Source organism: Pseudomonas sp. NPDC008258 (assembly GCF_042956345.1).
Taxonomy (GTDB): Bacteria; Pseudomonadota; Gammaproteobacteria; order Pseudomonadales; family Pseudomonadaceae; genus Aquipseudomonas.
In genome coordinates this window covers 1-56490 of sequence record NZ_JBIBGE010000038.1, presented here as the reverse complement: position 1 = coordinate 56490, position 56490 = coordinate 1, and the positions used below count along the sequence as shown (strand labels likewise).

At 58.6% G+C, this 56490-nt stretch carries 51 protein-coding genes and 2 pseudogenes (1 of these 53 only partly in view); 33 read left to right on the top strand and 20 right to left on the bottom strand.

The annotated features are described in order from the left end of the window. Both ACFY9W_RS24835 and ACFY9W_RS24830 read left to right on the top strand, forming a co-directional pair. Positions 1–163: the 3' portion of a 2Fe-2S iron-sulfur cluster-binding protein gene (locus tag ACFY9W_RS24835; RefSeq protein WP_391136087.1), read on the top strand. It extends 797 nt beyond the left edge of the window; only the last 163 of its 960 coding nucleotides appear in the window; the start codon falls outside the window, past its left edge; the stop codon is at positions 161–163. An 11-nt stretch (positions 164–174) separates the two neighbouring features. Further along, a complete protein-coding gene (locus ACFY9W_RS24830; RefSeq protein WP_391136084.1) occupies positions 175–672 on the top strand; it encodes a flavin reductase in 498 nt (165 codons plus the stop codon). Positions 673–741: 69 nt separating this feature from the next. Here ACFY9W_RS24830 and ACFY9W_RS24825 read toward each other — a convergent pair whose 3' ends face one another. Further along, entirely contained in the window at positions 742–1221 is a 480-nt protein-coding gene (locus ACFY9W_RS24825; RefSeq protein ID WP_391136081.1) for a MarR family transcriptional regulator, read from the bottom strand. Between the two features lie 203 nt (positions 1222–1424). Here ACFY9W_RS24825 and ACFY9W_RS24820 point away from each other — a divergent pair, with 203 nt between their 5' ends. The 3 genes from ACFY9W_RS24820 to ACFY9W_RS24810 all read left to right on the top strand — a co-directional run bounded on the left by ACFY9W_RS24820 (position 1425) and on the right by ACFY9W_RS24810 (position 4754). Next, positions 1425–2549 carry an amidase family protein gene (locus tag ACFY9W_RS24820; RefSeq protein WP_391136078.1) on the top strand — a complete coding sequence of 375 codons (1125 nt, stop codon included), beginning with the start codon at positions 1425–1427 and terminating at the stop codon, positions 2547–2549. Positions 2550–2616: 67 nt separating this feature from the next. Continuing rightward, the gene (locus ACFY9W_RS24815; RefSeq protein WP_391136075.1) at positions 2617–3132 is read left to right on the top strand and encodes a nuclear transport factor 2 family protein; all 516 of its coding nucleotides are present in this window, start codon (positions 2617–2619) and stop codon (positions 3130–3132) included. A gap of 134 nt (positions 3133–3266) precedes the next feature. After that, on the top strand, positions 3267–4754 hold the full coding sequence (locus tag ACFY9W_RS24810) for an aldehyde dehydrogenase family protein (protein WP_391136072.1): 1488 nt from the start codon (positions 3267–3269) through the stop codon (positions 4752–4754). Between the two features lie 202 nt (positions 4755–4956). On the opposite strand, the gene ACFY9W_RS24805 is transcribed toward ACFY9W_RS24810, so the two are convergent. Further along, entirely contained in the window at positions 4957–5904 is a 948-nt protein-coding gene (locus ACFY9W_RS24805) for a helix-turn-helix domain-containing protein (protein ID WP_391136069.1), read from the bottom strand. A 149-nt stretch (positions 5905–6053) separates the two neighbouring features. Here ACFY9W_RS24805 and ACFY9W_RS24800 point away from each other — a divergent pair, with 149 nt between their 5' ends. Together ACFY9W_RS24800 and ACFY9W_RS24795 are read left to right on the top strand one after the other, a co-directional pair. Next, on the top strand, positions 6054–6419 hold the full coding sequence (locus ACFY9W_RS24800) for a nuclear transport factor 2 family protein (protein WP_391136066.1): 366 nt from the start codon (positions 6054–6056) through the stop codon (positions 6417–6419). A 153-nt stretch (positions 6420–6572) separates the two neighbouring features. Further along, positions 6573–7880, top strand: a complete 1308-nt coding sequence (locus ACFY9W_RS24795; protein ID WP_391136063.1) for an FAD-dependent oxidoreductase — start codon at positions 6573–6575, stop codon at positions 7878–7880. Positions 7881–8267: 387 nt separating this feature from the next. On the opposite strand, the gene ACFY9W_RS24790 is transcribed toward ACFY9W_RS24795, so the two are convergent. Then, entirely contained in the window at positions 8268–11300 is a 3033-nt protein-coding gene (locus ACFY9W_RS24790; RefSeq protein ID WP_391136061.1) for an FAD-linked oxidase C-terminal domain-containing protein, read from the bottom strand. 311 nt (positions 11301–11611) lie between these two features. Here ACFY9W_RS24790 and ACFY9W_RS24785 point away from each other — a divergent pair, with 311 nt between their 5' ends. The 5 genes from ACFY9W_RS24785 (at position 11612) to ACFY9W_RS24765 (ending at position 17003) form a co-directional block, all read left to right on the top strand. Continuing rightward, the gene (locus ACFY9W_RS24785; RefSeq protein WP_391136058.1) at positions 11612–11938 is read left to right on the top strand and encodes a FeoA domain-containing protein; all 327 of its coding nucleotides are present in this window, start codon (positions 11612–11614) and stop codon (positions 11936–11938) included. Continuing rightward, positions 11938–13773 carry a FeoB small GTPase domain-containing protein gene (locus ACFY9W_RS24780; protein ID WP_391136055.1) on the top strand — a complete coding sequence of 612 codons (1836 nt, stop codon included), beginning with the start codon at positions 11938–11940 and terminating at the stop codon, positions 13771–13773. The genes ACFY9W_RS24785 and ACFY9W_RS24780 overlap by 1 nt, the downstream gene beginning before the upstream one ends. Then, entirely contained in the window at positions 13770–14012 is a 243-nt protein-coding gene (locus ACFY9W_RS24775; RefSeq protein WP_391136052.1) for a FeoB-associated Cys-rich membrane protein, read from the top strand. The genes ACFY9W_RS24780 and ACFY9W_RS24775 overlap by 4 nt, the downstream gene beginning before the upstream one ends. A 399-nt stretch (positions 14013–14411) precedes the next feature. After that, positions 14412–15719 (top strand): FAD-dependent oxidoreductase, encoded by a 1308-nt coding sequence (locus ACFY9W_RS24770; protein WP_391136049.1) that lies wholly within the window; start codon positions 14412–14414, stop codon positions 15717–15719. 12 nt (positions 15720–15731) lie between these two features. Then, positions 15732–17003 (top strand): MFS transporter, encoded by a 1272-nt coding sequence (locus ACFY9W_RS24765; protein ID WP_391136046.1) that lies wholly within the window; start codon positions 15732–15734, stop codon positions 17001–17003. A gap of 52 nt (positions 17004–17055) precedes the next feature. Here the strand turns inward: ACFY9W_RS24765 and ACFY9W_RS24760 are convergent, their stop codons facing one another. Then, positions 17056–17607: a hypothetical protein gene (locus tag ACFY9W_RS24760; RefSeq protein WP_391136044.1), complete on the bottom strand. Its 552-nt coding sequence runs from the start codon at positions 17605–17607 to the stop codon at positions 17056–17058. 186 nt (positions 17608–17793) lie between these two features. Then, positions 17794–17967, bottom strand: coding sequence for a hypothetical protein (locus ACFY9W_RS24755; RefSeq protein WP_391136041.1), 174 nt, complete (start codon positions 17965–17967; stop codon positions 17794–17796). A gap of 71 nt (positions 17968–18038) precedes the next feature. On the opposite strand from ACFY9W_RS24755, the gene ACFY9W_RS24750 reads away from it, so the two are divergent. The 7 genes from ACFY9W_RS24750 to ACFY9W_RS24720 all read left to right on the top strand — a co-directional run bounded on the left by ACFY9W_RS24750 (position 18039) and on the right by ACFY9W_RS24720 (position 25259). After that, entirely contained in the window at positions 18039–18998 is a 960-nt protein-coding gene (locus ACFY9W_RS24750; RefSeq protein ID WP_391136038.1) for a helix-turn-helix domain-containing protein, read from the top strand. Positions 18999–19095: 97 nt separating this feature from the next. Next, positions 19096–20196, top strand: a complete 1101-nt coding sequence (locus ACFY9W_RS24745; protein ID WP_391136035.1) for an NAD/NADP octopine/nopaline dehydrogenase family protein — start codon at positions 19096–19098, stop codon at positions 20194–20196. Beyond that, entirely contained in the window at positions 20193–21233 is a 1041-nt protein-coding gene (locus tag ACFY9W_RS24740) for a 3-hydroxybutyryl-CoA dehydrogenase (RefSeq protein ID WP_391136032.1), read from the top strand. The genes ACFY9W_RS24745 and ACFY9W_RS24740 overlap by 4 nt, the downstream gene beginning before the upstream one ends. Positions 21234–21634: 401 nt before the next feature. After that, positions 21635–22534, top strand: coding sequence for a transcriptional regulator FeaR (gene feaR, locus ACFY9W_RS24735; protein WP_391136030.1), 900 nt, complete (start codon positions 21635–21637; stop codon positions 22532–22534). 182 nt (positions 22535–22716) lie between these two features. Next, a complete protein-coding gene (locus ACFY9W_RS24730; protein WP_391136027.1) occupies positions 22717–23172 on the top strand; it encodes a DUF4440 domain-containing protein in 456 nt (151 codons plus the stop codon). Between the two features lie 229 nt (positions 23173–23401). After that, a complete protein-coding gene (locus tag ACFY9W_RS24725; RefSeq protein WP_391136024.1) occupies positions 23402–23767 on the top strand; it encodes a nuclear transport factor 2 family protein in 366 nt (121 codons plus the stop codon). A gap of 4 nt (positions 23768–23771) precedes the next feature. Next, positions 23772–25259, top strand: coding sequence for an aldehyde dehydrogenase family protein (locus tag ACFY9W_RS24720; protein ID WP_391136021.1), 1488 nt, complete (start codon positions 23772–23774; stop codon positions 25257–25259). 105 nt (positions 25260–25364) lie between these two features. Here the strand turns inward: ACFY9W_RS24720 and ACFY9W_RS24715 are convergent, their stop codons facing one another. From ACFY9W_RS24715 to ACFY9W_RS24700, 4 genes are all read right to left on the bottom strand, one after another. Further along, entirely contained in the window at positions 25365–25922 is a 558-nt protein-coding gene (locus tag ACFY9W_RS24715) for a hypothetical protein (RefSeq protein ID WP_391136018.1), read from the bottom strand. Positions 25923–26031: 109 nt separating this feature from the next. Next, the gene (locus ACFY9W_RS24710) at positions 26032–27435 is read right to left on the bottom strand and encodes an efflux transporter outer membrane subunit (protein WP_391136016.1); all 1404 of its coding nucleotides are present in this window, start codon (positions 27433–27435) and stop codon (positions 26032–26034) included. A gap of 5 nt (positions 27436–27440) precedes the next feature. Next, positions 27441–30584 carry a multidrug efflux RND transporter permease subunit gene (locus tag ACFY9W_RS24705; protein ID WP_391136013.1) on the bottom strand — a complete coding sequence of 1048 codons (3144 nt, stop codon included), beginning with the start codon at positions 30582–30584 and terminating at the stop codon, positions 27441–27443. Between the two features lie 26 nt (positions 30585–30610). Beyond that, positions 30611–31768 (bottom strand): efflux RND transporter periplasmic adaptor subunit, encoded by a 1158-nt coding sequence (locus ACFY9W_RS24700; protein WP_391136011.1) that lies wholly within the window; start codon positions 31766–31768, stop codon positions 30611–30613. Positions 31769–31908: 140 nt separating this feature from the next. Here ACFY9W_RS24700 and ACFY9W_RS24695 point away from each other — a divergent pair. Next, positions 31909–32451, top strand: a pseudogene (locus ACFY9W_RS24695) (TetR/AcrR family transcriptional regulator); the annotation flags it as partial. 327 nt (positions 32452–32778) lie between these two features. After that, positions 32779–33180 (top strand): winged helix-turn-helix domain-containing protein, encoded by a 402-nt coding sequence (locus ACFY9W_RS24690; RefSeq protein ID WP_391136099.1) that lies wholly within the window; start codon positions 32779–32781, stop codon positions 33178–33180. Between the two features lie 192 nt (positions 33181–33372). Here ACFY9W_RS24690 and ACFY9W_RS24685 read toward each other — a convergent pair whose 3' ends face one another. From ACFY9W_RS24685 to ACFY9W_RS24655, 7 genes are all read right to left on the bottom strand, one after another. Then, a complete protein-coding gene (locus ACFY9W_RS24685) occupies positions 33373–34539 on the bottom strand; it encodes an ATP-binding protein (protein ID WP_391136009.1) in 1167 nt (388 codons plus the stop codon). A gap of 10 nt (positions 34540–34549) precedes the next feature. After that, a complete protein-coding gene (locus ACFY9W_RS24680; protein ID WP_391136096.1) occupies positions 34550–35239 on the bottom strand; it encodes a response regulator in 690 nt (229 codons plus the stop codon). Positions 35240–35420: 181 nt separating this feature from the next. Then, positions 35421–36242, bottom strand: a complete 822-nt coding sequence (locus ACFY9W_RS24675) for a MipA/OmpV family protein (protein ID WP_391136007.1) — start codon at positions 36240–36242, stop codon at positions 35421–35423. 17 nt (positions 36243–36259) lie between these two features. Next, a complete protein-coding gene (locus ACFY9W_RS24670; RefSeq protein ID WP_391136005.1) occupies positions 36260–37561 on the bottom strand; it encodes a TolC family protein in 1302 nt (433 codons plus the stop codon). 144 nt (positions 37562–37705) lie between these two features. Continuing rightward, positions 37706–38017, bottom strand: a complete 312-nt coding sequence (locus ACFY9W_RS24665; RefSeq protein ID WP_391136003.1) for a hypothetical protein — start codon at positions 38015–38017, stop codon at positions 37706–37708. A 65-nt stretch (positions 38018–38082) separates the two neighbouring features. Continuing rightward, entirely contained in the window at positions 38083–38607 is a 525-nt protein-coding gene (locus ACFY9W_RS24660; protein WP_391136001.1) for an acyloxyacyl hydrolase, read from the bottom strand. Between the two features lie 69 nt (positions 38608–38676). Further along, positions 38677–39078: a hypothetical protein gene (locus tag ACFY9W_RS24655; RefSeq protein ID WP_391135999.1), complete on the bottom strand. Its 402-nt coding sequence runs from the start codon at positions 39076–39078 to the stop codon at positions 38677–38679. A 267-nt stretch (positions 39079–39345) separates the two neighbouring features. Here ACFY9W_RS24655 and ACFY9W_RS24650 point away from each other — a divergent pair, with 267 nt between their 5' ends. The 5 genes from ACFY9W_RS24650 to ACFY9W_RS24630 all read left to right on the top strand — a co-directional run bounded on the left by ACFY9W_RS24650 (position 39346) and on the right by ACFY9W_RS24630 (position 44724). Further along, positions 39346–40065 carry a TSUP family transporter gene (locus ACFY9W_RS24650; RefSeq protein ID WP_391135997.1) on the top strand — a complete coding sequence of 240 codons (720 nt, stop codon included), beginning with the start codon at positions 39346–39348 and terminating at the stop codon, positions 40063–40065. A 576-nt stretch (positions 40066–40641) separates the two neighbouring features. Beyond that, positions 40642–41691, top strand: coding sequence for a glycine betaine ABC transporter substrate-binding protein (locus tag ACFY9W_RS24645; RefSeq protein ID WP_391135995.1), 1050 nt, complete (start codon positions 40642–40644; stop codon positions 41689–41691). A gap of 87 nt (positions 41692–41778) precedes the next feature. Beyond that, positions 41779–42666 (top strand): ABC transporter permease subunit, encoded by an 888-nt coding sequence (locus tag ACFY9W_RS24640; RefSeq protein ID WP_391135993.1) that lies wholly within the window; start codon positions 41779–41781, stop codon positions 42664–42666. Continuing rightward, positions 42659–43738 (top strand): betaine/proline/choline family ABC transporter ATP-binding protein, encoded by a 1080-nt coding sequence (locus tag ACFY9W_RS24635; RefSeq protein ID WP_391135991.1) that lies wholly within the window; start codon positions 42659–42661, stop codon positions 43736–43738. Before ACFY9W_RS24640 ends, ACFY9W_RS24635 begins: the two co-directional genes overlap by 8 nt. Before the next feature lie 197 nt (positions 43739–43935). After that, entirely contained in the window at positions 43936–44724 is a 789-nt protein-coding gene (locus ACFY9W_RS24630) for an NAD(P)-binding domain-containing protein (protein ID WP_391135989.1), read from the top strand. A 64-nt stretch (positions 44725–44788) separates the two neighbouring features. Here ACFY9W_RS24630 and ACFY9W_RS24625 read toward each other — a convergent pair whose 3' ends face one another. The 3 genes and pseudogenes from ACFY9W_RS24625 to ACFY9W_RS24615 form a co-directional block, all read right to left on the bottom strand. Further along, positions 44789–45556 (bottom strand): methyl-accepting chemotaxis protein, encoded by a 768-nt coding sequence (locus tag ACFY9W_RS24625; protein ID WP_391136093.1) that lies wholly within the window; start codon positions 45554–45556, stop codon positions 44789–44791. Between the two features lie 87 nt (positions 45557–45643). Continuing rightward, positions 45644–46594 (bottom strand): annotated as a pseudogene (locus ACFY9W_RS24620) (cache domain-containing protein); the annotation flags it as partial. Between the two features lie 237 nt (positions 46595–46831). Next, positions 46832–47884: a proline racemase family protein gene (locus ACFY9W_RS24615; protein ID WP_391135987.1), complete on the bottom strand. Its 1053-nt coding sequence runs from the start codon at positions 47882–47884 to the stop codon at positions 46832–46834. Positions 47885–48391: 507 nt separating this feature from the next. Between ACFY9W_RS24615 and ACFY9W_RS24610 the strand changes: the two genes are divergently transcribed. The 3 genes from ACFY9W_RS24610 to ACFY9W_RS24600 are packed head-to-tail and all read left to right on the top strand — an operon-like array spanning position 48392 to position 50473. After that, the gene (locus tag ACFY9W_RS24610; protein WP_391135985.1) at positions 48392–49738 is read left to right on the top strand and encodes an MFS transporter; all 1347 of its coding nucleotides are present in this window, start codon (positions 48392–48394) and stop codon (positions 49736–49738) included. Positions 49739–49770: 32 nt separating this feature from the next. After that, the gene (locus tag ACFY9W_RS24605; protein WP_391135982.1) at positions 49771–50121 is read left to right on the top strand and encodes a cupin domain-containing protein; all 351 of its coding nucleotides are present in this window, start codon (positions 49771–49773) and stop codon (positions 50119–50121) included. 10 nt (positions 50122–50131) lie between these two features. After that, complete coding sequence (locus tag ACFY9W_RS24600; RefSeq protein WP_391135979.1) at positions 50132–50473, top strand: Rid family hydrolase; 342 nt, start codon at positions 50132–50134, stop codon at positions 50471–50473. Positions 50474–50525: 52 nt separating this feature from the next. Here ACFY9W_RS24600 and ACFY9W_RS24595 read toward each other — a convergent pair whose 3' ends face one another. Beyond that, positions 50526–51587, bottom strand: a complete 1062-nt coding sequence (locus ACFY9W_RS24595; RefSeq protein WP_391135976.1) for a helix-turn-helix domain-containing protein — start codon at positions 51585–51587, stop codon at positions 50526–50528. 219 nt (positions 51588–51806) lie between these two features. On the opposite strand from ACFY9W_RS24595, the gene ACFY9W_RS24590 reads away from it, so the two are divergent. The 4 genes from ACFY9W_RS24590 to ACFY9W_RS24575 form a co-directional block, all read left to right on the top strand. Beyond that, entirely contained in the window at positions 51807–53198 is a 1392-nt protein-coding gene (locus ACFY9W_RS24590; RefSeq protein ID WP_391135973.1) for an FAD-dependent oxidoreductase, read from the top strand. Between the two features lie 11 nt (positions 53199–53209). Next, on the top strand, positions 53210–54178 hold the full coding sequence (locus ACFY9W_RS24585) for an NAD(P)-dependent oxidoreductase (RefSeq protein ID WP_391135970.1): 969 nt from the start codon (positions 53210–53212) through the stop codon (positions 54176–54178). Beyond that, positions 54175–55626: an aldehyde dehydrogenase family protein gene (locus tag ACFY9W_RS24580; protein WP_391135967.1), complete on the top strand. Its 1452-nt coding sequence runs from the start codon at positions 54175–54177 to the stop codon at positions 55624–55626. The genes ACFY9W_RS24585 and ACFY9W_RS24580 overlap by 4 nt, the downstream gene beginning before the upstream one ends. A gap of 94 nt (positions 55627–55720) precedes the next feature. Beyond that, positions 55721–56490, top strand: a 770-nt coding sequence (locus ACFY9W_RS24575; RefSeq protein WP_391135964.1) for a thiamine pyrophosphate-binding protein, incomplete at its 3' end; no start/stop codon positions are given.

Here is a 56490-nt window from a genome sequence, read left to right as displayed (position 1 = left end):
TTCCTGCGAGCAAGGCGTGTGCGGCACCTGCATGTGCGAAGTGCTCGAGGGTGAGCCCGATCACCGTGATGTGTACCTGACAGACGAAGAAAAGGCCGCCAACGACCAGATTCTGGTGTGTTGCTCGCGCGCCAGGTCCAACAAGCTCGTGCTGGATATTTGAGGAGAACGACCATGGTAGACGTAACCCAATTTCGCAATGCAATGGCGATGCTCGGTGGCGCCGTGTCGGTCATCACCACCGATGGTCCTGCCGGGCGTTTCGGATTCACCGCTTCTGCGGTGTGCAGTGTCACCGATTCGCCCCCCACCTTGCTGGTGTGCATGAACCGGTCTTCTTACTCCAACGAGCAATTCAAGGCCAACAAGGCGCTGTGCGTGAACGTCCTGGCCGGTACCCACCAGGAACTGTCGGGTGCGTTCGCCAACCGCAACCTGAACATGGACGAGCGCTTCGCCAGCACCCACTGGACAACGCTCGAGAGCGGGGCGCCAGTGATGCAGGAGGCCCTGGTCAACTTCGATTGTCGAATCGCGCAGGTTCATGAAGTGGGTTCACACAGTATTTTCTACTGCGAGATCCAGGACATTCGCCATGGCTGCGCCGACGACGGGCTGGTCTATTTCAACCGTGCCTATCATCGACTCGGAGATGCTTCCAAGGCGTGCTGATACCGTAAAACACTTACCTCTTCGCCCAGTTGCTCGCTGGGCTTTTTTTCCGCGAGAGGGTCGGAGCCACTAAAACGTTTCGAGATTGTGGAATACCACTTCGAGCATCTGGTTCAAGCGCTGTACCTGAGCTTGCGTGAGGCCTTTGAAGCTGCGCTGGAACAGCTCTCGAGTCACGTCCTGCATACGCTCGATCATATGCAGCCCCTGCTTGGTGATCTGCACCTGAGTGACACGACCGTCCTCTGGGCTAGGGGCAGTCTCGACCAGACCGTCGTCTTTCATGCGGTAGACAATCTTGGTCGTGGTCGAAAGCTTGGCAATAGCGTGAGTGGAAATTTCCGAAATGCTTGACTGACCATTCTCATTGAGGATCCAGAGCACGCGCCACCGGGGTACGTCCAGATCGACCTTCTTGAGCAGTCGTTCCATGTTCTGCGTGTAGCGCCCGTGAACACGGGCGAGCCAGTAAAACGGGAAATCTTCCTTGCGAAATTCATCGCTGGCGGGGTCGTGGTGAGCGTGGCTTTTCAGTTTCGAGTTACTCATGGGTTCACTACTTGTGCGGAAATAGTCGCGCCATCATAGCCGGTTCAGCGAATTTGGCTATCTTCTGGCGCCTTGTGCAGCGGATTCAGGCAAGTGGAGAGAATAGCAATTTAGTAGAATGTTCAGTTGATATTTCATGTAAATAGTAAGTAAGTCATCAGTCGGATTGCTCCGACACTCATTCATGAACAGGGCGGCTAAGCATGACAATTATCGTGGAAACCCTTGACCTGGGTGGCAGTGGCCCGAGGGTCGCAGTCAAGGACACTATCGACGTCGCCGGGACCGCGACCCGCGCCTCGAGCAAATCACTTGAACAGGCTCCCCTGGCCTCGCAGCATGCCGATGTTGTCGCCAACCTGCTTGCAGCAGGTGCCCGCTTGACGGCCAAGGTGAGCCTTCATGAGTTGGCATTCGGGACCACGGGCATCAACCACTACACCGGCACCGCCATGAACCCCAATTACCCCGGGCGGATTCCTGGCGGATCTTCCAGCGGGTCGGCCGCAGCGGTTGCCGCGGGCCTGGCTGATTTCAGCCTCGGCACCGACACCGGAGGCTCGGTGCGTATACCGGCCTGTTGCTGCGGGGTGTTTGGTTTCAAGCCAACCTTCGGCCGGGTCAGTCGTAAAGGCGTGATGCCCAGCCGTACCAGCCTCGACTGCGTAGGGCCGTTCGCTGCAAGTTTGCCGATGCTCGTACGCGCCATGTCCATGATCGACCCCTCGTTCGTCGCAGCTCAAGTGCCACGCGAAGCCAAGGTGGGTGTGCTTCGGGTAACGGCTGAAGCGGCTATCCAGAAGGTCGTTCATGGCGCACTCACTGCCAGTGGCTTGAGCCTGGGCAACGTCGAATTCAAGCACTTCGGTGCCGCCTACGATGCTGGCATGGTGGTCATTAATCGTGAAACCTTCGATGCCTGTGGCCATCTTCTGGCAACCGGCAATGTCGGCGCAGACATCGCCGGGCGGCTGGCTGCCGCGGGGCAAACGACCGACACGGCGCTGGCAGAGGCAGAGGAGGTGCGTCAGCGCTTCACTGAAGAAGTGGATCTGGCGCTGACCAGATTCGATGTCCTGGCGCTGCCGACCATGCCAGATTTCCCACTGCGTATCGAGGACGCAAGCGACACACGTGCTGTGCTCGGCATGACATCGCTGGTGAGGCCTTTCAACCTGTCTGGCCACCCGGCATTGTCCATTCCACTGGGCAGTGAGTCGGGGCTGCCGGTCGGACTGCAGCTTGTTGGTGCCAAAGGTGCCGATGAGAAACTGCTTGCTGTTGCCGAGCGCTTGCTGCAGAACATCCACGGCGCCAAGCCCAATTGATCCAAACCTGGGGCTGGTAGTAGCCAGCCCCACACGCAATAGCTGAACTGACTGCGGGAGCTTGTCCATGACCGAGATTGCCGAACTGCGCGAGCGCTTGCGCAGCTTTGAAAGCCAGCAAGCCATCCGGGTTTGCATCAACCGCTACATGACCTTGTGCGATGCGCTGGATGCCTCTACGCCGCTGGATGAGTTGGCGCTTCTGTTCACCCGTAACGCCGTGTGGGAAGGGAAGGGTGCCAAGTATGCGTCGAGCTTCGGCGGCTACCGGGGGCGGGAGGCGATCAGGTCAATGTTCGCCACCTACATGAAGACACCAGCCCACTTCGCCCTGAACGTGCACTTCCTGACCAGCGAGGTCATCGAGGTGGATGGCGAACACGGGCAGGCAACCTGGGTGATGCTCCAGACCAGCACGTTCAGTGACGGTGCCTCCCATCTCAATGCCGCACGCCTGAATGTGCGCTTCGAGTTGGAGGACCAGCAGTGGCGCATTGCGCACTTTGAGACCGAGAACCTGTTCAGCCGCCCGGTCACGGCCTGGAACAGCGATGCGGCGCTGCCTGTGCCCGACAAGGGCTAGGCACTGCTGTAGGCTGTTTGGCACAACGGCACAAACCGTTGACAGAGATGAACAAGTGCAGCAGCCAGTGGCCGGGTAACCTCGGCTGATGCTTTTGCGTGAATTGATTCATTTTCTTGCCTACAGGTGGTTCCATGAGCGATATCCAGCTTCTCCCCAGCGTCCAGCGCTTTCTCGACAACACGCCCGGCAGCTTCGTTGACGGGCGCTATGTCAGCGAGTCGAACGCAGAGCAGATCGACGTGGTCGATCCCTCCACTGCATCTGTCCTGACGCGCGTTGCGCAAGCGAGCGAAGCGCTGGTCGATGAGGCCGTGGCGGCGGCGAAAAAGGCATTTCATGGCACCTGGGGAAACACTTCGCCCTACCTGCGCGGTGTAGCCCTTAACCGTCTGGCCGATCTGATCGAGGCCAATGCCGAGGAGCTGGCCCAGCTCGAATCGCTTAGCTCCGGCAAGTCGATCCACCTCACTCGTCAGCTCGAAGTGCCGCAAAGCGTGGTGTTTCTGCGCTATTTCGCCGGTTGGGCCACCAAAATCCATGGACAGACCATGACTCCGTCGCTGCCGTCTTTCCAGGGCGAGCAGTACGCTGCGTTCACCCGTCGCGAAGCGGTCGGCGTGGTGGCCGGCATCACGCCGTGGAACTTCTCGTTGATGATCGGTATCTGGAAGATTGCCTCGGCGCTGACCTGTGGCTGCACCATCGTGGTCAAGCCCAGCGAGTTCACGCCACTGTCGCTGCTGCGCATCGCAGAACTGGCGGTCGAGGCCGGGGTTCCGACGGGCGCGCTGAACATCGTCAACGGGCGCGGTGGCATCGGCCAGCAACTGATCAACCACAAGGATGTGGGCAAGGTGTCGTTCACCGGCTCCGTGCCGACCGGTATTGCAGTGGGCAAGGCGGCGCTCAACGCCAACCTGACCCGTGTCACCCTGGAACTGGGCGGCAAGAACCCGGCGGCGTTCCTTGCCGATATCGATGTCGATGCAGCGGTCGAGGGTATTCTGCAGACCGCGTATGTTCACCAGGGCCAGGTCTGCGCTGCGCCGGAACGTCTCTATATCCATCGCAGCAAGGTAGACGCGATCTGCGCCAAGCTGGCAGAGCGTCTCGGCACCTTGAAAGTGGGCGGGGCCATGGACGAGTCGGCGCAGTTCGGCCCGCTTGCCAACAAGGCGCACTACGACAAGATTCTCGCGTTCCTTGCTCGCGCCAATGAACGCCAGCAAGTGATCTGCGGCGGCCAGCCGGTTTCACGACCTGGCTACTTCGTTCAACCTACGCTGATCAAGGCCGAAGGTGAACACGACCCGCTCCTTCAGGAAGAAACGTTCGGCCCGATCGTGACCGTGCTGCCCTTCGACGATGCGGACGAACTGGTGCGCATGATGAACGATTCGCCATTTGGCCTGGGCGCGAGCGTCTGGACCAACGACCTGTCCAAAGCGATGCGCCTGGTGCCGCGTATCGAGGCCGGCACGGTGTGGATCAACATGCATACCTTCCTGGACCCGGCTGTACCGTTCGGCGGTGTGAAGAGCTCAGGTGTGGGGCGCGAGTTTGGCAGCGCATTCATTGACGATTACACCGAGCTTAAATCAGTGATGATGCGTTTCTGATGGTGCATATCGGCAGGCAATGCATTGCAGTGGATAAACGTTGCGGGTAATACCGTTTCTGGTACTCAGCACTTGAACTTTCGGCGCGAGAGTTCAAGTGCTTTTTCGTGGTTTTATAAATATAAGTGTGTGTCTGTGTTTGCCCGAATATCTGGGGTGTAAAAGGACCGTTTGAAAAACATACCCATATTTGGCGCGACCTCTACTTGATCAGCAACTGGCTGCGAAATGCCCTTGCGGTCACGCCGAAGTATCGGCGAAAGGCTTTGGAAAAATGGCTCAAATCGACGAACCCGCAGTCAAACGCGATATTTGAAATTGACAGGTGGGGCGCTTGCCGCAGGCGTGCTGCGCTGAGGTGTAGGCGTTGGTCGATGATGAAGCGCCCTGGCGTTGTGCTGTGTCGGGCAAAAACCCGATGCAGGTTCCTCAGCGAGGTACCCATTTGCAACGCGATGTCTTGCGCTTTGAAATCAGGATTGGACAGGTTGGCGTCGATGATCGCCACTGCCCTACGCAGTAATTTATCCTTACTGGCTTTGAGCAATTCAAGTGGTTGTATCTCCTCCAGGCCCAATTCGGGGCGTAGAAGACTCAGTGTGGCATCGATTAGCGCGTCGTGATGCGCCTCGCTGGGTGAGGCATTCATGTAAAGCTGACCGACCAATGTGCCCAGCATGCCTGCATTGAAGCTTGTGGCGGCTATCGCAGCGGCAGTACGAGGTGCCCGGCCCTCGAACACGACGCTCAGTCGCTCGCGGGGTAAAATCAGGGAAACCTGATCCGACAGGGTGCCCTTGATGCCGAAGTGGAAGTTTGAGCTGCATGTGCTGTCTATCAGCACCAGATCACCAGGGGAAAGCCGAACGGTGCGTTCGCCCTGAGTCATGTCAGCCAGGCCGTTCAATTGAAGTACGAGAAAGTAGAAGTCCTGCGTGTCGCGCCTGGCATCGGCCTGGCTGCGAGTCATCTGGTCACAGTTGGTCACCATGCGAATGCAGTCTGTAGCGGCGTGGTTTTCAATCGCCCACTGTATGGAAGGCAGTGCGTGAATCGCTCGATAACGGCCGCATAAACGACTGACCTGTTCCATCCAGGTATGGATATCACTTGAGAGCGAACGAGGATCAAGGGTGTCCAAAGTTAGCAAGGTCAGGCCTCTGACTGGGTTGTCTTTTATAGGAATGTCACGCTCGGCAAAAAGGATGTCAAGCGTAGCCCAATGTCATGCGGGGCAGTGTCGCAAACTTTTTCAGGTGTCAAAACCCCCTCATGAAAATAGACACAGGAGAGTTGAAAATGTCCGTCGATCTGACCGTACACCAGTTGCAGGAGCGTTGCCGCGCTCAGGATGTTGAAGGTGTGCTCAAGCTTTTTGCCGCTGATGCCACGGTTTGCGGTGAAGGAGCCCCCGCGATCGTGTCAGGTGAAGCTGAGCTGCGAGAGACGATTGCCCACATGTTCGAGTTCACCCCCTCGCTGACCATCAGTATTCACCAGCAGTTCCAGGTGGTTGAGGACTGTGTCGTGACCTGGCTGCATTGGTCTTCGCCCAGCCCTCAAGGCGAGCCCATTGCGTTCCGCTCGCTGACCACGTGGCGCAAGCAGGGCGATGCCTGGACAATCGTCGCGGACTTCTATGGTATGGGGCGGTTCGAAGCTTGAATCTTTCCTGACAAAGGGCCTGCCTTGGACCCTGGTTCCAGGCAGGCGCCCGTGCTGCCTCTGCGCCTGTTTCTGACGGGGCGATTTGCGATCCAGGCCAATGGCCAAGTCAGTGGAACGGGCGTGTGACCAATAAAAACAAGCAGGTGCTCAATGTCACTCTCGTTGGAAAATCCGTCCACCTACTACACCATGACCCGCAAGTACGACTTGCATTACCCCGATCTGGAGGGGGATGTCGATGCGCAGGTCGTGATCATCGGCGGTGGTTTTTCGGGTATCAACACCGCGCTGGAACTGGCAGAGCGTGGGATCACTGACGTGGTGGTGCTGGAGGCCAATTACCTGGGCTTCGGCGGCTCGGGGCGCAATGGCGGGCATGTGATGGCCGGCATTGGCCATGATCTGGAAACCATCGAAAAGGATGTCGGCCCCGAGGGATTGAAAGCGATCTTCGAGATCAGCGATCTGGGCGCCAGCCTGATCAAACAGCGCATCGAGCGCTACGACATCCAGGCGGACTTTCGTTACGGTTATGGCTACATGGGCTTCAACAAGCGCCAGGGCAAGCTGCTGCAGGGCTGGGCCAAGGACTTCCAGAGCCTCAATCCTGATCAGGAGATTACCTACCTCGAGGGCGCCGAAGTGCGCAGCATCGTCGGTGCCGACATCTACACCTGCGGCCTCAAGCACATGGGTAACGGCCAGGTGCACTCACTCAACCTGTTGCTGGGTCAGGCCAAGGCCTTCACCGAACGGTATGGCGGGCGCATCCATGAACAGTCGCCAGCGCTGCAGATCCAGTATGGGCCCAGGATCACTGTGCGTACCGCCAAAGGCACGGTCAAGGCCGAAAAGCTGTTGTTCAGCTGCGGCGCCTTTCTCGATAAGCTCGACCGCTCGATCGATAGCACTACGATCAACGTGTACGCATTCAATACCGTCACTGAGCCGTTGCCTGACACCCTCATCCAGCGTATCAGCCCCATCCGCGGCGCCTTCAGCGACATCACGCCGATCATCGACTACTACCGCATCACCCCGGACAACCGCCTCATGTACGGCACTGCCGGCATGCTGCTTGAGTACGTGCCGCACGACCTCAAGGCATGGAACCACAACAAGCTGCTGCGGCTGTTTCCCTACCTGGCCGATACCCGTATCGACTTGGCCTGGGGTGGCCCGATGGACTGCACGCTCAACCTGTTCCCCCAGGTGGGGACGCTGGAGGGGCACGACAACGTGTTCTACGTGCAGGGCTATTCCGGCTTTGGTGTCACGCCCAGCCAGGTGATCGCCAAGGTCATCGTTGATGGCATGACCGGTGGCTCACCCGCCTGGCAAGCCATGAGCTCCATCCCGCGCCGGCGCATCCCAGGCAAGGATCGCTTCCGTGCGCTGATCTGCAGTCTCGGAAAGGTCGCCCGCCAGTTGAATGCTTACCGAGTGGGGCGGCGGTGATACCCACTGCTTACGGCACAAGAGCTCGCGTCGAACCAACCATTGATAGATCGTGCTGTTCGACCCTGCGGGAAGCACGTTGAAGCATTGCTTGGCTGTGATGGAAATCTGGAAATCAGTTTTTGCTGATGCCCCGGAGTTCCTGATGTAGATAAAGCCAGTCCTTAATGTCAGTCAGTCAAGCCAATTGTTGCCGCTCTGCGGCCCATCGCAGGCAAGCCTGCTCCTACAGAGATCTGCACTCGCCCGAAAATGGGCTGATGCGAGGTCCTTGTGGGAGCGGCCTGGTGTCGCGATGGGTCCCGAAGCAGCCCCAGCAACAGCGAAGCAAGCGCTCACTGACAGGCATCAGCCCTGGCTCGCTTGTGTCAGGCGACCCTAAGAGTGTCAAGGCGCTCGTAAGTCCCGAGCGCACTCCAGTACCACTTCCAGCGGATGCCGCAACTTTTTGTCCGTCATCCGCTTCACCTGGCTGCGACAGGAATAACCGGTCGCCAGCGCTTCGCCTTCCTTGTCCAGCTTGGTCGCCCAGGACTGATCAAAGATAATTTTTGAGGTTTCCTGATTGCGTGCTTCGTGCCCATAGGTACCCGACATCCCGCAGCAACCGGTTGCCTCTGTCACCAACTTGAGCCCCAGTCGAGCGAAAACCTGCTCCCACTGCTTGGTGCTGGCGGGTACGTTGGTTTTTTCGGTGCAGTGCGCCATCAGGCGGAAAGCCCCCTTGCCCGTGTTCGCCTGTTCCGGCAGTGCGTCCATCAACCATTCCTGGGGCAGCAGTACCTTCGGGCAGTCCTCAAGGCCTGGCACCTTCTGGTACTCCTGGCGGTACACCAGAGTCATGGCCGGGTCCAGGCCCACCAGTGGCGCTCCGCAGTCGGCCAATGCCTTGAGCTGGGTGGCGTTGCGGATTGCCGCCTTGGCGAACGCGCCGAGGAAGCCTTGGACATGCAGCGGCTTGCCATTGGCGCTGTAAGGGGCCAGGAAAACCCGATGGCCGAGGCTATGGGCCAGTTCGATGAAGGCGGCCAGCAGGGGTGTTTCGAAGTAGCGGGTAAATGCATCCTGCACCAACACGATGCTGCGCTCGCGCTGTGCCGGGGTCAGCTCGCGCAGGGCCTTTACACTGGCGGCACGGACCCCGCAACGGCTGAGGGTAGCCTGGAAGTTGAAGCGGCTGATCAGCGGGCTGTCCACCATACCCACTTGCTTTTCCAGCAGCCTGCTGACAACGCGCGAACCCATTACCGCGTTGTAAAGCCCTGGCATGTGGGCCATGTAGGGAATGGTGAATTCCAGCGAACCGATCAGATAGTCCCGCAGCGGGCGCTGATAGCGGCCGTGGTACAGCTGCAGGAAGCGCGAGCGGAAGTCCGGTACGTTGACCTTGATAGGGCACTGTCCGGCGCACGATTTGCACGCCAGGCAACCAGCCATGGCGTCGTATACCTCGTGGGAGAAGTCCTCTTGACCCTGGTTTCTCGCACGGTTGTTGCGCAACCGCGTCGGCAGCCCCTTGAGCCACGACACCTTCTTGCGAGCAGACTCCAGTACATCGATGTTGGCCTCACCCTGCAGGCGCAGCCACTCGCGCATCAACGAGGCACGGCCCTTGGGCGAATGCTGACGCTCGCGGGTGGCTTTCCACGACGGGCACATGGCGTCGTTGGGGTCGTAGTTGTAGCAGGCACCGTTACCGTTGCAGTGCACGGCGCTCGGGAAATCCTGCCACACGCGCTCGTCGATGGTGCGGTCCAAATCGCCGCGCAGGGTGACACCGTCAACCTTGATAAGGTCTTCGACGCTGTCTGGCGGTGTGCAGATCTTGCCGGGGTTGAGCTGGTTGTGAGGGTCGAAAGCACCTTTGAGTGCCTGCAGCGACGGGTACAGCTCACCAAAGAAGTCGGGCACGTATTCCGAGCGCAAGCCCTTGCCATGCTCGCCCCAGAGCAGGCCACCATATTTGTGGGTCAGCGCCGCCACGGCGTCGGAAATCGGTTTTACCAGGGCCGCCTGGGCCGGGTCCTTCATGTCCAGCGCGGGGCGCACGTGCAGCACGCCGGCGTCGACGTGACCGAACATGCCATAGGTCAGCCCGTAGCTGTCCAACAGCGCGCGGAACTCGGCGATGTAGTCGGCCAGTTGCTCTGGCGGCACTGCGGTGTCCTCGACGAACGGCTGCGGGCGTACTTCGCCTTCGACGTTGCCGAGCAGGCCCACCGAGCGCTTGCGCATCACGTAGACGCGGGTTACCGCCTCAGCACCTTCGGCCAGGGTGTGCCCCAGGCGCTCGACGCTGGTGTCAGCCTGTAAATGCTCGACGAAAGCCTGTACCCGGGCATTGACCTCTGCCGGCTCGTCACCACAAAACTCCACCAGGTTGATACCCAAGGTCGGACGGTCGGCGTCGGCTGGGAAGTATTCGGCAACGCTGTGCCAGACGATGTCCTTCATCGCCAGCAGCAATACACGCGAGTCTACGGTCTCGATTGACAGCGGCTTTTTCGCCATCAGTGCGTTGGCGTCGCGCAGCGCATCCATGAAGCTTGCGTAGCGCACGTTCACCAGTACGGCGTACTTGGGGATCGGCAGTACGTTGAGCTTGGCCTCGACCACATAGCCCAGCGACCCCTCGGCGCCGCACAGCACGCTGTTGAGGTTGAAACGGCCGTGCTCGTCCCGCAGGTGCGCCAAGTCATAGCCGGTGAGGCAACGGTTGAGTTTAGGGAAGATCGACTCGATGAGTTCAGCCTTGGTTTCCTGGATCTCCCGGGCCATGCGGTAGATCGCGCCGACGCGATCGGACCGGGCACAGGCATGGTCCAGCGCGTTGTCGTCGATCGGTTGGCTGTGCAGGCGTTCGCCACCGAGGAGCACGGTGTCCAGCTCCAATACATGGTCACGGGTCTTGCCGTAGGTGCAACTGCCTTGGCCGCTGGCGTCGGTGTTGATCATGCCGCCGACGGTAGCTCGGTTGGAAGTCGAGAGTTCGGGTGCGAAGAACAGACCATGGGGTTTGAGCGCTGCGTTTAGCTGATCCTTGACCACGCCGGCCTGGACACGTACCCAACGCTCCTCGACGTTGATTTCAAGGATGGTGTTCATGTGCCGTGACAAGTCGACGACGATACCGTCGGTCAGCGACTGGCCGTTGGTCCCGGTGCCACCGCCGCGCGGGGTCAGCTTGATCTGGCGAAACCGCGGTTCGGCCATCAGCGTCGCCACGCGCGCGACGTCGTCTGCGTCTAGCGGGAACACTGCCGCCTGGGGCAGGCGCTGGTAGATCGAGTTGTCGGTCGCGAGCACCGTGCGGGTGGCGTAATCGGCGCTGAACTGTCCACGAAAGCCTGAGGCACGCAGGGCGTCGAGGAACGCGGAATAATCGGCTGAAGGTGCGCGGGTCGGAAGCTGGGCGATCATCGGGGGATGGCCTCTTATGAAAAACTGATCACGGAAATGCTCAACGCTTGCTACCTCGGCATGAGTGCATGAGGGGCAGGCAGCGAGTACATCAATAATCAGTGAACGCTGGCTGCACTACAAACGGATATTTCGCCTTCTATCAATGAGTTTTATGAATGTGTTGATATCGCCGTGCTACTCGATCGGGTGAGACAGCATGCACCGGATGAAATTTTTTACAACGCGCTCGAACACAGCCTTGGATATGCATATCTCCAGTGATTGCGCGGATGAAACTGTGCCGTCTTTCCGCAGGGAAATGACGGTAAATGAAGATATATTCACTTATATTGCATCGTTCATGGCGCCGGCATAGCATTCTTCGCAAATCCAAATCATTATCATTTTGGGGCGAAATGCATCTGTCCGATCTCAAGCGTCATCAACCCGCAGTGGTCAGCGAAATCGTACATTCCGATTCCACGACAATGCTTGCCCAGAGGCTTCAGGACATCGGCCTGGTCCCCGGTGAACCTGTGACGGTGGTGGCGTACGCGCCTTGGGGTGGAGACCCCATTCTGGTTCAGGTTGGAGCTACTCGTTTCGCCTTGCGCAAAAGCGAAGCGAAGATGATCCTGGTTGAGGTGGCAGGCTGATGGCGGCCAATCGTATTGCACTGGTCGGTACGCCCAACTGTGGCAAAACAGCGTTATTCAATTTGTTGACCGGTGCGCGGCAAAGAGTGGCCAATTTCGCAGGCGCTACGGTTGAACGCAAAGAGGGCACCCTGCGGATGCCTTCGGGTGGTACTTCCCAGGTCATTGATCTGCCAGGCACCTATGGGTTATCGAGCGTGAGCGAGGATGAACGCGTGACCCTCCGGGTTCTCCAAGGTGCCTATCCAGGTGAACGTGCACCGGATCTTTTGCTGTGCGTCGTAGATGCCACCAACCTTCGCCTCCAGTTGCGCTTCGTACTGGAAGTCAGACGTTTTGGCATTCCGATCATCCTGGTCCTGAACATGGCGGACGCTGCGCGCAAACGTGGAATCACCATCGACAGGTGCAAGCTGTCGGCATTGCTGGGCATGCCGGTAGTCGAGACGGTCGCGGTTCGCCGCGATGGGGCCGAAGCATTGCTCAAAATGCTCGACGGCACATCCACGGCCCCCTCAGCCGTTGCGCCCGGCTCTACCGCTGACACCGATCTGCATGCCCAGGTGCGCCAGATACTTGGAGCATGCGTACAGAAACCACAGCTTTCAGGCGCGGGAGTCGATACCGTCGATCGGTGGTTGCTTCATCCCATCGTGGGCCCGGCCGCGTTGATCAGCGTCATGTTCATGGTGTTCCAAGGGGTGTACCTGCTCGGCAAACCCATGACGGATGCAATCGCAGGCGCATCCGATGGATTGGCCAGCTTCGTGGCCGGGTTGCTCCCAGCCGGCCCGCTACAGGGCTTGCTCTGCGACGGTTTGATTGGCGGGTTGGGGACAGTACTCGGCTTCATGCCACAAATCCTCGTTCTGTTTTTCTTCATATTCGTGCTGGAGGAGTCGGGCTATCTGCCGCGAGCCGCGTTCATTCTCGACCGATTGATGCGTGGGGTAGGGCTGACCGGCCGTTCTTTCATTCCGCTGTTGTCGAGCTTCGCTTGCGCAATACCGGGAATTATCGGGGCTCGCAGTATCGGTGATCGCCATGATCGTCTGACGACCATTCTGGTTGCCCCGTTGATGACCTGTTCGGCGCGTCTGCCGGTCTATGCGTTACTCATCAGTGCGGTCATACCCGACGCAACCGTCGCGGGCGTATTTAGCCTGCAGGGGGTCGTGCTGCTTGGGCTGTATTTGTTGGGTATCTGCGGTGCCATGGCCGTAGGCTGGGTATGCAAACATCTACGTCCGACGGCCATGCAACAGCCGCTGTTGTTGCTGGAGTTGCCAGCCTATCGCTTGCCGCGGTTTCGTGACCTGGCGCTGCGGTTGTGGGAGCGAGGGCATCTGTTCCTGAGGAAACTCACCGGCGTCATTCTCGCGCTCACGATCATCATGTGGTTCATCTCTGTCTTTCCTGGTCCGCCAGCCGTCGCCTCAGGTGCTTCGATCGATTACAGCATTGCCGGATACCTTGGCCATGCATTGCAGCCGTTGTTTTCTCCACTCGGATTCAATTGGCAAATTACCTTGGCTTTGATCCCTGCATTCGCAGCGCGTGAGACCGCAGTCGCTACATTGGCGACTGTATATGCTGTGGCCAATCCTGATGATGTGACATCGCTGAGCCACGCGCTTTCGACGCAGGTCTCGATAGCCAGCGCGCTTTCACTTATGGTGTGGTTCGCTTTCGCCCCGCAGTGCATGTCGACCTTGGCGGTGATCCGCAAGGAAACGGCCAGTTGGCGGCAGGTTGGCCTGGCCTTCGGGTACATGTTTGTGGTGGCTTACGTGATGGCCTGGGTTACCTACCATGTCATGCGAGCAGCTTCATGAGCTTGATAGTGCAATACCTTATTGTTGTACTGATTGTCGCTTTCGCAGCGCGCAGGCTTTGGCAGCGCCTGAGGCCCGCGCGCGCAGGAGCCTGTGGTGACGGATGTGGCTCCTGTTCATCTGGGTGCTCGACAGCCTCCGTGAATCTTGCGCATGAACAAACACCGCCTTGCGAGCGGATTCCTGTATTTGTCGTGCAAGAGCATGGTGAGGGCATCAAGGCACTGGATGAGGGATAGGTTACTAAAAGTTAGTCCTTGAGACCGCTGAAGTCTAATCGAAAGACGTGCTATTGATGCCGCGTGGATTGGGTAGATGTTTGCCAACTGTAGGGCCCTCTCTACTTGCGCCTGAACGGTACGTCTGCCTGACGTAGTCTGGTTTCCTGGGCTTTATCAACAGAAAAGGAACAACATTCGGGCTTACGGCCTCTAGCGGGAGGTTTTGCAGGGCTTTTTCAAAAAACGGGTCGGAGGGGTGCTGGCAACCACGACCAAAAGCCCGGCAATCCGAGACATGCCAGATGCGCGCCGGGCGTTGCACACTGTATGTGCAAAAGGGCACCCGGCTAACCAAGCAACGAGCGCGCAACTGAAGACTCGCGGGTGTATACCCACCCTCAAGAAGGTAGGTCTGTCATGTCTCTATCGTTGGAAAACCCAACTTCGTACTACTCCATGACCCGCAAGTACGATCTTCATTACGGTGACCTGGAAGGTGATATCGAAGCGCAGGTGGTGATCATCGGCGGTGGCTTCTCAGGTATCAACACCGCCCTGGAACTGGCCGAGCGCGGGATTACCGATGTCGTGGTGCTCGAAGCCAATACCCTCGGCTTCGGCGGCTCCGGACGTAATGGTGGGCACGTAATGGCCGGTATCGGCCATGATCTTGAAACCATTGAGAGGGATGTCGGCCCTGAGGGATTGAAGGCAATCTTCGAAATCAGCGACTTGGGTGCCAACCTGATCAAGCAGCGGATAGCCCGCTATGACATCCAGGCTGACTTTCGCCACGGTTATGGCTACATGGGCTTCAACAAGCGTCAAGGTAAGCTGTTGCAGTCGTGGGAAAAGGACTTCCAGAGCCTCAATCCTGACCAGGAGATTACTTACCTTGAGGGCGCCGACGTGCGCAAGATCGTCGGCGCCGAGATCTACACTTGCGGCCTCAAGCATATGGGCAACGGCCAGGTGCATTCGCTCAACTTATTGCTGGGCCAGGCCAAGGCCTTCACTGAATTGTATGGTGGGCGCATCTACGAGCAGTCGCCGGTACTGCACGTGCAGTACGGCCCCAAGGTCACCGTACGCACCGCTAAGGGAACGGTCAAAGCCGAGAAGTTACTGTTCAGTTGCGGTGCCTTCCTGAAAAAGCTCGACCGCTCGCTCGACAGTAGTGCGATTAACGTGTACGCGTTCAACACAGTCACCGAGCCGCTCCCGGATGAAGTGATCCAGCGCATCAGCCCTATCCGCGGCGCCTTCAGCGACATCACGCCGATCATCGATTACTACCGTATCACCCCGGACAACCGCCTCATGTACGGCACCGCCGGCATGCTACTGGAGTATGTACCAAGCGACCTCAAGGCGTGGAACCATAACAAGCTGCTGCGGCTGTTTCCCTACCTGGCCAATACCCGCATCGACTTGGCCTGGGGCGGCCCGATGGACTGCACGCTCAATCTGTTCCCGCAGGTGGGGACGCTGGAGGGGCATGACAACGTGTTCTATGTGCAGGGGTATTCCGGTTTCGGGGTCACGCCCAGCCAGGTGATCGCCAAGGTTATCGTTGATGGCATGACCGGTGGCTCGCCGGCCTGGCAGGCCATGAGCTCGATCCCGCGCCGGCGCATACCGGGCAAGGATCGCTTCCGCGCACTGATCTGCAGCTTTGGAAAGGTCGCTCGCCAGCTCAATGCCTACCGAGTGGGGCGCCGCTGAAGCGCGCCACTCGTGTCAGGGAGGGTCACGTTAAAACGCTGTAACACGGTACCTTCAATCCGGGATCAATCTATGAAAACAACAACATTCAATCCGATTGACAAGATTTCTGTATACATCTGCGCCGGCCTGGTTTCTGCAGGCGGGGCCTTGCTCCTCAATGTGTTGCCGGTATTTTTTGGCGCGCTGGCAGACCAGTTCGGTTATGGCGAGCAGCAACTGGGTAGTTTGGCCATGGCTATGAACCTGGGGTTCGGAGTGCTCGGCCTGGGCTCGTTGCTCTGGGTTCAGCGCCTGAACTGGCGAGTGATTTCCACCCTGTCTTCGCTGCTGGTGGCCACTGCTCTGGCGGGCATGCTGCGCAACCCTGGCTACGAAACGCTGATGCTTCTGATGGCCCTGGCGGGTGCCGGCACAGGCGCGCTCTATGCCTTGGCGATGACCATTTTCGGCGACAGTGCGCAACCCGAGCGAGCATTCGGTTTCAAGCTGGGCATGGAGACAGTGCCCGGTGCGTTGCTGCTGATCATCTTGCCCGTAGCGGTGATGCCACAATGGGGATTCAAGGGTATGTTGATCGCCCTGGTGATCAGCCTCTTGCTGATGGGAGTGGTGCCGTTGCCGTGGGTGCCAAGACGCAGCGCGCGACTACAGAAAACCCGCGATGCCGAAGCGCTAGTCATGTGCCGTGAAAGCCGCACTATTGCCTGGCTGAGCTTGTTCGCCAGCCTGGTTTTCCTGACCGGTATCATGTCGGTGTGGGCGTTTCTGGAGTTGATGGGCAAGAAGAGCGGGCTATCCTCGGACACTATCGGCACCGTTCTGGCGGTGGGTTTCATCATCAATGCCGGTGGGGGCTTTATTGCCTCGTCCCTTGGGCTGAAGGCGGGGCGCTTCCTGCCGGTGGCAGTGATCATTGCCGCAGAGGTGGCAGGCCTGGTGCTGCTGGCGCAGTTCTCCTCATTGACTACTTACGTGGCGGGGGTGATGTGCTTCCTGTTCTCGATCAGCTTCGTGCTGGCCTACACCTTCGGTGTGATGGCCGAGTTTGACTTGTCGGGGCGCTTACTGGCCCTGGGCGCGCTCTGCCTGTCTATCGGCGCGGCGGTCGGGCCAGCAGTCGGAGGCATGCTAATCGAGCGTTATGGCTACACGGCGGCGCTGCTGTTCTCAGGGGCTTGCTCAATCTGCGTGCTCGCGATTTACGGTTTCGCCGTGCTGCGTTCACATCAGGCTGGCAAGCACGGTCTTGCTCACAGCGCGGTGGCCTTGCCGAAGCTGTGATGCACGTGGTGTTGCCCAGCCAGGCTCGCCGAGGTTGCTCGGCGAGCCTGGTTCAAAGCACTGGCTGCCGTGCCGCCACAAAGGCATTCAGGTGCTCGCTGGCGCTGCGGTAATTGCCCGCTGCGGCCAGTGCAAAGGCTTCGACTTGGGCACGCTCTTGATCGAGCACATACTGGTAGAAATCTCGGTGATCAGCTGCAACTTTGGCTGTCTTGGCCTCTAGCTCCTGATAGTAACTGCTTGTGGCCTTGGCCATGGTCTTGAGCATGTGCTCAGGCGCGATGCGGTAATACAGCGCCGCCGAACGCCCTTTCAGCCAGGCCGACAAGGACCCGGGCTCAAGCTCCAGCTCAGCCGCCACCGATGTGTACCATCGTAGGTTCAGCGCCTCGAGTCGGGCGTAGCTTTCCCAGAACAGGCGTGCGCCTGGGTCCAGGCTCTGGGCGGTAATTGCTTCGATTGCCTGGCGCGCAGTTGCGCGGTTGGTCAACTCCTTCTGCAGGGTTTCGCAGAACACTCGGTTGTCGGTACTTTGCGTCATGTCGGGGGCGGCCAAGGCTGGGGTGCTGGCCAGTGAAAGGAGGAGCAGGGTAGTCTTTAACATCAGGCTCTCGCACGGGTCGGAGGAATTTTCACTTGAGATTGAACCTCAATACTCCCATGAGGCTTTGTGCCTGACTGCCAACTGCCGGTATATCCCTGCCAGGCAACTTTAGTACTGGGTCATTCTGTCAATTGGTTGCATGCTATCGGTGATCTGGGCTTTATCGAAGCGCTGTATATTCGCAAATTAGGCATGAGTTCCGAGCAGGCCGTCTTTGTGCACGGTATCCCGCTGCTGGCTAACACTGTCGGTGTGGGCCTGCACTTGCCGGCGAAGCTCTTCACTGATCGCTACTTTGGTGCCCCAGCGGCTGTCCTCGTCGATAACGATCAATAGCTGCGGCGCCTCGCTGCTGGCCATCGTGCCGTTGACCAGAGGCTGTAAGTGCTTGCGCGGCAGCGTGCGCCGCGAATTCCCCGCTGAGGTTTGAGATGCTTGCCGACATTCAATTGCTGGAGCGCTTTCCACTGTTTCATTCGCAGGATGTGGCAGAAATGCAGGTCCAACTGGCCCGCTATCTCTGCCCGCATCAGCTGCGGGTGCTGGACGGCGCAGCGCCGCAGTTGCAGGTAAGTGGTGTGGAGTTGGCCGGGGTGCGCTTGTTGCAGCTGCACTACGATGCGCCGGTGGAAATCAGCCTGGAAGGTACGGGTGCGCATTACCTTTTCCGCACAACCTTGCAGGGCCAGTGCGAAGTCAGCCATGGTAGCCAACAGGCTGCTGTGGCGACGGGCGGACTAAGCGTCAGTTCGCCGTTCGCCAGGGGCCGTATCCTCACTGGCGGAGCCTGCCGCAACGCGGTGCTGAGCATGCCCCGCGAGGCGTTGGAGCTACAGCTTCAGCAGTTGCTGGGGCGCAGCCTGGGCCAGCCACTGGCGTTCGACGCACCGCTCGCGGCCGACCACCCTGGCGTGTATGCGTTGGGCTTCTCCCTGGATTACCTGTGCCGGCTGTTCGCTCTGCAGCTCAGCCTAGCGCCGTTGCGCCAAGGCCTGGTGGATCACTTGGTGCAACTGTTGCTGACCCAGTTGCCGCACAACTACTCCAGCGCGCTTCCAAAGCCTGCGGATACGCCGTTGCCCAGCCACGTGCGCCGCGCACGTGAGCATATTGAAGCGCACCTGGACCAGCCCTTGGCGTTGGCCAGCTTATGCGCACTCAGCGGCGTTTCTCTACGCACACTGCAGAACGGTTTTCGCCAATTCCTCGGCCAGACGCCAATCGAGTATATCCGCGACCGTCGTTTGCTGGCGGTGCACAAGGCATTGCAACTGGGTGAGGGCAATGTAACCGAGGTTCTGTTGCGGTTCGGTATCAACAGCCCCGCGCATTTCGCCCGGTACTACCGGCAGCGCTATGGTTGCCGACCTTGCGACACGCTCAAGGGTTGAAAGCTGCGCAATCGGTCGCGTGCCTGCGCGATCTGGAGTGCTGGCAAAACCCCTCCTGGTTAGCATCGACTCATCATCCACACGCGGAGTTACACCCATGCAAATCACAGTTCTCGGAGGCGGTCACGGCTGCTATGCAGCAGCCGTCGAAATGGCAGAGCGCGGTCATACCACCCGGTTGTGGCGCCGTGACGGGGCGGCCCTGCAAGCGCTGCAGGCGATCGGCAGCCTCACCGTGCGCGATTATCGCGGTACTCGGCAAGTCGGCCTTGGCGATAGCCTGCAACTGGTCACCGATCTGCGTGAGGCGCTCCAGGGCGCCGACCTGGTGATCGTTCCCTTGCCAGCAATCAGCCATTCATCCCTGGCGGCTGAAGTTGCACCGTTGCTCAGCACCGGTCAGGTCGTGTTCCTGCCACCTGGCACCTTTGGCAGCTACGTTTTTGCCAAGGCAATGCGCGAGTGCGGCAATCATGCCGACGTGGCCTTCGCCGAGACCGGCACCTTGCCGTACCTGGTGCGCAAACATGGGATCGATCAGTTGGTGATCAGTGCATATGCCACGCGCCTTCCCACCGGCGTGCTGCCTGCCCGGCTGTCGGCGCATGCCTTCAGCGTGCTGCGCGAGGCCTACCCGAGCGTGGAACCGATCGAAGATGCCCTGAGTGGTGCACTGATGAATGCCGGCCCTATCATCCACCCCCCGCTGATCCTGATGAATGCCGGGCCACTGGAGCACTTCGAGTCGTGGGACATTCACAACGAAGGGACCCAGCCGTCGATCCGCCGGGTTACCAACCAGCTCGATGCCGAACGTATGCAGGTGCGTGAGGCAATGGGGTACCCGGCGCCGCATTTCCCACTGGCCGACCACTACAACACCAACCAGGGCGATGAGTGGATGTATGGCCGCGGGGCTCACGGCAAACTCACCGACAGCGGCGACTGGCGCGAGAAGATCGACCTGCAGCAGCACCGCTATATGCTCGAAGATACCCGCCTGGGTCTGTCGCTACTGGTGTCTGTCGGGCGTTGGGCCGGTGTGCCGACGCCTGTGGCTGAAGGTTTGCTGGCTCTGGCCTCGGCGGTGACCGGGCGAGACCTGTACAGCGAAGGCCGAACCCTGGAAAACCTTGGCCTGGCCGGGCTTGATCGCGGGCAGATGTCAGCCTTGCTACGCGACGGTGTTGCGCCATGAGCTCGCCGTCGCGGCATGTCGCAGTGGTCGGTGCCGGGCGGATGGGCGAAGGCATAGCCTTGGCCTTCGCCCAAGCCGGAGTCACTGTCAGCCTCATCGATCTTAAGGCGCGGCAGCCTCAAGCCCAGGCCGACTACTTCGAAGCGGTCGAGCGCAACCTGGCGCTCGAGGTGGAGAACCTTGCCGTGCTTGGGCTGATCGATTCACGACAGGCCAAGCAGCTTCTGTTGCGAGTTCAACTGCTGCCTCTTGAGCGAGGCGGGCAAGCGCTGGAAGACTGCCGCCTGGTCTTCGAGGCCGTGCCTGAGGTGGTGTCCGCCAAGCGTCAGGCGTTGGCGTGGATTGACCGGCACCTGGCGGCGGACGCGATCATCGCTTCGACCACCTCGACCTTCCTGGTAACCGAACTGGCGGCCATGGTCAGTGCCCCCCAGCGCATGGTTAATGCGCACTGGCTCAACCCTGCTCAACTGATGCCGCTGGTGGAAGTATCGCGCAGCACGCAGACCAGCGACGCCGTGGTGGGCGAGCTGCTGGAAACGTTACGGGCCATCGGCAAAGTGCCCGTGGTGTGCAACGCTACGCCGGGCTTCATCGTGCCACGCCTGCAGGCGTTGGTGATGAATGAGGCGGCGCGGATGGTTGAGGAAGGCGTTGCCAGCGCCGAGCAGATCGACCTGGCGGTGCGCAGCGGTTTTGGCTTGCGCTTCTCGGTACTAGGCCTGCTGGAGTTCATCGACTGGGGGGGCGGGGACATCCTCCACCATGCTTCGGCGTACCTCGCCCGTCACCTCGGTGAGCGTTACCAGGCGCCGCAGTCGGTGCTCGACAACATGGCCGCTGGGCGCAACGGCCTGCGTGATGGTGTCGGCTTCTATGACTACCGAACCGTGGATGTGCAGGCCTACCGCCAGACCCGCCTGGCGGCCCTGGTCCGGCAGTTGCACGACACCGGGATGGCGCCGCGTATTGACGGCGACCTGATCAGGCCTTCAGCTGCCAGGTCAAACTCTGCTGAGGCACGGCCAGGCAAATGAACCGTCAACTGCTGATCGACGCCCTCTAGACCTGGCCGGACAGCAGGGTGACCGCGCCACGGAAGGTGCTTTTGCCAGGCCCACACAAGCGTTCGGCACGCTGGGACAAGCTCATCTTCTGCATTTGAGGCGCGGGGTTTCCCAGCACACCTAGTCATGTCTGGCGGCACGCACGTGCACGTCGAACCGCTGTTCGAGACTATCGCACAGCCAGATGTGCAGATGGCCCTGCTCCCGGCCACAACCGTGTGCTAGAGGGGCATGAACCATCCGCTAGGTAGCGTTTGGGTAGCAGGCCCGACCGAGGTGGGCAATGTGGCGCGATCTGTGCTTGGCTATTGTTACCCAAAATCACGTGAATATTACATTTGATTGACGCGTGCTACTGTTAGAGGTGAGTCATGAGTGGTCAATTGATGTCTGAGTGGAATTGTAATGTGCACGCCATATGCGGGCGCTTCGAAACCCGTTATGACCATTGCCAGAGCCTATTCATCGGCGATTTTCGACCCTCGCTCTTGGGTACTACGAGGGTTGCTCACATTCGTAGCAATGCTAATGTGATCACCCGCTCAGGGCGTGAGTCGGGTCGTGACCAAGACGCTCATTGTTTCCTTGTGTTACAGCAGCAAGGAGAGATGTCAATTGAACTTGGTGACCGTGTTATCGATCTGCGCGAAGGTGACATGGCATTATTGGACTCGGCGCAAGCGATGAAGATGATCCCTCGGGGGCTATTCTCCCATGTGTCCATCCATCTGCCTCGGGAGCGCCTGCGGCAGCTGGATTTCAGCCGTTTCGGCAAATTGTCCAATACAGGGGCGTGCGGGCAGTTGCTCGCGTCGCTGGTGCGCCAGGTGGCCGATGGTGAGCTCGAACAGTGGGCCTGTCCGCAGGACGGTGATGGGTTGCAGACGGCACTGGTGGGTTTACTTGGCTCGGTGCTGAATTACCCGGTGCGTGACGATTCCCCCGGCTTGCACCTCTACGAAGTGCAATCGCTGATTCAGCAACGCCTGGACTCGCCGCGCCTGACCCCGGTAGCGTTGGCCGACGAACTAGGCATTTCCAGTCGTCAGCTGTATCGACTGTTCGAAGCGAGCGGTGACAGCGTTTGCCGTTACATCTTGCGCGAGCGGTTGCTCAAGGCCGCTCAAGACCTGCGTAACCCGGCGTACGTGCATCGTTCGATTACCGACATAGGCACCCGGTGGGGCTTCGCCGATTCGGCGCATTTCTCCAAGACGTTCAAGAAGCAATTTGGCTTGACGCCACGTAGCTATCGCAGCCAAGGGCACTAACCTCGCCTGAGCAGCATCCTCCTACTGCGCTTGTTCCGCCTTGGCAGGCAGATGCCAAACACTGTCAGCCACAGCCAATTCAGCGCCTGCTCCCTGGGCCAGAATCCTTCCTCTTCCATGGGCTGAGCGCAGCCCTTGGATGTTGTCTGTACAACGTCAATTCCAGGAAAAAGGGCATACCCATGAAGAAACTTCCCCTGTTGCTGCTGCTGACCAGCATCGGCCTCGTCGGCACTTGCATGCAGGCGCTCGCCACTGACACCCGGCATTCCATCGACGCTAAGTTGCAGGGCATCGCTGGACTGTGGTCGAAGAAGGATGCCAAGGCCGTGGTCGACGAAGTCTACACCGAACAGACCGAGATCACCGGCGAGGGGGTCAATCAACTGTACAAAGGCAAGGCCCAGCTTACAGAACTGCTCAGCCGCCTGATGGAAGGATCGCGCAGCACGGTGCTTCATCTGGATCGGTTGCAACAGATCGGCGATGACGCGGCCTATACCTGGGTGACCTGGGATGTGACGCCTGTTGGTGACGAATTACCGTTCAAGATGAAGAGTCTTTTCGTCTGGAAGAAAGAGCATGGTGCCTGGTACATCGTTGCCGACATGTTCGCCGCCGGTGCCATTGCGAACTGACATCCTGACGCTACACACCCGTCATCCGCCAGTACTAAAGGTCATCTGGAATCGCAAAACGTCGCTGCCAGTGGCGGACAAGGCCTGATGGTCAGCGCCGGACACCGGGGCTGGCAGCCATGACCCAAAATGTGGCAGGGGTGAACCAGAACGGTCAGTAGTGTTGTTGGAGAATCGGGGCTTAGGGCAATAACGCTCGCTATTCGACACTGTCACAGGAGAGTTGAACATGTCTGTTGCACAAACCGTCCAGCAACTGCAAGCACGCTGCCAGGCCCGGGATGTCGATGGTGTGCTTAAATACTTCGCCACCGATGCCACCATTTCCGGAGAAGGCGCCCCAGGCATCGTGCAAGGTCCAGAGAGCCTGCGTGCCGCGGTGGTTCACATGCTCGAGCTTACCCCATCACTGAGCATCGAGATTTATTTGCACCAAAAGATCAGCGCCGACAGCGAGGTCACTTGGCTGCACTGGTCTTCACCAACGCCCCAGGGCGAGGTGATCGCCTTCCGTTCGTTGACCACCTGGCGTCGCGAGGGCGAAGCCTGGCAGATCGCCGCTGACTTCTACGGCATGGGTCAGTTCGAGGGTTGATGCCATGAGTGAAACGCCACTGCTTTCTAGTGTTCAGCGATTTCTCGACAGCGATCCGGGCAGCTTCGTCGACGGCCAGCGGGTCAGCGAATCGGGTGCCGAACGCTTCGAGGTGTACAACCCTTCCAATGCTTCGGTACTGACGCTTGTTTCCCACGCCAGCGAAGCGCTGGTCGAGCGTGCGGTCGAGGCGGCCCACAGCGCTTTTCATGGGAGCTGGGGTAGTACTTCGCCTTATCTACGTGGTGTCGCCCTGAACCGGCTGGCGGACCTGATCGAGGCCAATGCTGAGGAACTGGCGCAACTGGAGTCGTTGAGTTCCGGCAAGTCGATTCACCTGACCCGCCAGCTCGAAGTGCCCCAGAGCGTGGTGTTCCTGCGTTATTTCGCCGGTTGGGCGACCAAGATCCACGGCCAGACCATGACACCATCACTGCCGTCGTTCCAGGGCGAGCAGTACGCGGCGTTCACCCGTCGTGAAGCGGTCGGCGTGGTGGCGGGCATCACCCCGTGGAACTTCTCGCTGATGATCGGCATCTGGAAGATCGCCTCCGCATTGACCTGTGGCTGCACACTCGTGCTCAAGCCCAGCGAGTTCACGCCCTTGTCGCTGCTACGTATCGCCGAGCTGGCTGTTGAAGCTGGCATCCCGGCGGGCGCACTGAACATCGTCAACGGCAGCGGGCGCATCGGCCAGCAACTGATTGGTCACAAGCGCATCGCCAAGGTCTCGTTCACCGGCTCCGTTCCGACCGGCGTTGCTGTGGGCAAGGCCGCAATCAGTGCCAACCTGACCCGGGTGACCCTGGAGCTGGGCGGCAAGAACCCGGCGGCGTTCCTGGCCGATGTCGATGTCGATGCCGCCGTCGAGGGTATCCTGCAGACCGCCTACGTGCACCAAGGGCAGGTGTGCGCGGCACCGGAGCGGCTGTACATCCATCGCAGCAAGGTCGAGGCCATCTGCGCCAAGCTGTCCGAACGCCTGGGAGCGATGAAGGTAGGGGGGGCGCTGGACGAATCGGCGCAGTTCGGGCCACTGGCGAACAAGGCGCATCACGACAAGATTCTCGGCTTCTTTGCACAGGCCAATGCACGCGGTCAGGTAATCTGCGGCGGCAAACCGCTGCCGGGGCCGGGCTACTTTGTACAACCGACCTTGCTCAAGGCGTTGGGCGAACACGACCCGTTCCTGCAGGAGGAGACCTTCGGGCCGATCGTCACCGTGCTGCCTTTCGACGACGAAGACGAACTGGTGCGGATGATGAACGACTCGCCGTTCGGCCTTGGCGCCAGCGTGTGGACCAACGACCTGGCCAAGGCGATGCGCCTGATACCGCGGATCGAGGCCGGCACGGTGTGGGTGAACATGCACACGTTCCTGGACCCGGCGGTGCCGTTCGGGGGGGTCAAGGGTTCTGGCATTGGTCGAGAATTCGGCAGTGCATTCATTGATGACTATACCGAATTGAAGTCGGTAATGATGAGGTTCTGAAGTAGATTCGCAGTCATCACTTCAGGAAGCAGGGGCGTTTGACGCCCCTGATTCTATTTCAAGGCATTAAGAATACGCCATGATCCAGGCAGACCATCGGCCGAGTTATCGAGCATGCATGCCATTGAGCAGCAGTTCGTAAGCTTGTGTCTCCAGACCGAGCAGCGCGATACGCCCTGACAAGGCGGAATCAGCCAACCCGGCGATGACGTAGCCGAACATGTCGGACAGACAGATGGCGGAAGGACCTATCCTGAACAGGCCTTCACGTTGACCTCGCACAAAGAACGCTTCCATTTCCTGCTCGTACGCGATCCACTGTTCGTCGGTCTGACGGGCTTGCTGAGTAAGCGGGGAGCGCCAATAGTTGAGCAGAAATGCACAGGCCTCTTTTTCGGCCAAATGGTTATCCACCAGGGTGCGAAAGGCCTGCTCGACAGGCGCACTTTCAAGCCTGGCTTTTTTACTTGCCTCGGCCAACGCGCCGACACAGCGGGCACGCAGCTTGTCGATCAGTTCGTCGCGAGTCTTGGCAAACCTGTACAACGTGGTCTTGCCGATACCCACGGTATTTGAAAGATCCTGAAGAGACGCGCGGGGATTGCGAGCCAGTGCCATGACCAGTGCGCTGATGATCTGTTCATCGATTACCGCTGTTCGCATCGATTTTGGTTCCTGTGGTGACGGCAGCACCACAGTTTAACCCGGTGAAGGGCCAAGCATGCAACGCGGTGGGCCGTGGCGGTAGGTCTCCGACACGACCCATTTCCCCTCAATACCAAGCGCCGCCTAGCGATCGGTACAGGGCCACCAGCGCCAGTTGCTGATCGTTACGTGCCTGGATCAGATTGATTTGGGCAGTGAAGTCGCTGCGCTGTGCCTCCAGGTAGCGCAGATGAGTGTCGATACCCTGTTGGTAGCGGGCGCGGGCCAGTTCCAGCGCCTGACTGCTGGTATCGGCCAGTGTACTGCGGGCGAGCACTTCGCGGCGCAGCGTATCGGAGCTATCCAGTGCGTCGGCAACCTCGCGGAACGCAGTTTGTACAGTCTGCTCGTAGCTTGCTACTGCCACATCCTTGCGGACCTTCGCCAGATCCAGGTTCGCCCGATTACGTCCGCCATCGAAAATAGGCAGGCTCAAGGTTGGCAGGAAAGACCAGGAACGTGAGCCACCGTCAAACAAGTTGGACATTTGCGAACTGGATGTTCCGAACGATCCGGTCAGCGTGATGCGGGGGAAGAACGCGGCCCGAGCCGCGCCAATGTCCCCATGCCGCGCCTTCAACTGATGCTCGCTGGCCAGAATGTCCGGACGCTGGATCAGCAGCTCTGAAGGTACGCCCGGTGCCAGATCTTGAACGATGTGTGACTGCTCGCTCGGGTGCGCGGGTAGCAAGGATGCTGCGTCAGGCGTTCCAATAAGCAAGACCAGCGCATTGCGCGCCTGCCGCCGGCTGCGCTCGTTGCTTTCCAGATCTGCACGAGCCTGCTCCACCAATCCGCGTGCCTCTTGATAATCAAGGGCAGTGGCAGTGCCATTGGCCAATTGCTGGCGAACAAGGTCAACCGACGCTTGGCGACTCACCAGGGTTTGCCGAGTGAGAATCGACTGTCGTTGCGCGCTTTCGTAGTTGAGGTACCCCTGAATGGTGTCGGCGATCAACGCGATCCGCGCACTTTGCGCCGTTTCCTCCGTAGCCAGGTACTGTTCAAGTGCTGCGTCACTCAAGCTTTTAACGCGACCGAACAGGTCAAGTTCGTACTCCGGAAGGCTCAGGCTTGCCTGATAGGTCGACGCGACATCTTCCCGCCCTGTACTCGACAAGTCAGCGGGCAAATGTGCGCGGTTGGCCGAGATTCCGCCATTCAAGCCTGGGAACCTGTCGCTACGCTGAATGCGGTATTGGGCGCGGGCAGCCTCTATGTCCAGAAGTGTCTGGCGCAGGGAGCGATTGTTCGACAGTGCCGCGTCCACGACCTTGAGCAACTGCGGATCACTGACGAATGCCTGGTATCCCTTGTGTTGGGAAAGTCCAGGTGCCGGGGGCGCCACCTTTTGCGGCCAGTGGTCGGCTATTGGAGAAGGCGATTTATGGTAGTCCGGTGCCAGTGAGCAGCCTGCGAGGGTAATGAGAACGCCTAATAGGGCAGGCAGGGGTAGTAGTTTAAGATTCACCGGGTTCACTCCTTGGAAACAGCATGAGGGCTCGGATGCCCTTGAGCTTCGCGCGGTGCCCTGCGCATCCAGCCCAACACAGCGACGAAGAAGATCGGGACCATGATCACCCCCAGGAAGGTTGCCGAAATCATGCCGCCAATCACGCCGGTACCGATTGCCTGCTGACTCGCCGCGCCAGCGCCGGTAGCAAGCGCGAGGGGAACCACACCGAGGATGAAGGCCATGGAGGTCATGATGATGGGGCGAAAGCGCAAGCGTGCGGCCTTGACTGCTGCCTCCCTGAGCGGCATGCCCTGAGCGAGCAGGTCCTTGGCGAACTCGACGATCAGAATCGCGTTTTTCGAGGCCAGGCCGATGATGGTGATCAGTCCGACCTTGAAATACACGTCGTTCGGCATGCCTACGGAAGTTACTGCGAGGACTGCGCCGAGTGCGCCGACCGGCACGATGAGCATTACGCTGAGCGGGATGGCCCAGCTCTCATATAGCGCTACCAGTAGCAGGAACACCACCACTACAGCCAAGAGCAACAACTGGGTAGCTTGACCGCTGGCGACTTTTTCCTGGTAAGACAGGCCCGTCCACTCATAACCGAGACCCGGAGGCAGCTCTGCCACCAGCTTTTCCATTTCCGCCATGGCTTCGCCGGTGCTGGTGCCGGGTGCCGCATCGCCGGCGATCTTGATGCTCGGATAGCCGTTGTAACGCACGATCTGCACGGGGCCTTCCTCCCACTTGAGCGTAACGAACGCGCTGAGCGGCACCAGCTTGCCAGCACTATTGCGTACGCGCAGGTCAAGGACGGTTTCTGGCCGTACTCGATCCTTGGCGCTGGCTTGAACGACTACGCGCTGTTGGCGCCCCGAGTTGGAGAAGTCGTTGATGGTGGCTGACCCGAAAGCTGTCGAAAGCGCATTGCTGATGCTGTCGAAACCAACGCCCATCGCCTCGGCTTTCTCACGGTCAATTGCAACTTGCAATTGAGGTGCTTCATTCAGGCCCTCCATCATGGCGTACAGGATCTTTGGGTTGGCGTTGGCGTGTGCGAGCAATTGGTCGCGTGCATTGAGCAGTTGTTCGCGGCCCACATTACCGCGATCCTGCAGGCGCAGTGAGAAGCCGCCGGAGTTCCCCAGGCCGTCGATCGGAGGCGGTGTTACAGCAAGGACGGTGCCATCCGCCGCTTGCCCGAAGCGTTCGTTTACACTGGCCGATTCTGCGTCGGCCGACTGATCGGCGCTGCGCAGTGACCAGTCCTTGAGAGAAGGAAACACCAGTGCAGCATTTTCTCCCATGCCGGAAAAGCTGTAGCCCATGATCAGGAACGAAGAAGCTGTAGCGGGTCGGCTGAGCAGGAACTGGTCCAGTTCATCGCTGACTGCCGAAGTCCGCTCGCGAGTAGCCCCCGGCGGTAGTTGGATATCGATGATGGTGTAGCCTTGATCCTCGACCGGGACGAACGACTCTGGTAAACGCAGGTACAAAAAGCCCAGCAAGCCCACGATGCCCAAGTAAATGAACATATAGCGCCCGGTACGTTTGACCAGATGTTTGTTCAGTAGCGTGTAGCGCTCGGTCAAACGATTGAACAAGCGGTTGAACGCGCCGAAGAAACCGCGTTTTTCTACATGCCCATGTGGCACCGGCTTGAGCAGTGTGGCGCACAAGGCCGGGGTGAATGTCAGTGCGAGGAAACCGGAGAACAGGATCGAGATCGCCAGCGAGATGGAGAACTGCTTGTAGATCACTCCAACCGATCCGCCCATGAAGGCGAGTGGCATGAATACCGCCGCCAGAACCAATGTAATACCGACAATGGCACCCGACACCTGGTTCATGGCCTTGGCCGTGGCGCGAACGGGTGAAAGCCCTTCCTCTGCCATGATTCGTTCGACGTTCTCAACCACCACGATGGCGTCGTCGACCAGAATGCCGATGGCCAGCACCATGCCGAACATCGTCATCATGTTGACCGAGAAGCCCAACATGTACATTACCCCTAGCGTGCCCAGCAGGCACACCGGCACGACGATAGCCGGGATCAAGGTGTACCGGACGTTCTGCAGGAACAGAAACATCACCACAAACACCAGAACCATGGCTTCGATCAGCGTGTGAATGACTTTCTCGATCGCGACGTCCACGAACCTTGATGTGTCGTAAGGGATGGCGAACTCCACATTTTCGGGGAAGTAGGCAGACAGTTCAGCCAGGCGTGCTTTCACTGCCTCGGCAGTGGCCAAGGCATTGGCGCCCGGTGCCAGCTGAACAGCGGCGCCGACCGCTGGCTGACGGTTCATCCGGGTAGCGAAGCTGTAGTCCTGGCTACCGACTTCGATGCGCGCCACATCACGCAATTTGACCTGGGAGCCATCGCTGTTGGCGCGCAGCAATATCTGACCGAACTCTTCTGGGGTGGTGAGCGTGCCTTTGACTGTGAGGGTGGCAGTCACCTGCTGTTCAGCCGGGCTTGGCGCTGCGCCAAAACTGCCCGCTGGTACTTCGATGTTTTGCGCCTTGATCGCATTGCTGACGTCGTCGATCGACAGCCCGTAGCCTAGCAGCTTCTGGGTATCGACCCAGACGCGCATTGCCGCCTCCGAAGCGAAGAATTGCAATTTGCCCACACCGTCGATACGACGGATTTCAGGATTGATGCTTCTTGCCATGAAGTCTGCAAGCTGGGTGGTATCACCACTGGCCTGCGGCGTCTTGTATTTCAGCGCATAGATGATCAAAAAACCGGCTGTGGTCTGCTCTACGGCCAGCCCCTGTGTAAGCACAGGCTGAGGCAGGCGTGACTCCGCTTTCTTCAGGCGGTTTTGTACGTCGACCTGGGCCAGTTCAGGGTCGGTACCCGGCTGGAAGGTAACGTTGATCTCTGCAACGCCGTTCGAATTGTTGGTTGATTCGAAGTACAGCAGCCCCTTGGCGCCATTGAGTTCTTCCTCGATGACGCTGGTGACCGAGTTGGTAAGGGTTTGCGCAGAAGCGCCAGGGTAAGTTGCATAGATATTGATTTGTGGTGGCGCGACATCTGGGTATTGCGCCACGGGCAGAAACGGGATCAGCAGCAGCCCGAACATCGAGATGAACAGCGCTACGACCCAAGCGAAGTTGGGCCGATTGATGAAAAACGAAGGCATGTTACGCTCCTGTGCTACGCGCGGAGTCACTCGGATGCGAGGTGCGCGGTACGGCTCTCGGAAGTGGTGAGGGTGACTTTGTCTCCTGCAGCCAATCCATCGAGGTTGCTTACCACCACCTTATCGCCGGCGTGCAGGCCTTGGGTGATCTGCCACCGGCCGCCCTGCATGGCTCCCGTCTGCACGGAACGCAGGGCAAGCGTGCCTTGTGCGTCCACCAGCCATACCTGTGCCTGACCGTTGCGGTCGCGTTTGATCGAACGCTGGGGTACCAGCATGGCATTGGCGTCGATGCCCTGAGGCGCTTCCACGCGCACGTACATGCCCGGCAGCAGTGTGCGATCCGGATTCTCGAAACTACCCCGCAGCGTAACCTGACCTGTGCCTTGATCGACGGCTACATCGGAGAACAGTAATCGACCTTCGCGGTTCACGCCCGTGTCTTCGACGCGCACTCGCAAGCGATCGTCGCCGTCGGCGCTCAACCTCCCGTCCTTCAGCGATTCTCTGAGGTTGATAGCCGCGGAAGCTGTCTGTGTGAAGTCGACGTAGATCGGGTCCAGCTGTTGAATCCTGGCCATGAGAGTTGTTTCGCCTTGGCCGACCAAAGCCCCTTCGGTTACGACTGATCGGCCAATCTTCCCTGCGATTGGAGCGGTGACAGTGGCATATCCCAGGTTCAGGCGCGCTGTGTCGACTTCGGCCTGTGCGCTCTGCCGGGCCGCTTGGGTTCGCTGCAAATTGGCCTTGGCGGTGTCGTAGTCTTCCTGGCTGACGGCATTGATCTCTACCAGTGGCCCGTAACGCTTGAGCTTCGACTGCGCCTCGATGACGTCTGCTGCTGCTTTGCCTAAGTCGCCCTGAGCTTTAGCCAGGGCAGCCCGCAGCGGTGCCGGGTCGATCTCGAACAATACGTCGCCTGCTTTGACTTCAGCGCCTTCTTCAAAATGCCGTTTGATCACGATGCCTGCAACACGAGCGCGGATTTCCGCTACGCGCACGGGCTCAACCCTGCCTGGCAAGATCGCGGTTAATTGCAGGCGAGTGGGCGTAACTGTTTCCACGCTCACTTTTTTTGCCTGTACCTCTTCAGGGGGGGCTTCTTGTTGCTGGCACCCGGCGAGGCCAGCCGCTGCCAGCGCGGCGACGAGAGTCGCAGCGCGGTAGCGATTCTTGTGATCCATTACTTTCTCCAGGGGATTGGGAGGTGACGAGGAGTCGGGATGATGTCATCATGGTTCTAATGGGTCAATATTGATTCACTATGAATTATTGTGTTTCACTTGCACAGGCTCGCTCACCTTGTAGACTCCTGGAATTCCTCATGACCAAACTTTCACAAGATCACCGATTGCTGCGCGCTCTGGCCGCTGCGATAGGCACTCATCCTCGGAGCACATTGAAAGAGCTGGCAGAGCTCGCAGGCATCAGCAGGGCCACGCTGCACAGGTTCTGCAGCACGCGCGAACACTTGGTTGAATTACTGATGAACCATGCATCGCAGGAGCTTGACGCGATGATCGCCGATGCACAGCTCGACGCCTCTACGGCAGAAGAAAGCCTGCGCCGCTTGATTCGATGCCACCTCGAACACCCAGAAATTCACTACTTTCTGATGAGTCAGATTCAGCCCGATACACTGGAGTTACCGGAAGGGAGTCGATGGAATGGTTACTTCGGCGAGCTCGACCAGCTGTTCCTGCGTGGACAGCAGGAGGGCGTATTCCGGATCGATCTCCCCGCTGCGGCGATGACCGAGCTGTTCACATCGAGCATCTGGGCGTTGGTGGACGCCGAACGGCGTGGCAGGGTGGCAAGAGCCTCCAGTGCCACGGTTATCGAGTCGTTTTTTTTGCACGGTGTCAGCCTTGCTGCAAGCGAGGAGCGGACAATCGAGAGCGTATTGTCGACCCAGCCAGAACGCCGTAGTTTCTCTGCACTCCTGGTCAGTAACGACGCAAGCTTTGCTCGCTGCTTTGCCGACCGTTTGGCGGCATGGGGGTGTGGTGTGGAGTGGGTGCGTGGTGACGAGCGCTTAGTCGAGCGCCTGAACTCGATTGACCCTGATGTGATCGTTTTGGACCAGTCTGTACCTGGAGGAAAAACGCTGCAGTTGCCTCCCGAATTTGATCGCTATGCCACCCTGCTGTTGACCACAGCGCCATTGTCGAACGAACGGGAAGCTGATCACTACATGCCTCGACGCAGCGAGCCTGAACTCATACACGCGCGTATCTGCACGCTGCTGCAGCGTGGAGTGCAAGGCGTAGCGCGACGCCAAGGCGCATTGGTCATCGGCACATTGAGACTGCATCCTCAAGAGCGCTCTGTTACCTGGCGTGGGTCTGCGGTCGAATTGCCGACTACCGAAATGCGTGTGCTTGAAGTCTTGATGCGCTTCGCTGGTGAGACGCTGAGTCGGGAGGAGTTGAGTCAGCGTGTCAGGGGGCGCACATTAGACCCCGACGATCGTTCCATTGATGTCGCTGTATCCAAGCTGCGCAGCAAGTTTTTCGACCCAGCCTACGGTGCCAAGAAAATCAAAACGGTGTGGGGAAAGGGCTATACGCTCAATCCCGGGGCATGGCAAAACTGAGCGTAGCTCATGTGAAGCTTGCTCGGGATATTGACCGCCTCGCTGGAGCCAGGTACACAATGTAAAACGTTGTGAAAGATGTAGGTTTTTCCGCTTGAGGTAGTCTTCGCCTTGCCACGCACATTCTACTTGCGGTCAATTTTTTCCAAGATTACGCTCGTTGTGGCACGGGTCAGGAGCCAAAGGTTGTGATTAAGGCTCCAACGGTAGGCGGACTTCGAATACCATCCCACCACCCGGGCGTCGCCGGGCGCTGATTGAACCGCCATGGGCGGTGCATATGGCATGTGCGATCGAAAGCCCTAAACCACAACCTCCTGCACGGCGATTGCGAGATATTTCCTGGCGCCAAAAACGTTCAAAAACGCGCTGCGCTTCATCCTCGTTCAGGCCGGGGCCGCGGTCGCAGAATGCCACGGTAACGCTGTCGTTATGCGCTTGCCCTTGAATACTAAGCTCTCTGCCTGAGGCGGCGTAACGCAGGTAGTTCTCAATCAGAATGTTGAAAACTTGTCCGACCCGGTTCCTGTCCGCATTGATGGCCAGCCCACTAAGCCCTAGGGTGCTTACATGCGTTCCCGCAGTCGTCAGTTGCGGGCTGAACCATTTGAGTCTTTCGAGCAGGAGTGCATCGATGGTGAACGACGTGTTGTTCAGCGGTAGCTGACCGGCCTGCGCCAGGGACAGGAGAAGAAGGTCGTCCACCATCACATTCAAGTGCGAGAGTTGATGGAGGACCAGTCCGAGTTGCTCCTGGTTTGCCGGAAAAACCTCGTCCAGCATGCCTTGAACTCGTCCCATCGCAGCATTCAGAGGCGTGCGTAATTCGTGCGCAAGCACGGCACTCGATTCCTGGACCTCTCGTTCGTAGAGGCGCAGACGCTGAGTCATGCTGTTGAAGTCGCTGGTCAGGCGCTGAACTTCGAGGGGCATTTCTTCGGAAATAGGCAATTGCACGTTTAGATCGCCTTGAGCAACTTTTCGAGCGGCCTGGGCAATTTCCTTGACGCGACTTGAAAGCGGGCGAAGCAGGAGGAAACCGGCAGCGTAGATTATGGGTAATGCTGCGATCACCAGCAACGCAACTGTCCACCATTCCGTTCCCGAAACACCCGGCAAGACGTCGTCAAGGGCGTAGTAACGTGTGAGATAGTCCCAGATTTCAGCTTCGTGTCCGGCAGGATTTTCCACCAACTTATGTATTTTGGCTTGGGCTTGCGGTGGGATCCTGGAGGTAACCTTGATATCCCACCAGAGGAACTGCAACCACATGATCAGGCATACGAGTATCACCGCGCCGCCGGCGATGAAACCCATCCGCCAGCCCACCCACTTCCACAGATTTACAGGCTTTTTCATGGCGACCCCCTTAGTGAAAGCGGTAGCCGATTGAACGGACCGTTACCAGAACTCCAGTGATGCCATGCGCCTCGAGTTTGCGTCGGGCATTGTGGATGTGGGTATCTACAACACGCGCTAGTGCATCGCTTTCAGGCAGGCAGCGGCTGAGCAGATCTTCGCGGGAAAAGGCTTTCTGTGGCGCGCCAAGCAATACCGCCAGCAAGTTGAACTCGGTCGGGGTAAGGTCGACCAGCACATCCGGCCCTGCTTCGGTCTTGACTCCTACGGTTCTGCTATCCAGGTCAAGCCACAGCGCTTCGAATTGCAAGCGGCTATCCTTTACCTGCACCGGCTGTATCCGGCGAAGCACCGCATGTACTCTGGCCACGACTTCTTTGGGATTATAGGGCTTTACCACATAGTCATCGGCACCATATCGCAGAGCACCTAGCTTTTCCGGCTCGTCGCCAATCGCTGTCACCATGATCACTGGCGTACTGCCGCGCTTTCGAATGACATTGAGTACTTCGGCACCATTCATGAATGGCAGCATCATGTCGAGTAACACCAGATCGGGTTGGAGCCGGTGGTGCAACTCGGTGCCCTTGAGGCCGTCTTCTGCGATGGCCACTTCAAAGAAGTCGCGCTTGAGATAAGCTTCGAGGATGCTTGCACTGTCAGCATCATCCTCGACGATCAAAATCAGTTTGCTTGTCACTTGGGCCTCGAAATGATTGCCTGCCTTCACCAGTGAAGTGCCGGCAGGCAAAGCGTGTGAACAGAGCTCGAGCGCACGACGATACGCGGCAGCGCTGAAGAACGAAAGCATCGGCCGTATTGATACTGCAAATACCGCCGATGACGAGTCGAGCGTCGATGAGGTTACGCAGGAAAACCGCTCAAAAGGTGTAATTGACGCCGATAAAGCTCGAAGCCGTTGTGTCGGCAGTCACTACAGGACTCTTGCGTACTTGATCCGTGTAGTGGGTAAGCTCAACACCCGCAATGGTCGTCCAGTGTTCATCGAATCTGTGCAGCCAGCTTAATTCGGTCGAGTAAGCGTAGATGCCGTTGTCGGCCTTGAAACTGTCGAAGCGGGAGTTGGCGCTCTGCTGATCAGTCACGCCATAGTAGGTTTGATTGAAGCGGCCATTACCCGCATGTGCGTCAACGCGCCAGGCCACTTTGTCATAATCGTCGTGCAGCAGTGTCGCCTCGAGACCCAGGGCATACTGGTCTCCTCGTTTTGCACCGCCCAGGCGAAATTGAGCGTGGGTATCAAGCGTTAGCCAGGAAGTCAGTTGCTGGGCTGCATACAGATTCAGCACTGTGGCGCCGCCGACCTCTCCCATGCCCCTGAGCTTGTCGGAGCCGTTGCGCGAGTCGCTGTCTCCATCGGCGCGTCCCATGTCGTAGCCGATAGAAGCACGGGCACTGAAACCTGTGTGAGTATGCCATTGCAGGCCCAGCCCATCGTCGGAGTCAAGGAAAAAAATTCCTCGTTCAACGTGAAGCACGGGTGCTGCATCGGCGGTGTAATTTTTAGAGCCTTGATATCGAGGCGTATAAGCCGCCATCAGTCCGAGTGTAACCAGCGTTTCGTCACCCCAGATACTCTTATCATCCGTCGATGTGTCATCTGCCTGGGCGTAGGAGGCGAGCGCTGCATTGAGCGCCAGTGACGTGATCAAGCCTTTGTGAGCTGCATGGATAATGGGCATAAATTTTCCTTTTTTTGTCAGGATGGGATAGCTGATGCGTCGGCTCCGTAGAGCACTTTGTAGAGCGAGAGCAAGTTCAGCTCGATAGCCAGTTGTGTATCGCCCAGCGCCTGATCGGTCTGCAGCACTTGGATGCTGGCTGCCAACTTGTCCAGCTTGCTGATGGCATCACTGGCTTGGACGAGACGGTCCTTTAGCTGGCCTCTGGCGAGTTCTCCGAGCACCGATTGGCTGCGTATACGCTGAAGCAGGGCATGACGCTCCGCCAAGGCATCGGCCATGTCCTTGAAAGCGCGCTGTATCACTTTCTGGTAATTGGAGATGCTGGTGCGCTGGTTGAGGCTGGTCGCCCGACCTGTTCCGCTCTGGCTGCCTAAAGGTTGGCGTGGTGCGAATGACCAGGTGGTTGAACTATTGGAAAAAAGAGCATGAACGTTATCGCTTGCCAGCCCATCACTTGTACTCAAGCGAATTGAAGGAAAAAATGACGCTCTTGCCACACTGATTGCTGTGTGATCGGTGACGAGTAGCTTCTCGGCTGCCTGAATGTCAAAACGATCCAGCAAGCGATCAGAAGGCAAATCGCTAAGCCAGGCCGGATGGGGTTGGTGACTTCCTGACAGAAGAAAGGGCAAGGCCAGGCCTTTCGGTTCACGGCCAGTGAGCAGATGTAGCGCCTTGAATGCATCGATTCTGCGCTGCCTGGCGCTTTCCGACTGCAGCCGAGCTTGAGTCAGAAAGACCATGGATTGGTGAAGGTCGTCGCGCAGGAGCGTACCATTGAGGAATTGGCCACGGGTCAGATCGATCTGGTCTATGCGATGTTGCAATACACCCGTTGCCGTTTGTTCTCGGAAAGCACAGGCTCTCGCCAAAAGGTAGGCTCGAGCGATCTCTACGAGTAGTGCTTTGCGCTGTGCAAGTATCCCCGCCTGGCTGCTGAGGTACCGGCGGCGAAGGGGCGACGGTAACGCCTGCACGGCTGTGAAAAAGTCGGATTCGAACTTTTCCGGCTGGGTGCTGAAGAGCACGCGCGCCTGCTCGACACGATCAACAATGGCCTGATCGGCTTGATCGCGCACCAGTGCCTGTTCCGCGAGACCTTTCAACTGGCCTGAAGAGTCCAATGAGAGCAGGAATTCAACTTCTTCAGCGGATAGTGTCACCGCATTATCGACAGCGCTGACGGATTGTCCGATCGAAGGGGTTGATAAAAGTGGCAACAACCCCGCCCGATGTTGACTGGCATTGAATGAGCAGCCATTCAGGGTTGTGGTCAAAGTGGAAACTAAGGAAACTGCCAAAACTACCTGGCGCATTGCGAGTCGAGTGAGGGGCATTGGAGGCATTCATGGTGGCAACCTGACCCTCCCAGCTTGCGTCGCGTATCTCAAGGAGCATTGCAGGTTTCATCAAGATTTGATCAAGATGCTGTCTGAATAGTTAAACCGGCGCCCTCTTGACTAGTGGGCGCCCAAACGCCGGAGGAATTTCCGGCTGAGCTTTTGATGCTCATTCCCCGGCGGGTCGCATAGCACCACGGCGTCGCGGCTACTGAAACCGGCCGGGTTGATCCCAAGTAGATAATCGTTGCTGTCCTCCTGGGCCATGTTGGACTGGGCGATCACTTCATAGTTTGTTGAGCCGCAGCTCTGCTCAGCCTGCTTCAGGCAGTGGGCCCAAGAGGAGGTGAGGCCGGAGCAGCTTATGTAGAGGAAGTGCTTACCATGCCAAGTCCGATCGGCCATGACTGTAGCGCAGCCGGTGATAGTCATCAGTATCAGCACCAGGCTTGATAGGCGTAGCGTGGAGGGCGCAGTCATGGTTGAGCTGCTCTGATTCAGAGTTCGTGGCTATAAAACACAGCGATAGATTCAATGCCTTGATTCGGCTGTTTTATCCCTGCGTTAGAATAATGAATGATTCGCGCGCCCAGCTTGTCCTGATTGGCGAATTTCACACCGAAACCCAGACGGTCTTCGAAATTGAACGCTGAGCCCAACTGCTTATCACCGACCCGGGTAGCCGTGAAGAGTGAAACGCCTATACCGGCTTCGATGAAGGGGGTGATGCTGGAGTCGGTCTTGAATTCATAGACAAAAACGGGGGCGAAAGAGAGCGAGGTCTGGGCTGAAGCTTTTTTTCCTGACTCCCAATGAGTCAATCCTGTATCCCAATAACCGGTCAGGCGCCCGCTGTCAGTTTGCCACCAGCTTTTGTCCCAGTTGAGGCTCATACCCAATCGGGCAGTGACGTCGCCTTGAATGGTAGAGCCTAGCGCGCCGCTGATGGTATGGGCGCTTGCGCCTGCTGCTGCGATGAGCATGGCCAAGGCGGCAGGTAGTTGGATGAAGAGCTTTCTCATGGAACCCCGAATAAGCAGAGGAAGGGAGCATGAGAATGCCTCAGAATTGTCAAGATTCTGTCAACCCGGCTAGGAACTGCAATCCGCGTAGTCGAGGACCTCGCCGCGGGAAGATTGCAAGATCAGGCTGGGCTGGCCATTCCAGTTGCCTTCGGTAATCGCATAAATCTTGCCGCTTTCGAATGTTGTCCAACTGAGGTTCTTTGCGCATTCGGTCATTTGCTCTGCGCCAGCGGTGAGCTGAGCTCGGGCTTCGATCCTGTGGGGGCCCGGTACCAGTGAGTAGGATGTGCTGCCATCTGCCGGTTCACCGTCGATACTTTCAATAGCCAGCCTCAGGGCGTTGATTGATGGATATATTTTCAGACGGGCCGGTTCAGGCGCGTTGCTCCAGAGAGCGCTACAGCCAGAGACTATGCCGCAGATAGTCATGTACAGGCCAATTTTAAAAAGAACGTGTGAATGACGCATGTTCAAGCCTTGATTTGATGTTTGGGTGGATGCTGATGCATGTCTTGACCTTGGCGGTGACCGCCTTATTGTCGAGGAGTGAGGTGAAGAAACGGTCAACAGTTGATGAAGGTTTGATCAAGACGAGTAGGGGCGCAGCTATGTGATACTTTCAGTCGATTACGTCATATCTCCGCTGGTCTTCAGTATCGCAAAATACATCATGGGTGATGCTGTTTTTAAGGCTTGCAAAATTTAAGGTGGATCATGCTGGACGCTATAGTACTGATGTCTCCACTGGTAACCCTGTACTGCCTGACTGCGGTGTTTATTGCCGCCTTGGCGCGCGGGTTCTCAGGGTTCGGTTTCACGATGCTTGCGATCATGTCACTGTCGTTTGTGGTGCCCTTGACAACCATCGTACCGGCCATGGTAATCCTGGAAATCGTCGCAGGGGTGAAACTGCTTCCTGCCATTTGGCGACATGTACATTGGCGTTCGATAAGGGTATTGACGGTTTCATCGATCATTGCCACGCCCTTGGGGGCCTATCTGCTCGCCAGAATATCTGGTGAAACCGTGAAGCTCGTGCTGGCAGTGCTCATTACTGTCTGCTGCCTGGTGATGATCAGCGGCTATAAGCTGAAAAAGATGCCGTCGACGATGCAAACTGCCGCCATCGGCGCGGGGGCAGGCGTTCTCAATGGTTCGTTAGGGTTGGGTGGTCCGCCTGTCATTGTATTCTTCCTAGGGTCACCTTTGGCACTGGAAGCAGGCAGGGCGTCCATTATCGCTGCATTTCTGATCATGGATTTGGCAGCACTACCCGCATTCTGGGCGCTTGATCTGTTCACCCCGCAAGCTTTGCACTTGGGGTTGCTAAGCTTGCCCGTGCTCGCAGCCGGCGTGTGGTGTGGCTCGCGTCTGGTTTCCAGGATGACTGAAATGATGGCGCGCCGGGTTATCATGGTGCTGCTGCTGTTCATGGCTTTCGCAAGCCTGATCTGACGTCTGCCGGCTACGGGGCATGACGCATGGGCTATGCTGAAAGCGATGTACTCCGGTCCTCCATGAACGGTGCTGAAATGTAAATTTGTGCTGTTAATCGTCCTTTTCTTTATAGACGGAGGTTGTATGCCACTACAGAATCCTCTTACGTCTCGAAGAGTCGATCGCCATGAAACAACAAAAAAACTGGGCTGACGATTGTTCTGTGTGTTGCCTTGCAATTCAGGGGCAGCCTGTCCGATACAATGCTTGCCTTAGCACGCTCAACCTCTTTCCGAGCAACTCCCTTCTTTTTGTTGTGTGTGCACTTATTGATGAGGCGAGCGCGTTCTGCGCAAAGTTGTTTTCAATCTCATGTTGCAAGACTTGAATGGCTGTGCCTGTACTTCAGGCAAGGTTGGATGTCTATTCATGGAGGAAAGGGCGGTTGCGAAATTGACTTTTCGCGAACGTTAAATAAGCTCGCCTGCTGTTAAAAGTATCGTGCCCCAATGCATGGGGTGTCGTAGAAGCTGCGCGGCGATCGGTTTGTTTGTTGTTGGCTCAATACAAAATCAATAAAAGAGGGTACTGCACATGAATAACCTGAGGCGCGAGGCTGCCGTGGGCGTGGTGGTGGGTAGTGGAATGAAACGTGCACTGTCAGTGGTGTCGCTGGCCATGGCGCTGTCCATTGTGGTGCCGGTGGCCCGGGCTGCAGACTGTGGATCGGTAACTATCGCAAGCATGAACTGGGCCTCGGCGGAGTTACTTGCTGAAGTCGACAAGTTCATCCTGCAAAACGGTTATGACTGTGATGCCAGTATTGTACTTGGAGATACTGTGCCAACCCTTACCTCGATGGCTGAGAAGGGCAAACCTGATGTGGCACCGGAGTCGTGGACTAGCCTGCGGCCACCCATCACGCAGCAGAACATCCAGGAAGGCAAACTCCTGATCGCCAGCAAGGCATTCACTGAGGGTGGTGTACAAGGCATCTATGTACCCAAGTTCATCGTCGACGAACACCCGGACATCAAGACAATCGCTGACGCCCTCAAGCACCCGGAGCTGTTCCCCGATCCGGAAGACCCCTCCAAGGGCGCGTGGTCTGCTGGTCAGCAAGGCTGGGGCGGTACCATCATCGCCAGTCAGTACTATAAGGCCTACAAAGGCAAGGAAGCGGGCTTCAACCTGGTCGACACAGGGTCCGCTGCGGGCCACGACGGCTCGCTCATCCATGCCTACGAGCGCAAGAAGGGATGGATCGGATACTACTGGGACCCGACCTCACTGTTGGGCAAGTACCAGATGGTTCGCCTGCCAAGTGGCGTGCCCTATGACGATGCTGAGTGGAATCGCTGCAACAAGGTTGAGAAGTGTCCGGACCCCAAACCCAACGAATGGCCGGCAGATGAAGTCAACACCATTGTCACCAAGTCGTTTTCTGATCGGGCTGGGGATGCTTACAAGTATCTGACCAGCCGATCCTGGCCGAATGCGGTGGTGAGCAAGATGCTGGCCTGGATGGCAGACAACCAGGCCACCGGTGAAGACGGGGCCAAGCAGTTCCTCAAAAAGAACCCCGATGTCTGGAGCAAGTGGGTGAGCCCGGAAGTGGCCGAAAAGATCAAATCAGCATTGTAACCATCGGCTGGCGCGGCGCTATCTGGCGCCGCGGCATGGTGCCGAAAACAACAAGAAAGCGCCTGGAAATCGGGTAAAGGTACGCATATGAGCTGGTTTCAAGATTTTCCTCAGATGGATGAAGATGCCCTGCGCAGCCTCAAGCAGGTGATCGACGAAAGTTTCCGCACGTTTACGCGTAGCCATGGCGAGGCCATCGAAGGTTTTTTTGCTCCCCTTCAGAAGTTTCTGCTGATTTCTGAGCGCTTCATGACTCAGACACCCTGGCCGATCATCGTCCTGATCATCCTGGCCATTGCCTGGGGCGCCAGCCGAAGCATCAAAGTGGTAATCGGCGCGCTGGTGGCGCTGATGGCCATCGGGTACTTCGGCATGTGGGATGATTCGATGCGCACGATCTCCATGATCTTCGTCTGCACTGTGCTCTCCATCGTCATCGGCTTGCCTATCGGCATCATGATGGCGCGGTCCGAGCGGGTTCAGCGGGTGATCAACCCGGTGCTGGACGTGATGCAGACGATGCCGAGTTTCGTCTACCTGATTCCGGTGGTCATGCTGCTTGGCATCGGCAGGGTGCCGGGGTTGATCGCGGTGGTCATCTATGCGATTCCGCCCATGATCCGCATGACAAACCTTGGTATCCGTCTGGTTGACAAGGATGTGCTGGAAGCAGCTGACGCGTTTGGCTCCTCCAACTGGCAGAAGCTGCGCAACGTGCAGTTACCGCTCGCCTTGCCGACCATCATGGCCGGCATCAACCAGACCATCATGATGGCCTTGGCGATGGTCGTCATTGCTTCGATGATCGGTGTGCAGGGGCTGGGCCAGCCGGTACTCAAGGCTATCGCCAACCAGTATTTCACCTTGGGCATTTTCAACGGGCTGGCCATCGTCGGCATCGCCATCATTTTCGACCGAGTCAGCCAGGCTTACGGGCAACGGCTTCAGAAACACCTGGAGGTGGTCCATGGCTGAGCAGACATTCGACGGCATCAAGATCCGTAATCTGTACAAGATCTTTGGCCCTCATGCGGCGATGCATATTGATGCGGTCAAGCAGGGCATGACCAAGACCGAGTTGATGGAGCGCCATGGTCACGTCCTGGGCCTGCGGGACATCAACCTGGAGATGCCTGGTGGCTGCATCCAGGTGATCATGGGGCTTTCCGGCTCTGGCAAGTCGACGCTGATCCGTCACATCAACCGGCTCATCGACCCCACCTCGGGCGAAGTCCTGGTCAATGGTGTCGATGTCGTGAAGATGAACCCTGATCAGCTGCGGGATTTTCGCAGGCAGCAGACTGCGATGGTGTTCCAGAAATTCGCCTTGCTGCCGCATCGTAATGTGCTGGAGAACACGGTCTATGGGCTGGATATCCAGAAGCTGCCGCGGGCCAAAAGCGTGGAAATCGCCATGCGCTGGATCGAACGCGTGGGCCTGAAGGGCTTCGAGAAGAAGTACCCGAATCAGCTCTCCGGCGGTATGCAGCAGCGGGTGGGGCTGGCACGTGCGCTGGCCAACGATGCGCCGGTGCTGCTCATGGATGAAGCCTACTCGGCGCTCGATCCGTTGATCCGTACGGACATGCAAACGGTGTTGCTTGACCTGCAGAAGGAAATCCGGAAAACCATCGTGTTCATCACGCATGACCTTGATGAGGCCCTGCGTCTGGGTGACCAGATCGCGATCCTTCGCGATGGCCAGGTCATTCAGCAGGGAACCAGTCAGGACATCGTGCTGCGTCCAGCCGATGAATACGTTGCCAATTTTGTGAAAGAGGTGAACCGGGGCAGGGTGCTCCACGTCGAAGCCGTGATGCAGCCATTGCGTACGGGCAGTGCCGGAACTGGCACCACCATCGTGGCCGGAACCACCGTGGAAGAAGCAGTGCGTTTGCTTGTCGGTGCGCCGGAGGGCGATGTTACGGTTGTCTCTACCGCGGGCAAGCCGTTGGGTGTGGTGACATTCCGCCGCTTGGCTGAGGCAATGGTCAACGCCAAGGACTCGCCGGGGTCTCGCAATCCTGGTCTGGTGGTGGCCAAGTAAGTTGTGCGTAGCGCGCAGGGCCTGCAGCAGGTAGGCCTTGCAGCTATTAAAGGTTACTATGACTCGTCCCGCTCGTTATATATCCAGGGGGCTCATGGTGACATAGTAGAGGCGTGACGCCGCAGCGCATTGTTTGGCTCAGGCCCCTTGATGCAACGCGGTCAGTGCATACTGATCAAAATGGCAGAGGGGAAATCATGAGCGTTCTGGGAATTCTGGGTGTCGGCGATCTTACGGACAAGCTGGTACGAGGCCTGCGCCGAAGTGGTTACGACGGTGCCATTGTGCTTTCACCCCGCAATGCTGAACGTGCTGCACTTCTGGCGGCAGAGTGTGATTGCCGCATCCTGGACAGCAACCAGGCGGTAGTCGACGGGGCCGACACGATTGTAATCGGCGTACGTCCCCGGGTAATGGGCGAACTGGCTGCCCAGGTCAGCTTCAGGCAGGGTCAGCACCTTGTGTCGCTGATGGCCGGCATTTCCCTTGAGCAACTGAGCAGCGCGTTCCCGGGCGCCGAGTGCGTCCGTGTGATGCTGTCTTACGCGGCGCTGTTCAACCAGTCCACAGTGGTCATCTGTCCGCCGCATCCGGCCACTGAGCAGTTGTTGCTGCCGCTGGGGCAGCGCGTGGTGCTTGATGATGAGGCATCCTTCGAACTTGCAACCGTGGCAGCTTGCATGAACGGCTGGTTCTACTTCCTTCTGCACGATCTCCAGCAGTGGCTGAGTGAAAAGGGGCTGTCTGCTGAAGACGCGCGAACCCTGGTGCTGGGTAATCTTCAGGACTGCATCGCACGCGCACAGTATCATCCTGAACAGTCTCTCAGCGCGCTGGGGCAGAGCATCGCGACGCCTGGGACCTTTACCTATGCTGGGCTCGAGGTACTCATGCATCAGCCTGCGAGTGCTACTTGGGGAGCCGCATGCGAGGTTGTGCTGGATGCGTTGTTGACCCGGTCCAAGCTGGAATCCCAGGGGCGCTAAGGTATCAGGGCAGTAAAGCGGCCTCACGTGATGCAAGGCCGCACGCAATCGGTCAGGTGCGGCGTTAATGCCGGAACCTTCCCACCAGATTCTGCAGCTCGCCCGAAATGCGTGACAGGCGCTGTGAATCGCCATTGGCGCCTTCCGCCAATTGCTCGACCAGTCGAGCATCTTCGTGTATCTGGGTGATGTGCCGGTTTATACCTTCAGCCACCTGATGTTGCTCCTCTGCAGCCGTGGCTATCTGGGTATTCTGATCGCGGATTCGGTCCACGCTAAGGCGTATCGCTTCGAAGCTCTCGCGAGCCTGGCGGATGTTCGCAACACTGGTGTCGGAGATAGTTAGGCACGTCTGCATCTGCCGAGTCACCTCTTGCGTTCGCCGGCCTAGCCCGCTGAGTAGCGTGTCGATTTCCTCCGTGCATTCTCCGGTGCGCCTTGCCAGTGCGCGGACCTCATCCGCGACCACCGCGAAGCCACGCCCTTGATCGCCTGCGCGTGCAGCCTCGATCGCGGCATTGAGTGCCAGCAGGTTGGTCTGCTCGGCGATCGAGCCGATAGTGCCGAGAATAGTGTTGATGTTCTGGCTATCCCGTTCGAGCTGCTGCATCGCTGCTGTCGAATCACGCAGTGTATCGCCCAGGCGCGAGACGCTGGTGGTGGCCTCTTCGATGCGGCCCTGGCCGTCGTGCACCTGGCGTTGGCCGGCGTCGGCAGAGTCGGCGGCGTCACTGCAGGAACGCGCCACTTCGTTGGCGGTTGCAACCATTTCATGAAAAGCCGTGGACACGAGCTCCACGGATTCTCGTTGCCGGCCTGCTGCATGGTTCATCTGTGCAGCGGTCTCGATAGCGCTTGATGAGGCCTCATCCAGGTGGGACGAAGCCTGCCCGATCCGTTTGACCAGTTGCCGGATCGCGCCCAGGAACTGATTGAACCAACGTGCCAGCACCGCCGTTTCGTCACGACCCTGCACGGACAGGTCGCGCGTAAGGTCGCCTTCGCCTTGGGCGATGTCCTCGAGCCCTCCAGAGACGGTCAGGATCGGGCGGACGATGAGGCTGGCGAACCAGGAGCCGAGGCACGCGAACACCAGCACGAGCACTGCCACGATGGCGGCCACCAGCCACGTGAGCCGGTTGGTGGTCGCCATGACTTCGTCCTGCTCGATCAAGCCGATGAATTGCCAGCCCAGCCCGGGTGATTGCCAGCTGTTGGCCATGAAGGGGCGCCCACCCAAGGTTACCTGCTTGGAACCTGTAAACCCTGCGAGTTCTGCATAGCCGTCGCCCAGGCTTGCGAGTGATTTGAAGTTGTGGGTATCGTCGCTCGGGTCTGTGAGCACATTTCCATTGCCTTCGATCAGCATCAGGTAGCCGGTATTGCCGAGCTTGATCTTGCGCACGATATCGGTGAGCTGGTTAATCGACACGTCCAGGGCGAAGACTCCGGCAGGTTTGCCAGAAGCATCGCTGAAGGTGCGCACGGTGCTGAGCAATATGGCGTTGTCCGCCGGCCAGAAGTAGGCGCCAGAGCGCATGACTTTTCCTGGTTGTGACATGGCGAGTTGGTACCAAGGGCGCTGCCTGGGGTCGTAGCTGTGCCGCTGAGGGTCTTCAGGCCAAGTGGCGAAGGTGCCGTCCTCCCGGCCAAGCGACAGATATGCGGTTCCTGGGTGGGACTGGGCGAAGTGGTCGAAAATTCGCGCCAAGTGCTGATGCTCGGGTGGCAGCGCAATGCTGGCGGCTGAGTCCGACGTATAGTCCTTCAACGGTTGAGTGCTGATGACTTCAGTCCGCGTTGAAAAGTCGTTTACGTTCTGCGAAATGCCGTCGAAAAACAGCATCATAGCGTTCTCTATCTGGCGCATCTCACGGCCGGTGCTGTCGACAAACCCGGCCTCTGCCTGGCTACGCGCGTTCATCAGGACGATGGCTGCAACCAATAGGACGGGTGCGCAGGCGATGGTTGCGAAGGCCAGTGTCAGTTTGTTTCTGATGTTCATGATTGACCCATTGGATTTATTATTGGCCAAAAAAAAGCTTCCGATCGATTACTTCAATCGGAAGCCTTGTCAGCGAATGTGCACGGGGCACAGTCGATCAGGTCAAGCCCAGATATCGCCGATGGTGAAGCCTTCGGTGAATGGATCGTCGTGATCCAGGACGAAGGTGTTCAGGCCGTAGATCCAGCTGGTGCCGGTTACGGTCGGGACCACGGCCTTGTGTTGACCAATGGTGGTTTCTTCGATCAGGCGACCGGTGTAGATGTTGCCCAGAATACCCTGATGGCGGAAATCCTGGTTCAGTGGCAGCTCGCCCTTGGCGTGCAGCGTAGCCATCTTGGCGCTGGTGCCGGTGCCGCATGGGCAGCGGTCCAGGGCGCCGGTCCAGGTGGCCGGGTCATCCCAGGAGAAGGTGCCCGAAGACATGGTGACGGTATTTTTCCAGTCAGCTTTAGGGTCGTCGGATGGGCCGGAAAGCTGGGAGATGGTGATACCGACACCCGGGTAGTCCGGGTGGGCCACAGGCAGTTGTTCGATGGCCGCCTCGCGAATCATCGACGAAACGCGGGCGATCTCGCCGCCATGCTCAGGCTTGAGCTCCAGCCCCTTGAACTGGCGTACGTCGGCGATGACGTAGAACATGCCGCCCCAGCCCACGTCGACGCGCACTTTACCGAGGTGAGGAACGTCAATGACTGCATCCAGGTGGGCAGCGAAGGCTGGCACGTTCTGGAAGGTGACACCTTTGACTTTGCCGTTTTCGCACTGGGCCTTGATGCGGATCAGGCCGGCTGGTGCTTCCAGAACCAGTTCGGTCAGCGGCTCTTTCATCGGCAGCATGCCCATTTCCAGCAGCACGGTCACGACCGAGATGGTGTTGCCGCCGGACATGACCGGGTACTCGATCTGCTCCATGATGACGTAGCCGGCATCCGCTTCCGGGTGGCATGGCGGAACGATGATGTTGCAGCAATGCGCCGGGTAGCCGCGAGGCTCGCGCAGCATCAGCTTGCGCAGTTGGTCATCATTCTCTTCCAGCCATTTCATCTTGGCGTACACGGTATCGCCAGGAATGTGCGGCACGCCGCCGGTGATCACGCGCATCGGGGTGCCGGCGTGGGTGTCTACCGCGTGGATGGTTCTTTTGAAGGCCATGGGGGAGCTCCAGCTTATTGTTCATATGATCAAGCACGCACCTAGGCACCGCGAATTCCAGGCGGGCCGGAACCCGCAGCGCGCTGGGGCAAAAATCCTACAGACAGCAGAACGTGCGGGCGGAGCACCTCTGCGTGTGCGAGCACTTTCTCACCCTTGAGGCTCGAGCCCCTATAACGTTTGAGACAGCTCATAGAATGTTCGGGCGCTGAGATAAAGCCATGCTCGCCGCCCGCTGGTTTTTTTCTGGCTTGGGCGATTCATACGAATAGTTGTCTCAAACGTTATAGGGGCGTCCGGCATGCAATGCGATAGTAATTGGCAGGTGGGGCGCGGCAGTTGGTCGCAGCTCTAAGTTTATGATTTGTTTGAGGGAGTGGTACCGAGCAAGCACGCGACAATTGTCAGCGCGCAAACTTGGCGTGCCCGTCAAGTTATCTATTCATACTTTGCGTCACAGTGATTGGCTGGGCGTTACTGCAATAACAAATACAAAAGGAAACTTCAATGTCGAGTTTCAAACGATCCATTGAAGACGCTTCCCTTAATGGTTTCCATAAGAAATTGGCGTTTTCTACATCAGGCAGCCCGTTCCTCGACGGTTATGTCCTGAGCATCATCGGTGTGATCATGTCGCACCTGACTTCTGCCTTGCAGATCGATTTGTTCTGGGAGGGCCTGATCGCCTCTGCGGCGCTGATCGGTCTGTTCTTCGGTGGCTTCCTGGGCGGTTGGTTCACAGATCGCTTTGGCCGCAAAATGCTCTACGTGATCGACATCGCTGTCATCATCGTGATTTCAATCGCTCAGTTCTGGGTGGATTCTGCCTGGCTTCTGTTTGTCTTCCGGTTGGTAATCGGGGTAGTGGTAGGGGCTGACCTGCCAATCGCTACGTCGCTGCTTGCCGAGTTTCTACCGCGTACCGCGCGCGGCCCCTTGTTGGCGAGCATGGTCGTAAGCTGGTTCGTGGGTGCTGCGCTGGCATATGGTGTGGGCGAAATGCTCATGCGCGTTGGTGGTGCTGACGCCTGGCGTTGGGTGCTGGCAAGCGCGGCGGTGCCAGGGTTGCTGCTGTTCATCCCGCGAATGCTGACCCCTGAGTCGCCACGCTGGTTGATCAGCAAGGGGCGTATTGCCGAGGCTGATGCGATTATCAAGCGTATCTACGGGCCTGATTACTGCTCCCGTGACCTGCCGGAGCCTGCGACCAAGAAAAAGGTTTCCGTGGCGTCGCTGTTCCATTCCGGCTACGGCAAGCGCATGGTCTTCGTCACCCTGTTCTGGACGTGCTCGATCGTTCCTTTGTTCGCCATTTACGCATTTGCCCCGAAGGTGCTCCAGGCATTGAAACTGTCGGATGACATGGCGAGCGTAGGGTCGATCGCCATTACCGTCTTGTTCGTGATCGGTTGTCTGGCGGCGACCCGTGTCATCAACACCATGGGGCGGCGGCCGATGGTGATCCACAGCCTGCTCTGGTCAGGCGTTGCTCTGGCTGTGCTAGGCATGTTCCCGGATGCGGCGCCGGTAGTCGTGCTGTTCCTGTTTGGTGCGTATGCGTTTCTGATCGGCGGGGCGCAAGTGCTGCAATACGTCTATCCGAATGAGTTGTTCCCGACCGAGATCCGCGCTTCAGGTGTGGGCCTGGCAACATCGTTGTCGCGCATCGGTGCTGCGGCCGGGACCTACCTTGTTCCAATTTCCCTGGCCTCGTTGGGCATCGGCCCGACCATGCTGGTGGCTGCGGCCATTTCTTTGTTGGGCGCCCTGGCTTCGTGGTGGCTGGCGCCGGAGACCGCGAAGCTCGACCTGCAACAGGCATCTGCCCTGGATGGGTGCGCAACTGCGCGCTGATCCAGCCATAACCATCCGTTTGAGGATTTATCATGACCCAAGTTCTTACCGTTGTGCGCCAGGCTGCTGAATCGCCGCTGGGTGAAAAAGCCCCTGCCAAACTGCCTGTCGGTGAGCTGATCGCTCACGCAGCGACTGGCCAGCATCAGGCTGATGATGCTGTGAATGCCAGCATTGGCGTATGGGAAAGCTCGCCCGGCGTATTCCGCCGTCACCTGACCAACCGTGAATTCAGTCACATCATCAGCGGTTCGTGCACCTTCACGCCTGATGGCGGTGAGCCGGTGGAGCTGCGCGCAGGTGATGCTGTGCTGTTCCCGGCAAACTGCGAAGGCGTGTGGGATATCCGTGAAACCCTGCGCAAGACCTACGTGCTGTTCTAAGGAGCGTCGCATGATCGAGCGAATCAATCCCGGCAAGCGTGCCAGCCAGTTGGTGATCATCGACGGGCGTATCGAAACCTCGGGTATCGTGGCCGAGAACCTCGACGGCGACATCGCCGAGCAGACGCGTTGCGTGTTGCGCCAGCTCGAAGCTTGGTTGGCTCAGGTAGGGGCCAGCAAAGCCAACGTTTCGCGCGTGCAGATCTGGCTGGCTGATATGGCTGAGTTCGATCGCATGAACGAGGTTTACGATGCCTGGGTCGGCGACCAGCCGCCTGTGCGCGCCTGTGTGGGGGCGCCGCTGGCAGCACCGGGCTATCGCATTGAAATTCAGGCGTTCGGGCAGTTGTGACCTACGCTTGAGCAAAAAAAACGCCGCATGTGGATTGCGGCGTTTTTTTTGCCTAAAGGTCCGGGTCCAGACCGGCGCTGTCGCCATGCCAGTCGAAGCGCTCTACCTCGTGGCGGCGCTTGCGGAATGTGTAAGGTGTTTCGCCATACTGTTTGCGAAACCACAGGATGAAATGCGAGGCATCGGAGAAGCCGCAGGCGAGGGCGATGGTGGTGATGTTCTGGCTGGTGTTGACCAGCAGCCGACGGGCATGCTCCAGGCGCAATTTGCGCCAATAGTTTGCCGGCGGCTCCTGGGTATTGGCCACGAACTCGCGGTGCAGTTGGCGGGGGTGCGTGCCTACGGCTTCTGCAACGGTCTGCAAAGTCATCGATGCATCGAGGTGCGCGCGCATGAATTCGATGGCGCGTTGAACGCGGTCGTTCTGATACACGCTTTCGCTGGCCGCTGCTGCCTGCTGTTCTTCCCGTCGTTCTTCAACCAGTAGATATTCCAGGCCCTTTTGGGCGCGCACGGCGCCGCAGTGACGCCTGATGAGGTTGGCTGCCAGGTCGATTGCGGTGCCGCCCGGGCATGTGATGATCCCTCGATCATCGACATAGCTCTTGTCGATGACCATCGTAGAGGCCGGGAAGCGCTCCTTGAATTCATCGCGCAGGGTGAAGTGAACCGCGCAGCGGCGCCCATCAAGCAAGCCGGCTTTGCCCAGTACAAAGGAGCCCGAGCAAAGTGCAATGATGGGTATGTTGGCACTATTGACTGCGCGCAGTCCATCAAGCAGCCAGTCAGGCGGGTTGCGGGTTTCCCCCAGCAGCCCCCCGGCAAGCACGATGTAGTCGTACTGGGCGAACATGTTCAGCGGCTTGGTCGGGTGGATGGGCATGCCGCAGCTGGCGGTGATGGGTTGATCGTTGAGGGTCATCCAGTCCCATTGGCAGAAAAGCTGCTGGCTGCGAAAGGATTTGTCCGCGGCAAAGCGAAGCGAATCGACCAGGCCGGCTACCGGGACCAGGGTGAACTGATTCAGCAGTACAAAACCCACGCGCAGCTCGGGCTTTACGGGCAGTTTGATGTCTGCTTCAAGCGGAGTGTCATAGAGCGCTTGGTGAACCATGGACGACTACCTCAACTCATCATGTCTGCACACATTTTAGATGCTGCGGAGGGTCCGGGATATCATATCAATCCCAGCAAGTAGAAAAATCGGGACAAATGGTAGCTTTTGCGCGTGCTTCTACTATCAATTGTCATACTTGTTACAGCGAGAGTGCCCCAAGGGTGAGCATTATGTTGCAAAAACCAACATGCTCTCACGCTCAAAGGCACCAACACTATGTACCGTGGATTCTGGTATGCCCAGGCACTCGACCTGGATAGCGATCTCGCCCCTGCCTTGCAGGACTCGATTCAAGCAGACGTCTGCATCGTCGGCGGCGGGTTTCTCGGTTTGTGGTCGGCCATCCGCCTGAAACAGGCGCATCCGGAGAAGACCATCGTCATCGTCGAACGCGACCGCTGTGGCTCCGGCGCCAGCGGGCGCAACGGCGGTGTCGCCACCAACTGGTGGGGTAAATACCTGTCGGTGCGCACCATCTGTGGTGACGTCGAGGCACGTCGCATCTGCGAAGCCGCAGAGTCGGCCATCGATGAGATCGGCAGCTTCTGCCAGGAGCACGGCATCGATGCTCAGTACCGCAAAGACGGCTGGCTGTGGACTGCCACCAACCAGCGCCAGATGAACTCGTGGAAGGTACTGACCGACGGTTTGCAGAAGCTGGATGTCAACCCATTCCAGGAACTGGACCGCGAGACCATTCGTGGTCGAGTAGGGTCGCCGCTGGTGCTTGGAGGCATCTACGACCCTAACGCCGCCACTGTCCAGCCAGCGATGCTGGCGCGGGGTCTGCGCCGCGTTGCCCTGAAACTCGGGGTGAAGATCTTCGAAAAATCGCCGTTCACCCACCTGGAACGCGGCAAGAACCCAGTGGTGCACACTGCCATGGGTCGCGTAAAAGCCAACCACGTAGTGCTGGCATTGAACGCCTGGGGTGCGCAATTCCCCGAGCTGCGTCGCATGATTGCCATCATGTCCAGCGACATGGTTGCTACCGCGCCGGTGAAGGCCAAGCTCGACGCTATCGGCTTCAGCGGCGGCGAGTGCATGACGGATTCGCGCACCGTGCTCAACTACTGGCGCAACACCCCGGATGGCCGTGTGGTGTTTGGCAAGCCACTGGGTCAGTTTGCCTACGCTGGTCGTATCGGCAACCTGTACGAGAAGCCTTCTCCAGCCGCCGACAAGGTCGCCGCCGAACTGCGTCGCCTGTACCCGCAACTGCAGGATGTGCCGGTTGTTTCCAGCTGGACCGGTCCTATCGACCGTGCCATGAAAGGTTTGCCGAACTTTGGCTACCTCGACCATCACCAGACCGTCAGCTACGGCATCGGCTTCTCGGGTAACGGTGTCGCCACGACGGTGTTCGCCAGCCGCATCATCAAGTCGCTTGCCACGCATGCCAACGACGAGTGGGCCAACTGTGGTCTGGTGAATCAGAAGATGAAGCTGCTGCCGCCTGAGCCGTTCCGCTTCTTTGGCGCGCACATGGTGCGTGACGCACTTGTCCGTAAGGAAACTCTGGAAGATCACGACCAGGACGCCGGTTTCATCACTCGTCAGCTGGTTGCCATGGCACCGGCCGGCTACGTCCCAGCCCAGAAAAAATAAGTATCAGAATCATGAGCGAACATATCGTTTTCCTCGATGACGAGGGCCTTGCGGCTTCGACGCGTTTGAAGCGCCCAGACTGCGAGCACACCTGGCAGCAGTTTGCCTACACCCACCCTGACCAGGTGCTTGAGCATCTGAAAGACGCCACTGTGGCGCTGACCTGCAGCGTGCCGCTGCGCGAAGAGCACCTGCGTCAGTTGCCGAAGCTGAAGATGATCTCGCTGGCGTTGACTGGCCGCGACATCGTTGATGTCGAGTACTGCGAAGCCCATGGCATCGAAGTGTCCAGCGTGCCCGGTTACGCGGCCAACACCGTCGCCGAGCACAGCATGGCGATGATGTTGGAGCTGTTCCGTCGCCCGGCTGCGTTCAACCGACTGATGCGCAAGGTGCATGCAGGTCAGGCCGAGTACAAGAACATCTATTTCGATCACCGCATCCGTGATGTGCGTGGCAAGCAGATGGCGATCATCGGCAGTGGCCCAATTGCTGTGCGGCTGGCTGAACTGGCCCGTGCGTTCGGCATGGAAGTGCTGTTCGAGGACCGCGGCGGCAAGCGCCCGGGCCCCGATTCCCGCTCGCTGGAAAGCCTCCTCAAGAGCTGCGACGTGCTGTCGATCAATGCGCCATTGACGCCTGAAACCTATGACCTGATCGATGCTGCAAAACTGGCGACCATGAAGTCCGATGCGCTGGTGATCAACACCGGTCGCGGTGGCATCGTCAACGAAGCCGCGCTGATCGACGCCCTGCAAAACGGGCGCTTGGGCGGTGTGGCGCTGGACGTGGTTGAAGTAGAACCGCTGCATCCGAGCAACCCGCTGTTCCAGCTGATCGACCGGGACGACTTCATCCTCAATCCGCACATTGCCTGGAGCAGTGAGGATGCCATGCAGCAGTTGATGGATCGCGCTGTCGATAACATCACTGATTACGTTGCCCGCCACGCCACCGATAAAAGGATCCGTACCGCATGACCATCGCCACCAAAAGCAGCTTTGTTGACGGCGCTTTCGTCGCTCTGGACAGCGGCGCCGATATCCTCGAAAACCGCAACCCGTCCAACCCTGGCGAGGTCGTCGAACGTTTCGTGCGTGCCGACCAGGAACTGACCGAGCAGGCCATCGCCGCGGCCCGCCGTGCCCAGCCGGCTTGGGCACGGAGCAATCCACAGCAGCGCGCTGATGCGTTGGATTTCATCGGTACCGAGATCCTTGCGCGCCGTGAGGAGCTTGCGCTGCTGCTGGCTCGCGAAGAAGGCAAAATCGTTCGCGAAGCGCTGGGCGAAGTCGACCGTGCAGGGCGTTCGTTCAAGTTCTACGCCCAGGAAGCGTTGCGCGCCGAAGGCGAGAAGTATCAGTCAGTGCGCCAGGACGTGGGCATCGATGTGTTCACCCAGCCACTGGGTGTCATTGGCATCATCGCACCGTGGAACTTCCCGATCGCCATTCCGGCCTGGAAGATCGCCCCCGCGCTGTGCTTCGGCAACTGCGTCGTGTTCAAACCTGCCGAACTGGTGCCGTCCTCGGCCTGGGCTCTGGCCGAAATCATCAGCCGTTCCGGTCTGCCAGCGGGCGTGTTTAACATGCTGATCGGCCCTGGCCGCAGCGTAGGCGACACGATCATCCGTTCGCCACACATCGATGGCATCAGTTTCACCGGCTCGGAAAACACTGGCCGTCAGATCGCCAAGCTGGCGGCTGAAGGCATGAAAAAGGTCCAGCTGGAGATGGGCGGCAAGAACCCGCTGATCGTGCTCGACGACGCCGACCTGGAACAGGCGGTGGACGTCGCGCTCAACGGTTCGTTCTTCAGCACTGGCCAGCGCTGCACCGCAAGCTCGCGCGTCATCGTCACCGAGGGTATCCATGACGCGTTCGTAGCGCGCCTGGCCGAGCGCACCCGCGCCCTGAAAGTCGGCGATGCGCTGCAGGCGTCTACTGATATCGGCCCAGTGGTTGACGGCCGCCAGCTGGAGCAGAACCTGTCCTACGTCGCCAGCGGCCGCGAGCAGGGTGCGAAGCTGGTATGTGGTGGCGAGCGCATCGAAAACGAGGCGGGCGGTTACCTGTTCACCCCGGCGTTGTTCACTGAAGTGACACCAGAGATGCGTATCTACCGCGAAGAAATCTTCGGGCCGGTGCTGAGCGTGCTCAAGGTTCGCGATTACGAGGCCGCCTTTGCTGCTGCCGAAGATACCCAGTTCGGGCTTTCCGCCGGTATCGTGACCACCTCGCTGCGTCATGCCGAGCACTTCAAGCGCAACAGCTCGGCAGGCATGGTCATGGTCAATCTGCCGACTGCTGGTGTGGACTACCACGTCCCGTTCGGTGGTAACGGCGCTTCGAGCCTCGGCTCGCGCGAGCAAGGCACGCATGCTCGCCAGTTCTTCACTCGCGTCAAGACCACGTACCAGCTGGCCTAAAAGCCTACCTGTACCCGAAGTCCACCCACGGGGCCGCTTGCGGCCCCGCGGGTTCTGCTGCGCCTAATACTCTGAATTTGAGGTTACAAGAAAAATGGCCAAGGCCGCCGATGTCGTTGTGCAATGTCTGGAAAACGAAGGTGTCGAGTATGTATTCGGCATTCCTGGTGAGGAAAACCTCGACCTGCTGGAATCCCTGCGCAAGTCGAAGATCAAGCTGGTGCTGACCCGCCACGAGCAGTCCGCGGGCTTCATGGCCGCCACTTATGGCCGCCTGACCGGCAAGACCGGCGTGAGCCTGTCGACCCTTGGTCCTGGTGCCACCAACCTCGTGACCGCCAGTGCATACGCTTACCTTGGTGGCATGCCGATGATGATGATCACCGGTCAGAAGCCGATCAAGAAGTCCAAGCAGGGCCGTTTCCAGATCATCGACGTGTGCGGCATGATGGACCCCATCACCAAGTACACCCATCAGTTCGCTTCGGCCGACAACATCCCGGCGCGCATGCGTGAAGCCTTCCGCCTGGCGGAAGAAGAGAAACCGGGCGCCGTGCACCTGGAACTGCCTGAAGACATCGCTGCCGAGCAGACCGATGCCCTGCCGGTCCCACGCAGTCTGCACCGCCGCCCGCTGGCCGAGCACAAGTCGATTGAAGCCGCCGTTGAAAAGCTGCAGAACGCACGCAGCCCGATCCTCGTAATTGGTGCGGGCGCCAACCGCAAGATGACCGCCAAGGTCCTCCAGCAACTGATCGACAAGACCGGTATCCCGTTCATCACCACCCAGATGGGTAAAGGTGTGGTCGACGAGCGCCACCCACGCTTCCTGGGCAACGCCGCGCTGTCGTCGGGTGACTTCGT

Bases quoted from the DNA above. Each gene is read 5' to 3' on its own strand.
- ACFY9W_RS24830 (WP_391136084.1), top strand. From the start codon at position 175: ATGGTAGACGTAACCCAATTTCGCAATGCAATGGCGATGCTCGGTGGC.
- ACFY9W_RS24825 (WP_391136081.1), bottom strand. From the start codon at position 1,221: ATGAGTAACTCGAAACTGAAAAGCCACGCTCACCACGACCCCGCCAGC.
- ACFY9W_RS24820 (WP_391136078.1), top strand. From the start codon at position 1,425: ATGACAATTATCGTGGAAACCCTTGACCTGGGTGGCAGTGGCCCGAGG.
- ACFY9W_RS24815 (WP_391136075.1), top strand. From the start codon at position 2,617: ATGACCGAGATTGCCGAACTGCGCGAGCGCTTGCGCAGCTTTGAAAGC.
- ACFY9W_RS24810 (WP_391136072.1), top strand. From the start codon at position 3,267: ATGAGCGATATCCAGCTTCTCCCCAGCGTCCAGCGCTTTCTCGACAAC.
- ACFY9W_RS24800 (WP_391136066.1), top strand. From the start codon at position 6,054: ATGTCCGTCGATCTGACCGTACACCAGTTGCAGGAGCGTTGCCGCGCT.
- ACFY9W_RS24795 (WP_391136063.1), top strand. From the start codon at position 6,573: ATGTCACTCTCGTTGGAAAATCCGTCCACCTACTACACCATGACCCGC.
- ACFY9W_RS24790 (WP_391136061.1), bottom strand. From the start codon at position 11,300: ATGATCGCCCAGCTTCCGACCCGCGCACCTTCAGCCGATTATTCCGCG.
- ACFY9W_RS24785 (WP_391136058.1), top strand. From the start codon at position 11,612: ATGAAGATATATTCACTTATATTGCATCGTTCATGGCGCCGGCATAGC.
- ACFY9W_RS24780 (WP_391136055.1), top strand. From the start codon at position 11,938: ATGGCGGCCAATCGTATTGCACTGGTCGGTACGCCCAACTGTGGCAAA.
- ACFY9W_RS24775 (WP_391136052.1), top strand. From the start codon at position 13,770: ATGAGCTTGATAGTGCAATACCTTATTGTTGTACTGATTGTCGCTTTC.
- ACFY9W_RS24770 (WP_391136049.1), top strand. From the start codon at position 14,412: ATGTCTCTATCGTTGGAAAACCCAACTTCGTACTACTCCATGACCCGC.
- ACFY9W_RS24760 (WP_391136044.1), bottom strand. From the start codon at position 17,607: ATGTTAAAGACTACCCTGCTCCTCCTTTCACTGGCCAGCACCCCAGCC.
- ACFY9W_RS24755 (WP_391136041.1), bottom strand. From the start codon at position 17,967: ATGGCCAGCAGCGAGGCGCCGCAGCTATTGATCGTTATCGACGAGGAC.
- ACFY9W_RS24750 (WP_391136038.1), top strand. From the start codon at position 18,039: ATGCTTGCCGACATTCAATTGCTGGAGCGCTTTCCACTGTTTCATTCG.
- ACFY9W_RS24745 (WP_391136035.1), top strand. From the start codon at position 19,096: ATGCAAATCACAGTTCTCGGAGGCGGTCACGGCTGCTATGCAGCAGCC.
- ACFY9W_RS24740 (WP_391136032.1), top strand. From the start codon at position 20,193: ATGAGCTCGCCGTCGCGGCATGTCGCAGTGGTCGGTGCCGGGCGGATG.
- feaR (WP_391136030.1), top strand. From the start codon at position 21,635: ATGAGTGGTCAATTGATGTCTGAGTGGAATTGTAATGTGCACGCCATA.
- ACFY9W_RS24730 (WP_391136027.1), top strand. From the start codon at position 22,717: ATGAAGAAACTTCCCCTGTTGCTGCTGCTGACCAGCATCGGCCTCGTC.
- ACFY9W_RS24725 (WP_391136024.1), top strand. From the start codon at position 23,402: ATGTCTGTTGCACAAACCGTCCAGCAACTGCAAGCACGCTGCCAGGCC.
- ACFY9W_RS24720 (WP_391136021.1), top strand. From the start codon at position 23,772: ATGAGTGAAACGCCACTGCTTTCTAGTGTTCAGCGATTTCTCGACAGC.
- ACFY9W_RS24715 (WP_391136018.1), bottom strand. From the start codon at position 25,922: ATGCGAACAGCGGTAATCGATGAACAGATCATCAGCGCACTGGTCATG.
- ACFY9W_RS24705 (WP_391136013.1), bottom strand. From the start codon at position 30,584: ATGCCTTCGTTTTTCATCAATCGGCCCAACTTCGCTTGGGTCGTAGCG.
- ACFY9W_RS24700 (WP_391136011.1), bottom strand. From the start codon at position 31,768: ATGGATCACAAGAATCGCTACCGCGCTGCGACTCTCGTCGCCGCGCTG.
- ACFY9W_RS24690 (WP_391136099.1), top strand. From the start codon at position 32,779: ATGCCTCGACGCAGCGAGCCTGAACTCATACACGCGCGTATCTGCACG.
- ACFY9W_RS24685 (WP_391136009.1), bottom strand. From the start codon at position 34,539: ATGAAAAAGCCTGTAAATCTGTGGAAGTGGGTGGGCTGGCGGATGGGT.
- ACFY9W_RS24675 (WP_391136007.1), bottom strand. From the start codon at position 36,242: ATGCCCATTATCCATGCAGCTCACAAAGGCTTGATCACGTCACTGGCG.
- ACFY9W_RS24670 (WP_391136005.1), bottom strand. From the start codon at position 37,561: ATGCGCCAGGTAGTTTTGGCAGTTTCCTTAGTTTCCACTTTGACCACA.
- ACFY9W_RS24665 (WP_391136003.1), bottom strand. From the start codon at position 38,017: ATGACTATCACCGGCTGCGCTACAGTCATGGCCGATCGGACTTGGCAT.
- ACFY9W_RS24660 (WP_391136001.1), bottom strand. From the start codon at position 38,607: ATGAGAAAGCTCTTCATCCAACTACCTGCCGCCTTGGCCATGCTCATC.
- ACFY9W_RS24655 (WP_391135999.1), bottom strand. From the start codon at position 39,078: ATGCGTCATTCACACGTTCTTTTTAAAATTGGCCTGTACATGACTATC.
- ACFY9W_RS24650 (WP_391135997.1), top strand. From the start codon at position 39,346: ATGTCTCCACTGGTAACCCTGTACTGCCTGACTGCGGTGTTTATTGCC.
- ACFY9W_RS24645 (WP_391135995.1), top strand. From the start codon at position 40,642: ATGAATAACCTGAGGCGCGAGGCTGCCGTGGGCGTGGTGGTGGGTAGT.
- ACFY9W_RS24640 (WP_391135993.1), top strand. From the start codon at position 41,779: ATGAGCTGGTTTCAAGATTTTCCTCAGATGGATGAAGATGCCCTGCGC.
- ACFY9W_RS24635 (WP_391135991.1), top strand. From the start codon at position 42,659: ATGGCTGAGCAGACATTCGACGGCATCAAGATCCGTAATCTGTACAAG.
- ACFY9W_RS24630 (WP_391135989.1), top strand. From the start codon at position 43,936: ATGAGCGTTCTGGGAATTCTGGGTGTCGGCGATCTTACGGACAAGCTG.
- ACFY9W_RS24625 (WP_391136093.1), bottom strand. From the start codon at position 45,556: ATGAACCATGCAGCAGGCCGGCAACGAGAATCCGTGGAGCTCGTGTCC.
- ACFY9W_RS24615 (WP_391135987.1), bottom strand. From the start codon at position 47,884: ATGGCCTTCAAAAGAACCATCCACGCGGTAGACACCCACGCCGGCACC.
- ACFY9W_RS24610 (WP_391135985.1), top strand. From the start codon at position 48,392: ATGTCGAGTTTCAAACGATCCATTGAAGACGCTTCCCTTAATGGTTTC.
- ACFY9W_RS24605 (WP_391135982.1), top strand. From the start codon at position 49,771: ATGACCCAAGTTCTTACCGTTGTGCGCCAGGCTGCTGAATCGCCGCTG.
- ACFY9W_RS24600 (WP_391135979.1), top strand. From the start codon at position 50,132: ATGATCGAGCGAATCAATCCCGGCAAGCGTGCCAGCCAGTTGGTGATC.
- ACFY9W_RS24595 (WP_391135976.1), bottom strand. From the start codon at position 51,587: ATGGTTCACCAAGCGCTCTATGACACTCCGCTTGAAGCAGACATCAAA.
- ACFY9W_RS24590 (WP_391135973.1), top strand. From the start codon at position 51,807: ATGTACCGTGGATTCTGGTATGCCCAGGCACTCGACCTGGATAGCGAT.
- ACFY9W_RS24585 (WP_391135970.1), top strand. From the start codon at position 53,210: ATGAGCGAACATATCGTTTTCCTCGATGACGAGGGCCTTGCGGCTTCG.
- ACFY9W_RS24580 (WP_391135967.1), top strand. From the start codon at position 54,175: ATGACCATCGCCACCAAAAGCAGCTTTGTTGACGGCGCTTTCGTCGCT.